Source organism: Bradyrhizobium sp. USDA 4461, from assembly GCF_054055655.1.
The window spans coordinates 3698395-3754366 of record NZ_JBSRXM010000001.1 but is presented as its reverse complement, the minus strand read 5'-3'; the positions used below and the strand labels follow the sequence as shown (position 1 = coordinate 3754366).

The following is a 55972-nucleotide window of genomic DNA, read 5'->3' as shown; positions in this document are numbered from 1 at the left end:
CATGGAGACGCTGACGTCCGTGGTTTGCGCGGCAAGCTCAATTGTCGCAATATCCTCCATGCGCACGAAGCCGTGGTCATTGGCTTTGACAATCATACGCTTAAAGTCATCGACACTCCGCAGGTCGGTGTTTGTCGTGACATCGAAAATAGTAAAATAGCCCTTGGTCTGGCCGGCCGCGGTCTGGAAGTTGTTGGCAGCGATTGCAGCCGAAACATCATCAGGTGACACGCCGTGCCCCGCCATTTTCGCAGCATCGAGCCACAGCCGCATCGCAAAATTCTGGCCGCCCAGGATGTCTGCCGCCGCGACACCGTCTACCGTAGACATAACCGGTTGCACGACGCGCGAGAGATAATCGGAGATCGCGCTGGCCGTTAGTTCCTCGCTGGAGAAGGCGATGTACATGACAGCGGTGGCCTGAGCGGTTGACTTAGTGACAACCGGATCGTTTGATTCCTTCGGGATCAAATATTTGACTGAGTTGACCTTAGACAGAACCTCGGTGAGTGCCTCATTGGGGTCGAAATTGAGCTTGATGTAGACTTGGATCGTTGAAGTGCCGAGCACCGACGAGGAAGTGACATAGTCGACGCCCTCTGCCGAAGCGACTGCCTGCTCTAGTGGAGTGGTGATGAACCCCTGGATCATGTCGGCAGATGCGCCAGGATAGGATGTCGTGATATTGACGACCGTATTGGACAGCTTAGGATATTGCCGGATCGGTAGAACGGAAGCGGCGCGAAGGCCGATCAGCAGGATCAGGAGACTGACGACGATAGACAACACCGGACGTTTGATGAAAAGCTCGGTAAATGCCATCTCGACTCGCATACAAAGAGGGTGACGGAGATTCGCGGCTAGGTCGCCCTAGGCCATCGTCATCAAAGGTGACTGCGGCGAAGCCACTATTATGAGGGATGCGGAAGCGGCTACTCTAAAGACTCACGTGTTTCCCAAGCAGAGAGCTCAATTCTCCGCTTCTTGCATCCTGGTTGCTTGGATGAATGTCAGCCCCGCCCCCGGATCGCGATCTCGGACAAGAGAGCAGCTTCGCAAGATCAAGCCCATGTCTTTTTGCGCACAATCACCTGAGGTCCGCCTCAAGATATGGAGGAGAGCTCACGTGTTCCATTCACTCTCGTCCTTAGGTCAAATGGGACGCAACTACTTCCGGTAGCCACTCAGGTCAGCTTAAAGCTTCAACAGTTCAATCGAATGCCTAGCTTCGACATCGAAACTAGAAATAACCTGACGGATGCACAACTCTACAAAGGTAAACGAGCGATACCGGATGGGCTGCAAACCGTATACCAAGGTTTGTCAGAACGAACGCTGGTCTCCACCGCGTGAGACTTGTGACCTTGCCGAGCCGAAGTTCGCGGTCCGTTTTTGCCGACTGAAGTGAGACGGTGACTTTGCCGCAGGATAAGCAGCCCCGACTCTACGCACGTCGCGCGGTTACATGACGACGCATGATAACCGTGCCAAAAACAGGTTTGAAGGTCGCGTTCAAGCTCCGAACTGCAGAACCGAAGGCAACGCCCGCGAGAAGTCCGAAGCGCGCGGTAGCGCGGCCCAACCTTGCCGGAGCGCCAGACAAATTGTAAACGATACAGCATGCCACGCCGCCTCGGCAGCGGGGCCTGTAGCTCAATGGTTAGAGCCGGCCGCTCATAACGGTCTGGTTGCAGGTTCGAGTCCTGCCGGGCCCACCAATGGATTCAGTGGCTTGGCTGGCCTTTTCCCTTTTCGCCTTCGCATCAGCCAACGAAACAACCAACCCTACGTTCTTGTTCGGTGCGGGGTGCGTTCCGATGGCGTTCGCGGCGCCTCTCAGATGTTCGTGGTGATGGTGCCCATACGTCTCGCGCAGCGTCTTCTCGCTCATCCCTAGGAAGCCTGCGGCCTCCCACATCAGGGCCGCACGCTGCATTACCGAAACCGTCTCTCCTCGTCCGACTTCGTCCGAAGCGTACATAGCGTCGCGCAAGATGCGCGACCACAGACGCACGCAATGAAGGATCGCGGGTCCCACCTTAAAGACCGCGTCGGTAATTGACGCTAGCCACGCCCTCTCCATTCCTTACGCGTGAAATCGCCGACCGCCGCAGTAGGCCGCCTGCATAGCGACTTCTAGACGCCATAGCCGAGACGATCGCGCGAGACTTACCGGCCAGATGGCGGTACGAAACGGACAAGTAAAATTGGCCACGTGAGCACGCGAATGGTTTATTTCTATCCGTGGCCGCTATAGAGATTGCTGAAGTATTATAGACAATTTAACGTTTAGCCGTCGTGAATTTCCTCGTTGTTCCGCTGTTGTGCGCCGGCCTGCTCGGTCTTCGCATCCGCATTTCCTACGGTCTTGGCTTCGGAGCTGGCCGTGAGCGCGGGATGTCGGAGGCCCTTAGCCTGTACGTGGCGGCTGGCGTTGCCACCGCTCGACCGCCCGGAAACGAGGCAAACGCCAGCGCTCAGGTCGCGATCGGCTCAACGCTCCTCGCCATGGCGTCGAGCGCGTTTCTTTTCCTGTTGCCAGCTCAACCAGTCGACTACAGCCTGCACGGCGTATTTCGCCGTTGGCAGGGCGAGGCCTGGGTTATGGTTGTGAAGTATCCGATCCGGCAGCTGCGGGAGGCTAAACTCTACGAAGACGGCGTGCTGATCGGACCCGCCAACAGCGATCCGCAGGAGATCTCTGCGAAGGGCCGAGGGCTCTACCGACTCTACAAGGAGGCCGACGAGACCGCCCCGATCCTCATGTTCTCGACGAGTGATAATACTGATCCGAACACTAACGGCAGGAAGTACCGGCTCGAATGAGCGTTACGGGGGAAAATTTGGATAGTCTTAGAGCTCCGCCGCTCGCTTGACGGACTGCCTCCGTCGTGGTGGCGCAGCCGTTTAAAACCTTTCCCATAGCGCATCCTTCGAATCGTGCGACAAGAATGCGCCATCAAAGCTTGGGACTAAACACCTAGCCCTCCACCATCTCCCCTCCGCTCATAACGACCTAGCTGCAGGTTCGATTTAGGCTGAACTGGCAGCAAAATCGGCAGCTGGCCAGCGCGCTGTCGATGACGACATCGCAATTTTCGCTCTAGGTATCTACTAAGTTGCAAATACAGCCGGGTGTGCCGCTTCCCAGCAGCATCATTTTGGCTCGAAGCCGTTCCAGGTCCCTCTTTTTCTTCGCTGCAGCATCCGATTGCACGACCAACTCATAACGGTCGTTCCGCTTAGGCAGCGTCCGAGCATGATGCTCGATATGATCACTTCCCCCACATCTTGTGGATTCGCGCCAGCGCAGATGCGTGAGCCTCGTTGAGTTGCTCGATCATCAGAGGTTCGGCTGTGCGGGATGCGAATCGCAAATTGTCCTTGCAGACAAAACCAGATAGGGCGATCCTACAGCTCGCGCGCGCACTTGCTCGTCTGGCCGCAAGGGAAGATCATGAAAAGCACCTCGCCCATCGACGCGACAAGGAAGAGAGCGACGATCTATGCTCGATTCTCAACCGATCTTCAGAACGAACGTTCGATTGAGGATCAGCTTTCACTTTGTCAAAGCTATGCCGAGCGCGAAGGCTTAACTGTTATCAGCACCTATGAAGACCGGGCTCGTTCGGGCGGCTCAGTCATGGGGCGCGAAGGCCTTCTCCGAATGTTGGACCAAGCGCGGGAGAGATGCTTTGACGTATTGATCGTGGAAGCGCTCGATCGCCTCTCTCGCGACATGGAAGATCTTGCGGGGATTCACAAGCGGCTCTCTTTCCTCGGGATCGAGATCCGGGCGGTCCACGAAGGCGTTGTAAACACCGTGCTAGTCGGCCTTCGCGGCCTAGTAGGACAACTCTACCGTGAGGACAACGCACATAAAGTGCGTCGTGGCCAAGCGGGGCGGATCAAACAAGGTTTGGCTGGAGGCGGCCTGACATACGGATACGTCGCGGTCGCTGGAAGGAATGGCGAACGAGCCATCGTCGAGGACGAGGCACAAGTGATCCGGCGCATCTTTCAGGAGTACGTGAACGGTCGTACGCCTCGCGAAATCGCGCACGATCTCAACACGGATGGGATATCACCGCCGCGGGGGCGGGCATGGAATGCCTCAACAATTAATGGCAACCTTCAGAGAGGCGCCGGCATTCTACAAAACGAGCTTTATGTAGGGCGGCTCGTCTGGAACAAAGTCAGGATGGTGAAAGATCCCGACTCGGGAAAGCGCCTGTCACGACCAAATCCGAAGAATGACTGGCAGGTTGCCGAAGTGCCGCATCTTGCAATTATCAATACAGAACTATTCGCGGCTGCCCAGCATCGCAAAGAAGAGCGCAGTCACACGCATCCCAGCCATCAACGTCGGCCTCGTCGGATGCTATCCGGCCTGCTCCGTTGCGGCTCGTGCGGCTCGGGCATGGCAACCAACGGACGGGACAAATCAGGGCGCGTTCGTGTTCGCTGCTCCGCGGCGACCGAGAGCGGCACTTGTCCTGATGCCAAGACCTTCTACTTGGATACGGTCGAAAGTGCGGTCCTCAGCGGGCTAAGGGCCGAATTGCGCGCCCCAAAAGTTATTTCGGAGTACGTACGCACCTATCTGGAGGAGCGGAAGCGCCTCGCAGCGACATCACAGGCGAAGCGGCAGCGCCTGGAGCAGCAGCTTGGTCAACTTAATCGAGATATTGAACGACTGGTGGATGCAATAGCGAAAGGACACGGCGATCCGTCGGTCCTCGGACCGCGATCGACAGCGTTAGATGCCGAACGAAAGCGGATCTCTGCGGAGTTGCAGAGCGAACCACCTCCTCCAAATGAAATCGCGCTGCATCCCGCCATCTTGGAACGATACGAGCGGCAAATCGGTCGGCTTCAAGAAGCACTGGGAAAAAGCGTCACGGCTGGCGACGGAGAGGCCGCAGAAGCTATCAGGGACCTTGTGGATACGGTCACTGTGTTCCGGGATCCTGCCAGACTTGGCGGAGTAGCGATTGAGATAGCAGGTCGTTTGAATGCGCTGCTCGGCCCAGCTGCCTACCCCAACTCAGCTGCCTACCCCAACTTGGAGAGGGGAGTGTGGGGAAAGATGGTAGCGGGAGAGGGACTTGAACCCCCGACCCCAGGATTATGATTCCCGTGCTCTAACCAGCTGAGCTACCCCGCCACGGGCTCGCGATCGGCGGCGTCGAGCCGCACCTTGCGAACGCGCGGCATATAAAGAGCGGCATGCGCGCCTGTCAAGCAAACCCAAGCGTGACTGCAACTTATTGCAGACAGGGGCTATTTCGGCCGGACCGTCGGGTCGCCGCCGGGGCTGCCGGGCGGTGGAATCACCGGCGTGTTGCCGCCCTCTGGGGTCGGCGCACGCATATCGGGATCGACGCCGGCCGGCGGGCATAACACCCCGTCCGATTTGGCGAGCTTATCACCCAGCGGCTGGCTGGCCTGCCCGGTGGTGGTTCCCTCGGGAGCCGCAGCCCCCGGACGCGACGGCTGCTGTGGCGCGCAATTCTGATTCTGGGCGGCGCGCTGCGGTGCCGGCGGCGCGGTCTGCGCCGGCGGCGTTGCGGGTGTCGGCGGCGCCTGCGCCGCGGCAACAACCGGCGCCAGCATCAGCACACAGGACAATGCGAGTGTTCGGTCGAATCTCATGACGAGAAAACCGGGACGAGGCGCCGATGTTCCCTGTCAAAATCGCCGCAGCCTCACGATTTGCGGAAGCGGATCAGCGAGAAGTGCCCCATCGGCGGCATCGGCCTGCGTTCCGCGAGGCTGACGCCGCCATGCTTCGCGGCCCAATTGGTCAGCCGCTCCCACGGAAATTCCGGACGCCAGCCGAGCCGCCGCGCCAGCGGCGCGAAGGCGAGCTCGAAAATGCGGCGCGGGCCGCTTTCGGCGCCGATGTGATTGACCAGGATCAACTCGCCGCCCGGCTTCAGCACGCGAATGAAATCGTCGAGCGTCGCTTCGGGATCGGGCACCGCGGTGATGACATATTGCGCGACCACCGCGTCGAAGAACGAATCCGGGAATGCGAGGTTCTTGGCGTCCATCACCGCCAGCGTCTCGACATTGCCGAGGCCCAGCGCGCGCACGCGCTTGAGCGCCCGCCGCAACATCGGCTCGGAAATATCGACGCCGTAGAGTTTCGTGCTGCGCGAGTAATCCGACAGCGACAGACCGGTGCCGACGCCGACGTCGAGCACGCGTCCGCCGATCCGATCGGCTTCCGCGATCGTCGACTGACGGCCCTGATCGAATACCTTGCCGAACACGAGATCGTAGATCGGTGCCCAGCGGCCATACGCCTTTTCGACCCCGTCGCGGTCGATGTCCCCAGCCATTCCCCTGCCCCGAATTCAGCTTTGTTTGCGCATGACCGCTTCGGAAAACCGGTTCTTACTTTTCCGGATCATGCGCTATCCGCGAACCGCTTCCGCAAGCGGCGCCATCGCATCCTGCGCTGCAGCGCGCGCGACGCGGCTCGCACTCGCACTCCTGATGAAGCCGCCGCCGAGCACGCGCGCCTGCCCCGACGGCGCGTCGTAAAACACGCAGGCCTGGCCGGGCGACACGCCCTCCTCGCCGGCGACGAGCTCGACCTCATAACCGCCATTGGCGGCGCGCAGCCATGCCGGCTGCGGCGCACGCGTCGAGCGCACGCGGACATGGATCTCGATGCCCTCGCCGATCACGCGATCCAGCGCGCCGTCGCCGATCCAGTTGACGTCGCGCAGCGCGATGCGATCCATCCGCAGCGCCTCGCGCGGTCCGACCACGACCTGGCGCGTCGCCGCATCGAGCTTGACCACATAGAGCGGGTGGCCGGATGCGATGCCGAGGCCCTTGCGCTGGCCGACGGTGAAATGAACGATGCCCTGGTGCTGGCCGACGACATTGCCGGCGAGATCGACGATATCACCCGGCGCGATCGCATTCGGCTTCAGCCGTCCGATGATGTCGGTGTAGCGGCCGGTCGGCACGAAGCAGATGTCCTGGCTGTCCTGCTTGTCGGCAACCTCGAGCTCGAAGCGCCGCGCCAGCTCGCGGGTCTGCGGCTTGGTCATGTCGCCGAGCGGGAAGCGCAGGAAGTCGAGTTGCTCGCGCGTGGTGGCGAACAGGAAATAGCTCTGGTCGCGATCGGCATCCGCCGCGCAGACCAGCGAGCGCGATCCGTCGGCCAGCCGGCGCGAGGCGACATAGTGGCCGGTGGCGAGCGCCTGCGCGCCGAGCTCGCGCGCGGTCGCCAGCAGATCGCGGAACTTGACCGAACGGTTGCACTCGATGCACGGCACCGGCGTCTCGCCGAGCGCGTAGCTGTCGGCGAAATTGTCGATCACCGACTGCTTGAAGCGGCTTTCATAGTCGAGCACGTAATGCGGAATGCCGATCCGCTCGGCGACATTGCGGGCATCGTGGATGTCGCGGCCGGCGCAGCACGCGCCCTTGCGATGGGTCGCAGCGCCGTGGTCGTAGAGTTGCAGCGTGATCCCGACCACGTCATAGCCCTGCGACTTCAACAGCGCAGCCGTCACCGACGAGTCGACGCCGCCGGACATCGCGACGACGATCCGTGTGTCTTCAGGGCGGCCTTCAAGATCCAGACTGTTGAGCATCTCTAAGCGGTCATTGGTCACTGTCGCGGCGACGTCATACGCTCCGCGACGGAATTGGAAAAATCCTTTGTCCAGAGAGCCTTAGAACGTGTCCAAGACCGGGTCGGTCGGTTCGGGACGCGTCGGCGGCCACTCTTAATATAGGCCGTATTCCGACGAGGCAATCCGGCCGACGCCGTGCCTTGCCGCGCGCGGACGGCAAATCTTGCCGCCGGGCAAAAAGGAGACCCGCCGGGAACCCGCTTCAGGGCTCCGAGGCTACTCATAACCAGCTGAAATAACTCACCATTTATTGCACCCGCGGGTTGGCCCGCTCCTTGCTGACATAACGCCGGAAGTCTCATTTGCGAGGGTTGGCAGTGGTCAGCGTGACGTCGGAAGCATTGGCAAGCCGGTCTTTTCAGGCCACGCGGTCGGCGCGGCCCGATGCCGCCCCGCAGGCGGGGAACGACGGCTTTGCCGCGCTGGTCGACAGCAGCTCTGCGTCGGCGAGCGACAGCAGCCGCTACGACTCGCCGCCGGCGCCGGCGCGCCGTTCCGACGATTCGTCCTCGACCACCGACACCCGCTCTCGCGACGACAGCACGGCGCCCGACCGGACGTCGCGGGATGACAAGACCGTCGTCGACGACAGCGACACCGGCACGCCGCGCAAGACCAAGTCGAAATCGAAAGCGGACGGCTCGAGTTCGAGTACCGATGCGCCATCCACTGGTGACAAGTCCGCCGCGACACAAGCGACCCCGGCGCAGGATCCGGCCGGTGCGGCAGCCGCCGGCGCCTTGATTGCTCCGGTCGCCGCGGCGGCGACTGCCGCTGCAACAACGGCCACCACGCCATCCGACCAGCCCACCGCACCGCTCGCGATTGCAGCAGCGGCCATCGCGGCAAGCTCCGCCATCGCCGGCACCGGGGCCGCGACCGGCACCGGCGTGCCGGCCGCCGCGGACCCCGCCATAGCGGCAACCGGCACCGCGAATGCCGACAAGGTCGCCAAGGCGGCCGGCGTCAAGACCGAGGCTCAGATCGTCACCCCCGATGCGGCCACGGTTTCCGGCGCAGCAACTGCGACCGGCGATGCGACGCTCGCCGCCACCGTTGCCGCCGGAACGCCGGCCGCGAAAGCACCGACACAGACCAAGGCACAGGTCGCCGCGAAAGACGCAACCGCCGCAGCGCCCGCCGACCCCGATGGCGCGGCCCCGAGCAGCAGCACCACCGCGCCGGCCAATCCGACGACGGTCGTTCCCGCGGTCGCGCAGGCGGCTGCGGTCTCCGGCAAGGCCAAGGCCGCCGCGGACGGTGCCGCCGATGCCATCAAGGCCGATGCGAGCAGCGGCGACGGTGCCACGCCGACGCTGGCGGTCGGCGGCCACGCAGCGGCGCAGGCCCAGGTCACGACACCAGATCCGAGCGCGCAGGCCGCGAATACATTCCAGGCGCAACTGGCGAGCAGCCAGACGACACCGTCTGCGACCGCGCAATTGACCGTGACCAACGCCGCGCAGAACGCCGCCGTGCCGCTCAGCGGCCTTGCGATGCAGATCGCGGCCTCCGCCAAGAGCGGCAAGAGCCGCTTCGAGATCCGGCTCGACCCTGCCGAGCTCGGCCGCATCGATGTCCGCATCGATGTCGACCGTAACGGCCAGGTGACCTCGCATCTCACCGTCGAACGCCCGGAGACGCTGTCGATGCTGCGCCAGGACGCCAACCAGCTGCAGCGCGCGCTCGACAACGCCGGCCTGTCGACCGGCAACGGCGGATTGCAGTTCAGCCTGCGCGATCAGTCGCAGTCGGGCCAGAACAACAATAGCCAGTCGAATCCGAACGCCCACCATTTGATCGTCGCCGAGGAGGACAGCGTTCCTGCCGCGGCGGCCGGCCGCTCCTACGGCCGCGCAACCGGCGCCCTCGGCGGCGTCGATATCAGAGTGTAAGGAGTTCACCATGGCAGTCGATGCAACCATGCCAACGCCGGTCGTCTCGGCACCCGCCACCAACAATGGAACGAGTTCCGGAAGCAGCAGCAGCAGCAGCGGCCTGACCACGTCGTCGCAGGGCATCGCCGACAATTTCCAGACCTTCCTGACGCTGCTGACCACGCAGTTGCAGAACCAGAATCCGCTCGACCCGCTCGACACCAATCAGTTCACCCAGCAGCTCGTGCAGTTCGCCGGCGTCGAGCAGCAGCTGAAGTCCAACGACCAGCTGAAGCAGTTGATCGCGATCGAGAAGAGCGCGCAGTCCACCCAGGCGCTGGTCTATGTCGGCAACACGGTCGCGGTCGACGGCAGCAAGACGCAGTTCGACAAATCCGCGACCTGGAATCTGGTGTCCCCGCAGGCCACCAGCGCCACCATCACGATCACGAGCTCGACCGGCCAGACCGCCTACTCCGGCAATTTCAACCTGAAGCAGGGCAACGCCAGCTTCGTCTGGGACGGCAAGGGCAATGACGGCACGCAATGGCCGGCCGGCACCTACACGCTGACCGCCACCGGCAAGGATTCCAAGGGCAACGACCTCGCGATCTCGACCGAGATCCAGGGCATGGTCGACTCCGTCGACCTCACCGCCTCCCCTCCGCTGCTCTCGATCGGCGGCCAGACCTACACCACCGACAAAATCAAGCGCGTGGTGCGCGGCGCGACTGGTGGCAGCAGCTAGTTCGAGACTTGGCTGGATTCTGCCGACACGGTTCTGAACTTCGCAGAAGATGCAGAGGCCCTTTGAGGGTCGCCGGTGCGCGTCGCACACGTCTGTCGTCCCCGCGGCAGGCAGGGACCCATGCGCCGGGGCTTGTGTCGTGAACGAGACTCGTCGTTCCAGCATCGCACAACAATCTGCATTTGTGGTTATGATTCCCTGTGTTCGCCGGGACGACGATGCTGATGGTTCTCGCGCGGTAGAGCTCAACCCGTCATCGCCGCTCAAAGGCTTCGCCTTTGCGCGGGGATGACGGGGATAGGTTTGCGCACGCATCCGCACTCTCGCGACATCATCTGTCCGAAGTTTTGCATTTCGTTTCGCCGCTCTGGAGGCAGAGGGCGCAGGGAAAGCCGGGTGCCGATCGCACCCATGGGTCCCGCGTAATGAAAAACGCGGGAGGTAGGACCACAGGTGTAACCGGAAACATCCCGGCTTTCCCTGCGCGATGGTTTTACGGCTTATACGTGCTCGCCCCGGTGAGACTGGGCTTGTTTGTCACCGTCGCTGCGAAACGCTTTCGCATCTCGCGGGAGACACCTGCCGCTAGGGCGTCAGGTCTGCACGACTTCGCCGTCCGCCGCATGTGCACGTCGTCAGTGCGCAAGCAGCGTCCACCGCATCTCACCGCAACACTCCTGACGATGCGCAGCGCCCCTCGATCGGGTGAGACCGGCGAACCATACACTGAGTTGTCGTTACGATAAACCGAAATATTTCACTTCGGAGAGCTTGCGCCGTCGGGCAACTCAGGATTATATTCCGCAGTTTTGCGATGGCAGCGGTCTCGCGCGCCGGTGCAACGTCCCACCCACGGCAGACACGATCAGAAGTAAATGCGGAACGTCAGCTATCTGTAAGCTAGCCGACGCTATCGTGATTTCCCGCGCCTGACCGGCCCGTAAACCTGCGCAGCGACCCGAACCGCCCGCCTTCGACCACCCGGGAAAGAGTTAGCTCGTGAATCCGATACGCCCTCCATCGCCCGACAGCGCCCAGAACGCACCCCGGCAGGCGATCGCCCTTCCTCCCCAACTCGCCGAGACGATGGCCGAGAACGCGCGGCTCAAGACCATCGCCATCACCGTCATGCTGGAGATTGCGGCGCTCCGCGAGCGACTGCCGGCGGCCGAAGAGTAGTCGCCGACAGCCCTCGCGCGACCGCGACGCGCTCCGATCTTCTGGATCGGCGGGGGCATTGTGCCTGGCTGCAATCGCAATCTGCCTTTGGTCCGATGGCCTGTCCTGGCGGCCGACGCCGAGCCCGCAATGAGGCATTGGTTGAAACGGCGCCAATTGCTCGAATGGCTTTTGGCGCACAACTGATAGTCAGCTCCTTTCCAATCTCCAACACTCCCCTCGCGAACGGCGCGACGGCTGCTCCACGGCAAGCCGGCACCCTCAACCAAAGAGTGAATCCAGCACTCACCGCAGTTGGCAAGGTATGCCGGGTGGGTTGTAATCGGAGACCACGAGATTTGTCAGCAGCTGGGAGACTGCCGATGCGGCCGCCTGTCACACTCAAGTACCGAGCTTTTCTGTCCTACGCACGCGCGGACACCAGCTGGGCGACGTGGTTGCATCGGCGGTTGGAAGGATACCGGATCGACCCGAATCTCGTTGACGGAGAGACAGACATTGGTCGGGATCCGCAAACGTTGCGACCCATCTTCCGCGACCGCGAGGATTTTGCCGCGGGACGCGGGCTGACGGAGGCCACGATCGCTGCCGTCGACCAAGCGGCGGCAATGATTGTGGTGTGCTCAGCTGTCGCGGCGGGCCGCCCCGCGGTCAATGAGGAGGTGCGGCTGTTTCGATCGCGTCATCCGAAACGGCCTTTGATCCCCGTGATCGTCGACGGGACCTTTCCGGACAATTTTCCGCCTGCGTTGAGGTTCGAGCTTGGAGACGACGGCAGTGTCACTGAGCGCCCCATCACCATCCTTGGGCCAGATCTGCGTGAGACCGGCGACGGGCGCGAACTCGGGTTGGCCAAGGTGATCGCAGGCCTGACGGGGCTCGATACCGACGTCGTCTTCCGCCGTGCAGAGCGCGCCAGGCGCCGCAGGCGCAAGTACGTTGCCACCGCCTCGGCGGTAGTCCTTGGCGTGGTGACTTCACTTGGCTTCTGGTCGGAACTACAACGTCGTCGCTTCGTGGATTTTTTCGAGCTAGCCAGTACATTCCAGTCATTCGAGATTCCCGATGCAACCGCAGACGTTGCTGCTCGCAAACCGGGTTGGGGCTCTCCACGTGAACTCGCACGAGAGACCTTGGACGCGGCGCGGCAGATCGCTTCGACTCCATGGAGCCGAAGGAGAATTCTTTGGTTTGATGATAAGCCGCAGCTGAGTCGGGCTGCGAAAGATGAGTTTCGTCGGAGGATGCAGGGGGTTGGCATCACAATCCGGGAAATGGACGACATTGAACTTGCAAAGAAGAGTCTAATCGATCGTTACGATGCGATTATTGCAGACTACGGGAATCCGAAGGATCGATTCGCCTATCAACTCCTGGCCGAGGTCAGCCAGCGGGGACTGAGCACCCCGCTAGTCGTCTATGCAATGGCTGAAGAGTCCGCTTATGCCAAAGAGGCGATATGCTATGGCGCTGTAGCGAGGGTGACTGAAATTGATGCTCTCTTTGCAGCCGTGCTACGAGGCATGGAACGCGCTCCCGTTACACGTATCTCGAGTGAGCAGCTGCAGAAATGCATCGATGAAAAGGTCAAACCTTTCGATACGCCCGATTGGCGCCAATGGCTTCTTGAAACGAAATCCGGGCAGACGCCGACAACGCCAAAGTTGAACTGGGATTGAAAGGCGGCCTCCGCGGAGTATCGCCGCTACCCGGCTGTTGCGTCATTTCGAGCGGCGGCCGTGGGCCAAAGTACGCTGGCCGGCGCCACTCACTCCGCCTGTCCCGCGGCAGCGAAGATCAGCCGCGCGATCGGTTCGGGCTGCGAGATCAGCGCGAGGTGGCTCGCCTTCACCTCGATCGTGGTGGCACCCATCCGCTTCGCCATGAAGCGTTCGAGATCCGGATTGATGGTACGGTCTTCGGCCGAGACGGCGTAGTAGCTCGGCTTGCTGCGCCAGGCCGCGTGGCTGGTCCTGCCGGTGAGCAGCTGCTTGTGGAACGGCTGCTGCACGGCATAGAGCACCTTTGCTTTTGCTTCCGGCAGGTCGCCGGCGAAATCGCGCAGGAAAGCCGCTTCGCTCAACCGGCCCTCGTCGCCATCGAACACGATGCCGGCGCTCGCCGGCGGCGTCGGATAGGTTTTTGCAAGCGCAGTGTAATCCTCATCCGCATCGGGCGCGCGCGCCGCGACATAGACCAGCGTCGACACATTCGGATGCACGCCGGCCTCGGTGACGATCATGCCGGAGAAGGAGTGGCCGACCAGCACGGTCGGACCGTCCTGGCGATCGAGCACGCGCTGCGCCGATGCGACCGCCTCCGGCAGCGTGGTCAGCGGATTTTGCACCGACGTCACGTTGAGCCCGGCCTTCTGCAGGCGCGGAATGACTTCGGACCAGCACGAGCCGTCGGCGAACAGGCCATGCACCAAAACGACGTTGCGCGCCTTCACTGGCGGCGTGGTTGCGGCCATGCCGCGCGAGGACACCAATGAGGCTGCCGCGCCAGCAAGCAAGGCAGCCGAGAAAGTGCGTCTGTTCATGATCATGACAAGGGCTCGGGTGGACGGATGGTTGGAATGCGCCCACCTGCGGTGAGCGGACAAGTTCTCCTACGCACGCCAGGGCACGAGGTTACGCGCGGCGCCGATGTGACGATCAAGGATCAGTGAACGGGATGCGGACGCGACTTTTCGACAGGCAGCGTGGCGTGGCGCAGAGATTGCGAGAGCAAGTCTCAAATCGATCATCTCGCCCGGGGCTTACCCCTCTCCCTAACCCTCCCCCGCAAGCGCAAGAAATGTGAGGGGCGCGCTGGCGGATGGGTTCCCTCCCCCCTTGCGGGGGAGGGCTAGGGAGAGGGGTACCGCTTGCTCAGGAGCCCGACGTAAGGAGCACAGCCAGGATGTGGCTGCCCGATCCGCCCCCCTGTTCCCGGCCATTCCAACGAGATTCGTATTGAACGCTTGGGCTTAGGCAAATTTTAAACCGGTGGGCGTAGGTTACCACTTGCGAGTTCAGTGGTTGAGAGTTTGTGAGTACGCCATGACAGAACCCCATCGCCCGAGGGTGAAATACGTCATCGGGCCTGACGGCAGCCCGTTAACGATTGCGGATTTGCCGGCCCCCGGTACCAAACGGTGGGTCATCCGCCGCAAGGCCGAAGTCGTCGCTGCGGTCCGCGGCGGCCTGCTCTCCCTTGAGGAGGCCTGCAGCCGCTACACATTGACCGTCGATGAATTTCTTTCCTGGCAGTTCTCGATCGACCAGCATGGTCTGGCCGGGCTGCGCACCACCCGCATTCAGCAATATCGGCAGTAAGTCCCCGCCGATCCTGTGGCATTTGACGAAAACCGGCCTCGCTTTGCGAAGCCGGTTTTTTTCATGTCCGCGTTTTTGCCGCGGTCCTTAACCTTCGTTAACCATATGGAAACCATACCCTAGGCAATATTTGCCCAGTCGGACCCGCGTGGGCCGAATCCCTGGGGGCCGTTGGTGCAAAGTCTGGTTGCTTTCCTGAGAGGTCTTGGTGCGGCCCGCCTCGCGGCCATGGTTGCGGTCACCGCGGCCCTGATCGGTTTCTTCGCGTTCGTCATCATGCGCGTCACCACGCCGCAGATGACCACCCTCTTCACCGACCTGTCGACCGAAGATTCCTCCGCCATTATCAAGGAGCTGGAGCGCCAGGCGATCCCGTTCGAGCTGCGCAATGACGGCGCCGCGATCATGGTGCCGAAGGACAAGGTGACGCGGCTGCGGATGAAGCTCGCCGAGGGCGGCATGCCGAAGGGCGGCGGCGTCGGCTACGAGATCTTCGACAAATCGGACGCCTTGGGCACCACGAGCTTCGTCCAGAACATCAATCATCTGCGGGCATTGGAAGGCGAGCTCGCCCGCACCATCCGTGCCATCGACCGCGTGCAGGCCGCGCGCGTCCACCTGGTGCTGCCGGAAAAGCCGCTGTTCTCGCGCGAGACGCCGGAGCCGTCGGCCTCGATCGTGCTCAGGGTGCGCGGCGCGCTGGAGCCGCAGCAGATCCGCGCCATCCGCCACGTCGTCGCCTCCGCGGTCAACGGGCTGAAGCCGCAGCGGGTCTCGATCGTCGACGAAGCCGGCCAGCTCTTGGCCGACGGCGCCCAGTCCGACGCCGACGCCGCGGTCGGCGACGAGCGCCGCGCCGCGTTCGAGAAGCGGATGCGCAAGCAGGTCGAGGACATCGTCTCCTCGGTGGTCGGCGCCGGGCGCGCCCGCGTGCAGCTCTCCGCCGACTTCGACTACAACAAGATCACCCAGACCTCGGACAAGTTCGATCCCGAGGGCCGGGTGCTGCGCTCGACCCAGACCCGCGAGGAATCGAGCCTCACCGCCGACAATTCCGGCCAGGTCACCGTCGCCAACGAGCTGCCGGGCAACCAGAACCAGGACAACGCCGCCCGCGCCCGCGACCAGAGCAAGAAGAGCGAGGAAACCAACAATTACGAGATTTCCCGCACCACCAAGACCGAGGTGACCGAGGCCGGCCGCGTCAACCGCATCTCGGTCGCGGTCCTGGTCGACGGCGCCTATTCCAAGAACGAAAAAGGCGAGATGGTCTACCAGGACCGCAGCAAGGAGCAGCTCGACCGTATCGCCGCTTTGGTCCGCTCCGCGATCGGCTTCGACCAGAAGCGCGGCGACCAGGTCGAGGTCGTCAACCTGCGCTTCGCCGAGCCGCCGGCCGCCCAGCCGATCGCCGAACCCACCGGCCTGCTCGGCATGCTGCAATTCACCAAGGATGACGTGATGTACGTCATCGAGCTCGGCGTTATGATGATGCTGGGCCTGGTCGTGCTGTTCATGGTGGTCCGCCCGCTGGTCAAGCGCATCGTGGCGGCCGACGCCATTCCGTCGCTGGCAGGCAGCGGCCTGCCGGCACTCGCCGAAGCCCATGCCGAGAGCGCCGGCGCGACAGGCCAGGCGCTGATCCCGAGCGGCAGCGGCGCGGCGCAATTGATCGACGTCGCCCAGATCCAGGGCCAGGTCCACGCCCAGGCCGTGCACCGGGTCGGCGAGCTCGCCGAGCGCAATCCGAACGAAACCGTCTCCATCGTCCGTCAATGGCTGAGCGAGCCGGTAGAGAACTGACATGGCCGCCGTACCCCAGACCACCAACGCCAACGACATCGCCACCGTCCTCTCGACGCTGGCGAACCGGCAGAGCGCGCGGCCCAAGGGCAAGCCGCTGCCCGGCCCGAAGCGCGCCGCGATCCTGATGCTCGCGCTCGGCGAGCAGTATGGCGGCAAGATCTGGTCGATGCTCGACGACGAGGAGGTCCGCGAGCTGTCGGTCCACATGTCGACGCTCGGCACCGTCGAGGCCGACGTGGTCGAGGATTTGATGCTGGAATTCGTCTCGCGGATGTCGGCATCGGGCGCGCTGATGGGCAATTTCGACGCCACCGAGCGGCTGCTGCAGCAATACCTGCCGGCCGAGCGCGTCTCCGGCATCATGGACGAGATCCGCGGCCCCGCCGGCCGCAACATGTGGGAGAAGCTCTCCAACGTGCAGGAAGAGGTGCTCGCCAACTACCTCAAGAACGAGTACCCGCAGACCATCGCCGTGGTGCTGTCGAAGCTCAAGCCGGAGCACGCCGCCCGCGTGCTCGCCATCCTGCCCGAGGACATCGCGCTCGACGTGGTCGGCCGCATGCTGCGGATGGAGGCGGTGCAGAAGGAAGTCATCGAGCGCGTCGAGCAGACGCTGCGCACCGAGTTCATGTCGAACCTGTCGCAGACCCGGCGCCGCGACGCCCATGAGGTGATGGCCGAGATCTTCAACAATTTCGACCGCCAGACCGAGACCCGCTTCATCACCTCGCTGGAAGAAGAGAACCGCGAATCCGCCGAGCGCATCAAGGCGCTGATGTTCACCTTCGACGACCTGATCAAGCTCGATTCCGCCTCGGCCCAGACGCTGATGCGCAATATCGACAAGGACAAGCTCGGCGTCGCGCTGAAGAGCGCCAATGAGGAGGTGCGCAGCTTCTTCCTCGGCAACATGTCCTCGCGCGCCGGCAAGATGCTGATGGACGACATGGCCGCGATGGGCCCGGTCAGGCTGCGCGACGTCGACGAGGCGCAGGCGCTGCTCGTCAACCTCGCCAAGGACCTCGCCGCCCGCGGCGAGATCACGCTGACCAAGAACCGCGCCGACGACGAGCTGGTGTACTGATGGCCGCACCTGCGAAATTCCTGTTCGACACCGACTTCTCGGCTCCCGACCGGGCCCGCGAGCGCGCGCCGACCCCGGCCGAAGTCGCCCAGAAGGTCGCCGACGCCGAGGCGCGGGCCTACCGCGCCGGCTACGAGGCCGCGCTGCGCGAGGCCAAGGTCGAGAGCGACCGCCGCATGGCGCAGGCGCTGGAGGAGATCGGCGCCGCGATCAAGGGCATCGCCGCGCGCTTTGCCGGCATCGAGACCCGGATGGAGACCGAGGCCGTCGACGTCGCGGTCGCGGTCGCCCGCAAGCTCTGCAATGAACTGGTGGCGCGCGAGCCGCTCGGCGAGATCACCGCGCTGGTCTCCGACTGCTTCTCGCATCTGGTCGCAACCCCGCATCTCGTGGTCCGCATCAACGACGCGCTCTACGAGGCGGCGCATCACAACATCGAGCAGATGGCGGCGCATTCCGGTTTCCAGGGCCGGCTGGTGATCCTGGCCGAGCCGACGATCGCGACCGGCGACTGCCGGATCGAATGGGCCGACGGCGGCGTGGTGCTGGAGCGCGCTGCGATCGAAGGCAAGATCAACGAACTCGTCGGGCGCTATCTGGCGTCCCGCGGCCAGACCGGCTGAAGGGCATTGAGGGCTGAACCATGAGCGACACCGACACCCAAGTCCCGCTTCCCGATCTCAACGCCGCCGACGCGCCCGGGATCGACGACATCGGCTACAACGAGGACGAAAATGCCGCGCGCATCGCGGCCGACCTCGAGGCCGTGTTCGACGTGCCGGTGCAGGTCTCGGCGGTGCTCGGCCGCTCCAAGATGGACGTCGGCGACCTGCTGAAGCTCGGGCCGGGCACCGTGCTCGAACTCGACCGCCGGGTCGGCGAGGCGATCGACATCTACGTCAACAACCGCCTGGTGGCGCGTGGCGAAGTGGTGCTGGTGGAAGACAAGCTCGGCGTGACCATGACCGAAATCATCAAGGCAGAACGCTCTTAAACGAATGCAACGGTAGCGCGCGGAACCTGCGCGACCAGACCAACAGGAGATCATCATGCGGCTTCTCATCGTAGGCACCCTGAAGGGCCAGCTCACGACCGCGACCAAGATCGCGATGGACAACGGCGCCTCGGTGACCCACGCCGAGGCCGCCGAACAGGCGATGAACGTCCTGCGAGGCGGCAAGGGCGCCGACCTGCTGCTGGTCGATGTCGGCCTCGACATCCGCGACCTGGTGATGCGGCTCGAGGCCGAGCACATCCACGTTCCGATCGTCGCCTGCGGCATCTCCAACGACGCCCGCGCCGCGGTCGCCGCGATCCATGCCGGCGCCAAGGAATACATCCCGCTGCCGCCCGACCCCGAGTTGATCGCAGCGGTGCTCGCCGCGGTCGCCAACGACGCCCGCGACCTGATCTGGCGCGACGAGGCGATGGGCCGGGTGATCAAGCTGGCGCAGCAGATCGCGGGCTCCGACGCCTCGGTCATGATCACCGGCGAGTCCGGCACCGGCAAGGAAGTGCTGGCGCGCTATGTCCATTCCCGCTCGGCCCGCGCCAAACGGCCGTTCATCTCGATCAATTGCGCGGCGATCCCGGAGCACCTCCTGGAATCCGAACTGTTCGGCCATGAGAAGGGCGCCTTCACCGGCGCCGTGGCGCGCCGCATCGGCAAGTTCGAGGAAGCCACCGGCGGCACGCTGCTGCTCGACGAAATCTCCGAAATGGACGTGCGGCTCCAATCCAAGCTGCTGCGCGCGATCCAGGAGCGGGTGATCGACCGCGTCGGCGGCACCAGGCCGGTCCCGGTCGACATCCGCATCATCGCGACCTCGAATCGCAATCTGTCGGAGGCGGTGCGCGAGGGCACCTTCCGCGAGGACCTGCTGTTCCGCCTCAACGTCGTCAATCTGAAGATTCCGCCGCTGCGCGACCGTCCGGCCGACATCCTCGAGCTGGCGCAGCACTTCGCCAAGAAATATGCCGAGGCCAACGGCCTGCCGGTCCGTCCGATCTCGACCGAGGCCCGCCGCGTCCTGACCGCGAACCGCTGGCAGGGCAACGTCCGCGAGCTCGAGAACACCATCCATCGCTCGGTCCTGATGGCGCAGGGCGACGAGATCGGCCCCGACGCGATCCTCACCCCCGACGGCGATCGCCTCGACCTTGCCAAGACCGCGCCCGCGGTGGCGCATGCGACGCTGGCCGCCGAGCAGGTCACCCGCGCGCTGGTCGGCCGCACCGTCGCCGATGTCGAGCGCGACCTGATCCTGGAAACGCTGAAGCACTGCCTCGGCAACCGCACTCATGCCGCCAACATCCTCGGCATCTCGATCCGCACGCTGCGCAACAAGCTGAACGAGTATGCCGACGGCGGCATCCCGATCACCCCGGCGGGCAACGGCGCGCCCGACTATCAGCGCATGGCGAACGCCGGCTGAGCAACGGAAGGCGGCGGAGCGATCCCGCCGCCTGCCCCAGGTCACGAATAGTTCGGCGCGTCGGGCTTGCGAAAGATCCGGATCGGATCGCCCGGCGTGATGTCGCGGCCGGTGAACGTCACATAGGCATACAGCGCGAGATAGGCGACGGCCATCGCACCGACGAGATAGAACAGCCAGGTTCCCACGCGCTTCATCGAACCGTCATGCCTCCGAAATCTCGCGCGCTAGAGCATGATCCGGAAAAGTGGAAACCGGAATTCCGAAAAGATCGTGCTCAAACAATGAGATGAGAATCATGATGCGATTCCGTGGAAACGCATCATGATCCGATCTGCTGATCAAGGAAGCGCCCCGGCCAACATGCCGCGCCAAGCGCTTTGGCCGTTCCTCCCTTGAATCTTGGGAACAGTTGCCGTATTCAATCTCCTATTGCGCTTTTATATTTTGACAACTGGAGAGTGATATGGCCCTTTACGCGCAGACCAGCGGCACCCTGTCCACCAACTCCGGCACTTTCACGCCGATACAAGGCCTCAGCCTGACGATCCCGGAGGGCGTCGGCACCACCGCGATCGTTACGCTCAACGTTCCGAATCCCTACGCCACCGGCACCGATATCCCGGGCGGCATGTTCGGCGTCACCATCAATGGCAAGGTCTCGCCTGTCGTCGCGAGCTTCACCTATAACGAAACCCCGTCGAGCTTTGGCCGCATCCCGACCACGCTCGTGGTCGGGATTGCGCTGGGCAATACGGCTCAGACCATCCAGGCCGTATGGGGTGGCGTTCGCGGCAGCACTGTGATCATCGACAGCCCGGCGTCACTGAGCGCAGTCTTCTAAAAGCCGATCCGGACACGCAACGCGGGCTAGCGCACGCCGCGGGCATGGACGTGACGCGACGGCAGGCTGACCTCGGCCAGCCTGGCTGCGTCTTCGTCATGGTCGATCGCGACGTATTCGCCGTGCCAGTAGGCCAATGCGGCGGTGCGCTCTGACGCGATCACGTCGAGCACGCGGCCGATGACGATCGCGTGCGAATGCCGCTCGATGATCTCCTCGACCTCGCAGTCGATCGCGGCCAGCGCCCCGACCAGCAGCGGCACGCCCGATGCGCGCGTCGTCCATTCGGCGCCGGTGAACCGCTCCGCGCCCTTCAGGCCGCCTTTGCCGGTGAAGCGCTCGGCGATCTCGAGCTGGTCCGCGGTCAGGATGTTGACGCCGAACGCGCCATGGCGCGCGATCAGGGGCCATGACGAGGCGGCGCGGTTGATGCTGACGATCAGCGACGGCGGCTCGACCGATAGCGACGACACCGAGGTCACCGTCATTCCCGAAATCTCCTTGCCCCGCCCGGCCGTGATGACGCTGACGCCGCCGGTGAGGTGGCGCATCGCGCCGCGGAAGTCGGCGGCCGCCACCGCTGATACGATCGAAGCATTGCGGACGAGGGAATTCATCGCGACCTCACAGGTTATCTTCGCTGCCTTCGAGCAGATGCTTCAAAATCTCTCCTTCCAGCGCGGCGAGTTCGGCCGAGCCGCGCCGGCGCGGCCGCGGCAGGTCGATCGTGACGTCCTGCGCGATGCGGCCATCCTCGATCACCAGCACGCGGTCGGCGAGCGCAACCGCCTCGGCGACGTCATGGGTCACCAGGATCGCGGTGAAGCCCTGGTCGCGCCAGACCCGCTCCAGCAATTGCTGCATCGAGATCCGCGTCAAAGCATCAAGTGCGCCGAGCGGCTCGTCGAACGCCAGCACGCGCGGCTGGCTGACCAGCGCCCGCGCCAGCGCCACGCGCTGCTTCTGGCCGCCCGACAGCACCGACGGCCACTGGGTGCGCTTGTCGCCAAGGCCGACCTCGACCAGCGCACGCTCGGCGCGCGCCTGCGCATCGGCTGAGGAGCGCTCGCGCCCCAGACCCACCTCGACATTGGACAGCACCCGCGCCCAGGGCAGCAGGCGCGGCTCCTGGAACATGACGCGGACATCCTGCGCCCGCGGCTCCTCGCCGAACGCAATGCTCCCCGCCGTCGGCGCGTCGAGCCCGGCGACCAGGCGCAGCAGCGTGCTCTTGCCGCAGCCGCTGCGGCCGACGATCGCGACGAACTGGCCGGAGGGAATATGCAGGTCGATGCCGCGCAGCACCTCATTGTCGCCGAACGATTTGCGCAAGCCGCGAATGGTCAGCGACAGGCCGCGGGCCGCGCTGTCCGATCCTCGCCGCAACTGCCGCGCCTGCACGACGATGTCGGCGCGCTCGACCGGCTCGGCACCGGCGGACTGGAAACGAAGCGCTTCTTGCATGCTCATTCTCACTTCTTCTGGAAAGCTGGGTGCCACGACAGGGTCAGCCGCTCCAGCGCCCGCGAGGCGCTGTCGGCGAGCTTGCCGAGCAAGGCGTAGATCAGGATCGAGAGCACGACGACGTCGATCAGCATGAACTCGCGCGCCTGCATCGCCATGTAGCCGAGGCCCGACGAGGCCGCGATGGTCTCGGCGACGATCAAGGTCAGCCACATGATGCCGAGCGCAAAGCGCAGGCCGACGAAGATCGAGGGCAGCGCGCCCGGGAAGATCACCCGGCGGAACAGCTCGCCGTCGGTCATGCCGTAGATGCGGCCCATCTCGATCAGCTGCGGATCGACCGTGCGGATGCCATGCAGCGTGTTGAGATAGATCGGGAAGAACACGCCGAGCGCCACGAGAAAGAGCTTCGCCGTTTCGTCGATGCCGAACCACAGGATGACGAGCGGAATCAGCGCCAGATGCGGAATGTTGCGCACCATCTGCAGCGTGGTGTCGGTGAGCTTGGCCGACAGCTGCGACAGGCCGTTGGCCAACCCGAACACGAAGCCGATGCCGCCGCCGATCACAAAGCCGATCGAGGCGCGCCAGAAGCTGACCCAGATGTTGCGGATCAGCTCACCTGACAGCAACAGCTTCCAGCCGGCGAGTGCGACGTCGGTCGGCGCCGGCAGCACACGCGACGGCACGTAGTCGGTGACGCAGGCGAGCTGCCAGATCAGCACGATCGCCAGCGGCACGATCCAGGGGATCAGGCCGTCGACCTTGGGCAATTTGGGTGCGCCGACGCGCGGGAGTGAATCGATCAAGCTCATGATTGCGATGCCTGTTTCTGCGGCCGATATTCATTGCCGATGGTCTCGCCGAACGGCCCGGTGTTGACCCGGATCGGCGTCACATTGTTGCCGTGCCCGAGCGACAGCAGCGGGAACACCAATTCGGCGAAGCGATAGGCTTCCTCGAGATGCGGGTAGCCCGACATGATGAAAGTATCGACGCCGATGTCCTGATACTCCTTGATCCGTGCCGCGACGGTCTCGGGATCGCCGACCAGCGCGGTGCCGGCGCCGCCGCGCACCAGACCGACGCCGGCCCACAGGTTCGGGCTGATCTCGAGCTGGTCGCGCCGGCCGCCATGCAGCTGCGCCATGCGCTGCTGGCCGACCGAGTCCATCCGCGAAAAGATCTTCTGCGCGGCGGCGACGGTGTCGTCGGTGACGTACTGGATCAGCTCGTCGGCCGCTTTCCAGGCCTCGGCATTGGTCTCGCGCACGATCACATGCAGACGGATGCCGAACGACAACTTGCGGCCGCGCTGCGCGGCCACGGCTTTCACCTTGGCGATCTTCTCGGCGACCTGCGCCGGCGGCTCGCCCCAGGTCAGGTATTTGTCGACGGTATCGACTGCGACGTCGATGCCGGCGTCCGACGAGCCGCCGAAGTACAGCGGCGGCCGCGGCGTTTGCACCGGATTGAACAGTAGGCGGCCGTCCTCGATCCTGATGTGCTTGCCTTCGACATTGACCGTCTTGCCGGCGAGCAGATCGCTGTAGACGTTGAGGAACTCGCGGGTCACCGCGTAGCGCTCGTCATGATCGAGGAAGATGCCGTCGCCCTTGTTCTCGACCGGATCGCCGCCGGTGACGACGTTGATCAAAAGACGGCCGTTCGACAGCCGGTCGAGCGTCGCGGTCATGCGGGCGGCGACGCTTGGCGATTGCAGACCGGGCCGCACCGCCACGAGATAGCGCAGGCGCTCGGTCCAGGGCGCGACGGCGGAGGCTACCACCCAGGAGTCCTCGCAGCTGCGGCCGGTCGGCAGCAGCACGCCGTAATAGCCGAGCTGGTCGGCGGCCTGCGCGATCTGACGCAGATAGTTGAAGTTCACCTCGCGGCCGCCGATCGACGTGCCGAGATAGCGGCTGTCGCCGTGGGTCGGCAGGAACCAGAGGATGTTGGCGTTGGTTGCGGTGCTCACGTGCCCGGCCTCCATGCGACGTCGGAAATCTTGATTTGTTTGGGGATCAGGCCGAGCGCGAAGAACGTGTCGGCGACCTGTTGCTGATCGGCGACCACGCTGTCGGTGACCGGCTTGATGCCGTAGGCCTGCCGCTTCAAAGCGACCTCGACCACCGGCACCGACAGGCCGATGCTGGGCGCGAGCTGCTCGGCAACGGCGTGGATGTCGCCCTTGGCCCAGTCGTCGACCTCGCTGAGTTGCGCCAGCACCAGCTCGACGATCTTCGGATCGGCCTGCAGGAACTTCTTCGAGGCGAAATAGAACTGATAGTTGGCGACGACACCGGTGCCGTCGGCGACGGTGCGCGCGCCGGTCGCAGCCTCGGCCGCGGCCTGGAACGGATCCCAGATCACCCAGGCATCGACCGCGCCGCGCTCGAACGCCGCGCGTGCGTCGGCGGGCGCCAGGAACACCGGCTCGATCTCGGAATATTTGACGCCGGCCTTCTCCAGCGCCTTCACCAGCAGATAGTGGACGTTGGAGCCCTTGTTCAGCGCGATCTTCTTGCCCCTGAGGTCGGTGACCGACTTGATCGGGCTGTCCTTCGGCACCAGGATCGCCTCGCCTTTCGGCGCCGGCGGCTCATAGGCGACATATTGCAGCGGCGCGCCGGCAGCCTGCGCGAAGATCGGCGGCGCTTCGCCGGTGTTGCCGAAATCGATCGCGCCGACATTGAGCGCTTCAAGCAGCGGCGGCCCGGACGGAAACTCGGTCCAGACCACGGAGTAACCGACCGATTTCAGCTTCTGCTCGAGCGAGCCCTTGCTCTTGAGCAGCACCAGCTTGCCATATTTCTGGAAACCGATGCGGACCACCTTGTCCTGGCCATAGGTGGCGCCGACGCTCGCAGCGACGATGCTGACCGACAGCACCGCGCGGGCGACCCAGCGTCGAAACAAACGCGTCATGGGAATATCCTCTGCATTGAATGGACCAAGGAACTGAGCAAGGAATTGAGCAAGGCGCGCGATCAGGTCTGGGTGTTGCGCCAGACGATGTCGCGGATCGCGATCTGCTTCGGAATCAGGCCCAGCTTGAAGAAGCGGTCGGCGACGCCCTGTTGGGTCGCGACGATATCGTCGGTGATGGGCCCGACCGAGAAGCCCGCCCGCCGCGCCGCGATGGTCTGGATATCGAGCGGCACGCCGGTGACGGCGGCGAGCGATTGCGCGACCTCGTCGGGATGCGCCTCGGCCCATGCCGCCGTCGACGTCGTGACGTCGACGATCTGCTGCAACAGCGCGCCGTGCTTGTTCGCGAAGTCGCGGTTGGCGATATAGAACGAGTTGGTCTTGGTGATGTCGCGGGTCCTCACCAGAATGCGGCCGTTCTGCCTGGTCTCGGCGATCGCGAAATACGGATCCCAGATCGCCCAGGCATCGATGCCGCCATTGGCAAAGGCCGGCCCCGCATCCGGCGGCGTCAGATAGACCGGGGTGATGTCATCGTAAGTGAGCCCCGCCTTCTCCAAGGTCTGGATCACGACGTTATGGGCGCTGGATCCCTTGGTGAAGCCGACACGCTTGCCCTTGAGACCGGCGATATCCTTAATTGCCGAATTTTGCGGCACCAGGATGCCTGAGCCGTTGATGATCGGCTGCGCGGCGGCATAGACGATGGCCGCACTGGCGGCCTGCGCGAAGATCGGCGGGGAATCGCCAACCGCGCCGTAATCGACGCTGCCGACATTCATCGCTTCCATCATCGGCGGGCCCGAGGAGAACTCGACCCATTTCACGCTGACGCCCTGCGGCTTGAAATGTTTTTCCAAGGCTTCGCGCTGGCGCGTGATGACCAGCACGCCGTTCTTCTGGTAGCCGATACGAATTTCCTTCGCGTCGGCCTGTGCCTGCGCGCCTCGTGACAGCGCAGCGGCGGCGGCTGTGACCAGCGACAGTTGAAGGAACTCACGACGCTTCATTCCAAGACTCTCCTGACGATCAAGCGCGCATTCGCGCTGCACGATCATGCGAAGTCAGGATGATGGGGCGCGCGAATGAAGCTGTCGAGCACCGCACAAAAATAGCGATGCCTGCACTTCGATGCAGGCATCGCGCGTGTCGTTTCTTTTAAGGCGCAGAGCGCATGTAGCGAATTATTTTCCTCACGGAAACGCGAGGTCGCTGCACATCAATTGATCCGCCGGCAGCGGCGGCTTTTGGACCGACATTGACGGCGAGTTTACCGTAACGGTCGGTGAACGCCTGGGTGTCGATCTCCTCGAGCTGGATCGAGCCGTCGAGCACACCCTTCTTCCAGGCATCGTGCTCGGGATCGTGCTGGAACTCCGGCATCACTTCCTTGCCGAACAGCTCGAGCGACTCGCAGATGTGCTCATGCGTGTTCTTGCCGGCCTGGTTGAGCAGGATCACCTGGTCGATATGCGACGCGCGGAAGCGGCGCAGCTTCTTACGCAAGGTCTCCGGCGAGCCGATCAGGCCGCCGCGCAGCGCGGCCTCCTGCGCCTCCGGATTGTCGCGCTTCCACTTGTTGTACTCGTCCCACATGTTGACGGTGCCGGGCGCCGGCCGCTGCCGGTTCTGCGCCTGACCGTAATAGCGCAGCGCGAACTGGAAGAAGGTCGCACCGTCGGCACGCTTGCGTGCTTCCTCGTCGGTCTTCGCGCACATAAAGAACGAGACCAGTGCCATGTTCGGATTGATCTCGTAGTCGGCGAGCTTCTTCAGCCGCTTGGTGATCGCGTTGTAATAGGCGTGCACCCAGGCATGCGCCGCCTCGGCGCTGACGAACTGGAAGCCGAGCGCGCCGAATCCGTTCTGCCCGGCGCGTTCGATGGTCGGCAATTGCGAGCAGGCCATCCAGAGTGGCGGATGCGGCTTCTGCACCGGCTTGGGCACCACATTGCGCAAGGGGATGTCGAAATACTTGCCGTGATGCTCGGTGCCGATCTTGATGAACATCGGGAAGATCGCTGCGACAGCCTCCTCGAACACCTCGCGCTTGGTCTCCATGTCGCGGCCGAATGGCGTCAGCTCGGTGATCGAGGCGCTCTCGCCCATGCCGAACTCGCAGCGGCCGTTGCTGAGCAGATCGAGCACCGCGACCCGCTCGGCGACGCGCGCGGGATGATTTGTCGTGAGCTGGAAGATGCCGTGGCCGAGCCGGATGTTCTTGGTGCGCTGGCTGGCAGCGGCGAGGAAGGATTCCGGCGCCGGCGAGTGCGAATATTCCTCGAGGAAATGATGCTCCACGACCCAGGCGTAGTCGTAAGCCAGCCGGTCGGCGGTCTCCAATTGGGTCAGCGCGTTCTGGTAGAGCCTGAGCTCGTCGCCATCGTTCCAGGGACGCGGCAGTTGCAGCTCGTAGAAGATGCCGAATTTCATGGCGTCACTCCCAAGGTCCGTCCCCGACCGTTTGTTGTTTTCGGCAGTCTAGTGTCGCGGCGACCCAAGTCTAGCCTCGGGGACGAAACCCCAATTCCGCGCAGCGGAAGCACGCTTGATTGGAACGCGCGAATGGTTAGCTTGTACTGGCCTGAGTCGCGGCGTTATTGATTGCGCGCTCATCCCTCCGAAAGCTCATGACCACCTTTACGCCGCACCAGGATTCCGCGCTGAAAGCGGTCGCCGATTGGCTGAAAGCCAAGCCCGGCAAGAACGGCACGCCGCCGGTGTTTCGCCTGTTCGGCTATGCCGGAACCGGCAAGACCACCCTCGCCCAGCACATCGCCGAAGGCGTCGACGGCGAGGTGAAGTTCGCGGCCTTCACCGGCAAGGCGGCGCTGGTCATGCGCAACAAGGGCTGCGACGGCGCCTCGACGATCCACTCGCTGATCTACCGCGCCCGCGAATCCGGCGTCGAGCAGCCGAGCTTCGAGCTCTGGGACGATGCGCCGGCGTCGAAGGCCAAGCTGATCGTGATCGACGAATGCTCGATGGTCGACGCCGAACTCGGCCGCGACCTGATGTCGTTCGACTGCCCGCTGCTGGTGCTGGGCGATCCCGCACAGCTGCCGCCGATCCAGGGCGGCGGCTTCTTCACCGACGCCGAGCCGGATGCGATGCTGACCGAGGTGCACCGCCAGGCGCAGGACGATCCGATCGTGCGGATGTCGATGGATATCCGCGAGGGCCGCGAGCTCGAAATCGGCCGCCATGGCGAGAGCGAAGTGGTGTCGCGCAAGGAGCTCGACCCGGATCGCGTGATGAGCGCCGACCAGGTGCTGGTCGGCCGCAACAACACCCGCCGCGCCTACAACATGCGGGTGCGGCAGCGGCTGAACCTCGAGGATCCCCTCCCCGTCGCCGGCGACAAGCTGGTCTGCTTGCGCAACAACCGCAAGAAGGGCCTATTCAACGGCGGGCTGTGGCGGGTCAAGGCGCGCGCGCAGTCGAAATCCAGGATCATCACCATGCGCGTGATGCCGGACGAGGATTTCGGCCACAAGGTCACCAAGGTCTCGGTGCGCGGCGAATGCTTCGACGGCGGCGTCGAGGGCGTGCCGTGGGAGCAGCGTAAGCCGTATGACGAGTTCGACTACGGCTATGTGCTGACCGTGCACAAGTCGCAGGGCTCGCAATGGGACGACGTCGTGCTGTTCGACGAAAGCTTTGCGTTCCAGGATTCGCGCGCAAGGTGGCTGTACACGGGGATCACGCGGGCGGCGAAGCGGCTCAGCGTGGTGGTGTGAAAGTGCGACGCACTTTATAGACCCGTCATCCTGAGGAGCCGCGGAGCGGCGTCTCGAAGGATGCGCGGCCCGGCTGGGTGGCCGTCGATCCTTCGAGACGGCCGCTTTGCGGCCTCCTCAGGATGACGGGAGCACGTCACCTACCCCCCGTTGAACCACCACCATTTCCCTCACGAAACCGTGTGGCCGATCCCGTAACAAATCGCCCCCTCGCCCGTATTTTGAGACGTCGGAGCAGCCCGGCCTGATTTGCCAATGCCGGCTCCCGCTCTAGACTGGCCCCCAATTGCGATCCCACGAGGAACCCATGTCCAAGAGCTCCCTCAGCCGCCTTTCGCTTTGCGCCGCCGCGATCGGCGCGCTGGCCGTCACAGCTTTTGCCGTCGCGCCCTCGCTTGCTGCCGAGGACGCCGTGATCATCCCGCCGCCGGTCGCGAGCGCGCCGGAAACCGGCATCAAGACCGCGGTGCTCGCCGGCGGCTGCTTCTGGGGTGTGCAGGGCGTGTTCCAGCACACCGCCGGTGTCGTCAGCGCGGTGTCGGGCTACTCCGGCGGCAGCAAAGCCAACGCCGATTATGAGAAGGTCTCGACCGGCACCACCGGCCACGCCGAATCCGTCGAGATCAAGTACGACCCGCAGAAGATCTCCTACGGCAAGATCCTGCAGATCTTCTTCTCGGTGGTGCACGACCCGACCCAGTTGAACCGCCAGGGCCCGGATTCCGGCACGCAGTATCGCTCGGCGATCTTCACCACCAGCGACGAGCAGAAGAAGGTGGCGGACGCCTATATCGCCCAGCTCAACGCCGCCAAGGTCTACAAGAGGCCGATCGTCACCAAGGTCGGCGCGCTGGAGGCGTTCTATCCGGCGGAGGGCTACCACCAGGACTACCTGACGCTGCACCCGAGCCAGCCCTATATTGCGTATAACGACATCCCGAAGGTCGAGAACCTGAAGAAGATCTTCGCGGAGAACTACATCGAGAAGCCGACGCTGGTGGGCAGCAGCAAGGTCACCAACTGAGGCGATAGTCATCGTCATTGCGAGGAGCCAACGGGTCCGGCCTTGGCCGGCCCGATGATAAACTCCGCGAACGAAGCAATCCATCGTGCGTCCCCCACACTGGATTGCTTCGCTTCGCTCGCAATGACGACAAACAGGGAGTTTCCATGTCCGATACCAAAACCGACGGCAAGGTCCGCAAGAGCGAGGCCGAGTGGCGCAAGGAATTGACGCCGATGCAGTATGCCGTGCTGCGCGAGAAGGCGACCGAGCGGCCCTTCACCGGCGAATATGAGCATGATCCGCGCAAGGGCACCTATGTCTGCGCCGGCTGCGGACAGACGCTGTTCGAGTCCGACCAGAAGTTCGATTCCGGCTGCGGCTGGCCGAGCTTCTCCAAGCCCGCGGTCGAGAGCCATGTCGACGAGGAGCGCGACATGAGCCACGGCATGATCCGCACCGAGGTGCTGTGCTCGAAATGCGACGGCCATCTCGGCCACGTCTTCAACGACGGCCCCGGCCCGACCGGCCTGCGCTACTGCATCAATTCGGCGGCGCTGAAGCTCAACGAAGCGAAGTAACCCGCAGCGATCAACGCCCCGCGCGACCAGATCCGGTCCCGCGGGGCTTTGTTTCGGCGGCCGGCGCAACTACATCTTTGAGGATCGGCCGGAGGCCTTAACGACTCGCGGGCCGGAATGTGCTTTGATCCGGAATCGCGGGGCCGTAGGCGTCTCGCCGTGCGGCTGCCGCCTGTTCTGAGGAGGGCGCCATGTCGCTTGGACTGATCCTCATCATCCTGCTGCTGATTATCCTGCTGGGCGGCTATAGCGGCCGGATCCGCGGCTATGGCTATGGCCTCGGCCACTCCGGAATGGGGCTTTTCGGGGTGATTTTGATCGTGGTCGCGATCCTGGCCTGGCTCGACAAGATCTGAGAGCCGTAACGCATTGAAATAGAAGGGCTTATTCGATCGGACCCCGTGCTATGCGCGGATTCAGCATGTGCCCTGTCGAGGGCGCTTCTGGGGTCGCATTTTTGTCAAAGAGGCCTATATTAGGGATCGAAATGACATGTACGGCGCGTCGCCAAGGTTAGGCCGCCGTCCCCCAAATCCCTTACGCCACGCCAACTGACAAGAACACAAGAGGTCGTCGACCATGCGTCCCCTGCGTCCGTTCAACTACAACACGTCCGCCGAACTGTTCCCTGCCGCGATCCGCAAGAAGAAGCGGGCGGGCTTCGCCTACCGCCGTTTCGGCACTGCTGCCGAGGCCGTGCAGTTCGCGATGGAGCAGCTGCCGGCGGATTCGCTGAACGGCGCCTATCTGCAGGTCGAGGAAGCCCGTTTCGACCAGAATGGCATCCGCTCGCTCTATGAAAGCGAAGCCTTCCCGCTGCCGCGCCGTCCGCGCCCGGCTGCCAGCCAGACCGACGCCGACGCCGCATAAGATTTCTGCTCCTCGTTTAACGAAAAGCCCTCGGACCGATCCGGGGGCTTTTGTTTTTGGACGAGTCCTTCTAGCGAATAATCTGATCGGAAAACCACTGCACACTTTTCCGGATTGTTCGCCCTACAATCTCGGCTGCTTGTCCAGCCAGCGCCGCAGCATCCGCACATTGCGGATATTGGCGCGGAACATGACGTCGAAGGCGTCGCCGGCCACCGGCACCATGCCGATCACGCCGTCGACCGCGACATTGGCGAGCATCCGCGCGGTGATGTGCCAGGGCGCACCGAGCAGCCGCGCCTCGCGCACCAGCCACAGCGAGATCGCGGTCGTGATGATATCGCCGACCACCGGGATCAGGCCGATCAGCCCGTCGATGCCGTAGCGGACATTGGTGCCCGGCACCACGAAGGCGACGTCGAGCAGCCTTGCGATCATCTCAAGCCGCTTGAGCCGCTCCTCGCGGGTCAGATTGCCGAACGGATTGGCGCTGGAATTGCGGAAGTCGAAGCGGAAGCCGTCCTGAAAGCCTTGAAACTGCGAACCTCGGAACTGCGGATGCAGCGGGCCATCGCCGAGCTCGCGCCCGTCCTGATCGATCACCTTGCCGCGCGCCTGCGCCCCGCCGAAGGGCGGCCGCGATCGGGTGGCGTGGGGCGTGAAGATGTCGTCCTCGGGCATGGCCATCACATGGTAACGCAGGCAAGCGGTTCAAGTTGCGTCACATTACCACTGAGTCACGTTACCACTGAGTCACGTTGCAGGCCGGTTACCTAATACACGCCCTTGTTCATGGTCCTGAGCCGCTGCGCAAGCGTCCTCATCACCTTCAAGGCAAAATGCGGCGTCTGGCCGACGAGGAAGAGAAACTGCTTTTCCGAGACCGGAACCAGTTCGACATCAGTGAGCGCCGTCGCGGTCGCGCTCCTCGGCTCGTTGTCGATCAACGCCATTTCGCCGAAGATCGTGTCGGGCGCGAGGTCCGCCATGGTCTTGTTGCCGACCTGGATGCGCACATAGCCGCTCTTGATCACGAACAGCTCGTTGGCCTGCTCACCTTCGCGGAAAATCACGCCGCCGGCGCGCACCAGCCGCGTTTCGATATCGTTGCCTGTCAGAAGGCTGAAGCTTGCGTCTGCCACTTCAAATTCCCTTTCTCCGAACCGGGACGCAGACGTCCCTGTTGTCTGCGGCGCCGGCTAGAATAAATGCGCGAACACAAAGTAGAGCGTGCCCGAGATCAACATCGCGACCGGCAAGGTCAGCACCCAGGCCATCGCGATGTTGCGGATGGTCGACCATTGCAGGCCGGAGCCGTTCGCGGTCATGGTGCCTGCGATGCCCGACGACAGCACGTGCGTCGTCGACACCGGCAGGCCGTAGCCGTCCGCCGCGGCGATGGTCGCAGCCGCGGTGATCTCGGCGCAGGCGCCCTGCGCGTAGGTCAGATGGGTCTTGCCGATCTTCTCGCCGACTGTCACGACGATGCGTTTCCAGCCGACCATGGTGCCGAGGCCGAGCGCGATGGCGACCGCGATCTTCACCCAGGACGGAATGAATTTGGTGGCGGAATCCAGCGAGCCCTTGTAGCGATTGAGCGTCGCGACATCGGCATCGCTCAGTCCGTGGTCGCTGCTCTTCATCAGGAGACGCAACGCCTCCGACACCAGATACATGTCGTTGCGCGTGTTGCCGACGGTCTCGGCCGGGAATTTCGCCAGCGACCCGTACTGCACGACCTGGTCGCGGATCTCGCTGACCAGAACGGCGAGGGACGGATAGGTCTCGTCGGTGAGCTGCCGGAGCGTGATGTAGTTCGTCACCGCCGGACGCGGATTGCCCGCGATCTTGCGATCGGCGCCTCTGTCCTCGATCACCTTGCTCGCCGCCGCCGAGTTCGCGGTGAACGCCTCGATCTGGCTCGCAGGCATCGCGCGGTTGAGCGCATAGGCCGTTGGCACCACGCCGATCAGGATCAGCATGATGAGGCCCATGCCCTTTTGGCCGTCGTTCGATCCGTGAAAGAAACTGACCAAAGTGCAGGTCAGGATCAGGATGCCGCGGATCCACCACGGTGGCGGCTGATCGCCCTTCGGCTCGCCGAACAGCTTTGGCGTCGCGCGCAGCAGCACGCTCTTCAGGCCAAAGAGCAGGATCGCGGCCAGCAGAAATCCGAACAGCGGCGACAGCAGCAGCGCCTTGCCGGTGTTGACCGCCTGCGACCAATCCACGCCGGACGTCCCCTCCCTGCCGTGCATCAGGGCGTTCGCGATGCCGACGCCCATGATCGATCCGATCAGGGTGTGCGAGCTCGAGGCGGGCAGTCCGAAATACCAGGTGCCGACGTTCCAGATGATCGCGGCGATAAGCAGCGCGAACACCATCGCGAAGCCGGCGCTGCTGCCGACCTGGAGGATCAATTCGACCGGCAGCAGCGAGACGATGCCGAACGCAACTGCGCCGCTGGAAAGCAGGACGCCGATCAGATTGAACAAGCCCGACCAGACCACGGCGATGTGAGCCGGCATCGAGCGCGTGTAGATCACGGTCGCGACAGCGTTGGCGGTGTCATGGAAGCCGTTGACGAATTCGAAGCCGAGCGAGATCAACAGCGCAACGAACAGCAGCAGGAACGCCGCATAGGAGGTCTTGCCCGCGCCCGTCGACCCGACATCGGCGTAGATGCTGTAGGCCACGAACAGCAGCGCGGCGCCGATGATGCCGAGATAGAGGATGCCGGTAAGCGGATGAAAGCCCTTCTCGAGATCAGGCCCGCCACGCCGCGCAGGCTCGATCGAACCAGGTAACGCCAAATCGCTCATGTAAATGCCCTCATAGCCGCGGGAGGACAAAAGCGGCCATGTGACATTGGGACTACGTTTACATGACGCCCATGTGACAGTTACGTGAAGGATAGCGCAGCCGCGCGCGGCCAGCACCTAATGCGTTGATAGGATTGCTGTAACTGGCGCTAATGCTGGGATGCCGGCTCAGCCGGCGCATGCAGCTCTTCGGCATATTTGTGCGCCAGCCAGGACGTGATCACGCCCGGGATGAAGCCGACCATCCCGTACAGGATGAACTGCACCGCGCCGCTCTCGGAGCCATGCGAGGCGTAGGTCAGCGCCGCGCCGACGAACGCCACCGCCCCGACGATCAGCATCCGCACCGTCGGCGCGATCCGCCGCACATGCATCAGGATGTCGTCGATCGCGCCAAACATCAGCGACGGCACGATGCCGAACAGATAGTTGTATTGCAGCGACTTCACGAACACGACGAGCAGCTTCGTCACCTCGCCGCCATTGGTCTCGGTCCAGTAGCCGGACTGATAGGTGGTCATCAGCAGCAGCAGAAAGCCGCCGATGAACGGCCCGATGGCTGCGAAGATCAGATAGCGTTTCATGGCGTGCCTTTGCCCGACGTCGGCCAAGTGTAACGCAGCCACGCGATGGTTCTAGGGAAAATAGAATGCGCCCGGCAAATGTTCGGCGAGTCGGCGTCGATGCGCTGCAACAATCCGCCGCCTATGTCGCTGCGATACGGAATCGCCCTGATGAAGCCGGGCGATGACGTCGTGCATCAAGGTGAGGGCGAGGCGCTTTACTCACCCCACGCCGCGAACGCGTCGTTGAACGCCCGTTCGCCGGGGGCGCCCTTTTCGATCGCGATGATGGCGCGGCGCTGGTTGGTGTAGACCAGCGGCACGTCGAACCAGGAGCGCTCCTTCAGGAGCTGCAGATTGCGCGAGCGGTCGGCGTCGACGTTGGAGAGGCCGACCAGGAAGAAGCCGTCGGTGACCTTGACCGCGAGGCCGGCCAGCGGCGTGCCGCGCGCCTGCTCGTTGGACTTCATCAGGATGCCCGGCACGTTGCCGACGCCGCCATTGGCGAAGTCCTGCGGCAGGATGAAGGTCAATTCCGCGGTATGGCTCGCCGGCAGCGATGAATCGGTGTTGCGGCGGAACGACATCGTCATCTTGAACTTGCGATCGGGGATGTCGATGTCGGCGCGCACGGCGATGTCGGGCTTCTGGTTGCCCGAGCCCTTGACCTGCTCGGTGCGCCAGACCACCGACCCGACATATTGCTTGCCCTTCGGATCCGACGGGTCCTCGTCATAGAGCACGACGCGCTGCGCCACTGGCGCGACCGGCTCGCCCGACGACGACGGCTGGCCGACGCGGTCGGTGATCTTCTTGCTCGCGGGCGCCGTCGAGGCATCCTTCGGCGCCTCGACCGGAGAAGAGGACGTGAACAGGCTGCTGGCCAGAGTGGTGAGCTGCTGCCGCATCAGGATGCCGGTACCGACCAGGATCAGCAGGATGCCGATCACGATCGCGGTCTTGAACGGGAACATCGAGCCGACGCGCGGCTTCTTCGGCTCGCGCTCGGCATTGCTGACGCGCGAGCGCTGCGGCGGCGCCCCCGGCGCCTGCGGCGTGTAGCGCTCGGCCTCTTCGATCGACTCGTCGTAGGAATATGGCGCCTCGGGATCGCCGCCGCGGTTTTCCAGGCTCGGCTCGAGCCGGTCGAATTCCGGCGAGGGCGACGGCACGTTGGCGTAGGTCTTGCGCGCGTTGCGGCTGGCTTGCGCCGCAGCACGGCCGAGATCGTCGGCATCGGCGGTGATGTCGCGGAAGCCGCGAACGCCCGGTGCGGCCGGCGGCGGTGCGCCTTCCGGACCGCGGCGCGGCGGACCCGGCGGCCGGGCCTGCGGCGCCTGGGTCTCGGGAGCGGGCGGGTTTTGCGGCCGCGGCGGGGCCGGCGGCGCTGCATCGGGGCGCAGATTGCGCGGCGGACGAGGCTCCGCCGGTGGCCGCGCACGCGCGGCAGGGTCGGCGGAACCGGCCTCGGGCCGTGCACCTGGCTCCGGCGGCCTGGCGTTGGCGCGGCTGCTACGGGCAGCACCGCCGCCGCCCGGGCGCGAGGCGTCGCGGGCGCGCTGCGCGGCCTCGGACTCGACCTTGCGAACCGCCTCTTCCAGCGACAGCCGTTCCCGGGTGATCTCGGATTCGGAGAGCGGCGGCTGCACGCCGCGGAGCTGCTGGATCAACGCCGTTCGCGCCCGCGCATACAGCGCGCGGCGGGCTTCGCCGGGGGCGTTGGGGTCCAATCCGGCGATGGCGCGGGCGATCAGCGGGTAGTAGTCAGCCATTTCCACACAATTGGAGGGATATAGGTAATATCCCGTTAAGCCTCGAACGGATTCTGTACCAGAATAGTATCTTCACGTTCCGGGCTGGTGGACAGCAGGGCGATCGGGCACCCCACCAGCTCCTCGACCCGGCGGACATATTTGATGGCCTGGGCCGGCAGGTCCGCCCAGGACCGCGCATTGGCGGTCGGCTGCTTCCAGCCCTCGATGATCTCGTAGATCGGCTCGACCCGGGCCTGCGCGCCCTCGCCCGCCGGCAGATGGTCGATTTCCTTGCCGTCGAGCTTGTAGCCGATGCAGACCTTGATGCTGTCGAAGCCGTCGAGAATGTCGAGCTTGGTCAGCGCCAGCCCGGCAATTCCGCAGGTGCGGACGGTCTGCCGCACCAGCATGGCGTCGAACCAGCCGACCCGGCGCTTGCGCCCGGTGTTGACGCCGAATTCCTTGCCGCGGCGGCCGATTTCCTCACCGATCTCGTCATGCAGCTCGGTCGGGAACGGACCCTGGCCGACGCGGGTGGTGTAGGCCTTGCAGATGCCGAGCACATAGCCGACCGCGCCCGGGCCGAGGCCGGTGCCGGTCGCGGCCTGCCCCGCCACGGTGTTGGACGACGTCACATAGGGATAGGTGCCGTGGTCGACGTCGAGCAGCGCGCCCTGCGCGCCCTCGAACAGGATGCGCTTGCCCGCGCGGCGCTCGAGGTCGAGCAGCCGCCACACCGTCTCGGCATAGGGCAGCAGCTTCGGCGCCATCGCCGTCAGCTCGGTGAGAATGCCCTTGCCGTCGATCTCCTCCAGATTGAGGCCGCGGCGCAGCGCGTTGTGGTGCGCCAGCAGGCGTTCGATCTTGTGCGGCAGGGTGTCGAGGTCGGCGAGGTCCATCAGGCGGATGGCACGGCGGCCGACCTTGTCCTCATAGGCCGGGCCGATGCCGCGGCGGGTGGTGCCGATCGAGGTGATGGCGTTGGAGGATTCGCGCAGCGAATCCAGCTCGCGATGCAGCGGCAGGATCAGCGTGACGTTCTCGGCGATGCGCAGATTGTCCGGTCCGACCGCAACCCCCTGCCCCTTCAGCTTGGCGACCTCGTCGAGGAAGGCCTGCGGATCGAACACCACGCCATTGCCGATCACCGCGAGCTTGTTCGGGCGCAGCACGCCGGAGGGGCAGCAGCGCCAGCTTGTAGGTCTCGCCATTGATCACCAGCGTATGGCCGGCATTGTGGCCGCCCTGGAAGCGCACGACGATGTCGGCCTGTTCCGACAGCCAGTCGACGATCTTGCCCTTCCCTTCGTCACCCCATTGGGCGCCGACGACGACAACATTGGCCATTGCGAAGATGTTCCCTTCAGGTGTTTCAGAGACCATGATCGCGGCGAAAACGCGTCCGCCCACAGCGATCATGCATTGGTATGTCCAGCCCCAATCGCGGCGCCGGACCGCGCGCACGCAAGGCGCCTACCGGATAACGGAAGCGGCTCGGCTGCGCAAGCAAGAAGGGGGTCGTTTACGCCTTTTAGATGAGCTACAACCCTTTGATATCCCCTGAAAATTCCATGCGGCGCCTGACGGAACCGGGCTGGCGACAATTTAATGTTGGCGCGGCCCGAAGCTGGCCGCACGGCCGATTGATCGCCGGGCCCGTTGCGGCGATCATCCGGCCCGATCAACCGGCAGGATCCATGCCCAATTCGACACCAGCGACGATGGCACTGCGCAAGCTCGGCATTGCCTTCAAGCTCCACACCTATGTCTACGATTCCAGCGCCGAGAGCATCGGCCTGCAGGCGGCCGAGGCGCTCGGCGTCGAACCGAACCGCATGCTCAAGACGCTGATGGCGGAGGTCGACGGCAAGCCGGTCTGCGCCGTGGTGCCGTCCGACCGAGAGGTCAGCATGAAAAAGCTCGCCGCGGCCCTCGGCGGCAAGTCGGCCAGGATGATGCGCCCGGCCGATGCCGAGCGGCTCACCGGCTACCATGTCGGCGGCATCAGCCCGTTCGGCCAGAAGAGGAAGGTGCCGACCGCGATCGACGAGACCGCGCTCACCCACGTCACCGTGTTCGTCAATGGCGGCCAGCGCGGCCTGCAGATCGAGATCGATCCGAACGACGCCGCGCTTGCCGCCGGCGCCTCGATGAAGGCGCTGGTGGCGACGCAGGACTGATTGCTGCGATCAATGCGAGGATTTGTCGCGGGAAAACTCCGCGCCGACGAAGTCGGACAGGCCGGTCAGTTCCTCTGCCGAAATATCGTTGACGTTGAGCCTGAGCTGCATGATCGCGAGGTCGAGCAGATGTGCGGCAAAGCCCGCGCCCGCCGCCGTCACGATGCTGCGTTGCTCGATCAAGACAGCGATGACGTCGCGCAGACTGCGCATTTGCACTTGATCCATGGCCCTTTGCCCGATGCTGGCCGTTGTTATCTGAGTTGTCATGGGGATACCGATTGTAGTGTGCTGATGGACGCCGCGGCGACCGGTGGAATGTAAGGCAGATGCTCCGCTTCCTCGCCGAGATGCGGGACGCGCGACGGCACCTCGCGAACTTCGATGTCGATCTTCATCGGCGGCGGAATCAGCGTCACCGAGGCTTTCGGCCACGGCGCCGGATTCGGCGTGACGGCGGTGAAGCGATAGGCGGCGGCGATCTCGAGCGCGAGCAATTGCAGCTCGAGCATCGCAACTCCCATGCCGGCACAGGCGCGCGGGCCGGCGCCGAACGGGATGAAGGCGTCGGTGTTGTAGCGCCGCGTCATCAGGAAACGGTCCGGCTCCTCGAAATGCCTGCCGTCGCGCTGCAATTGCCAGGGGCAGATCAACAGCGAGGTGCCGACCTTGAGGTCGCGTCCGCCGATCGTCACCGGCTGCATCACCTCACGCGAGAACCACCAGGCGCTGGGATAGAGCCGGCAGACCTCCTTGACCAGCGTCGCGCTCAGATTGGCGTGTTTCACCGCGTCGAGCCGCAGCTCGCCGTCGTCGCCAAGGCACTCCGCCGCCTCGTCGGCGATCTCGTCCATCAGGGCCGGGTTGGCGGCCATCTGGTAGAACATCCACGCCGCCGTCGAACCCGTGGTGTGATGGCCGGCCAGCAGCAGGGTCAGGATCTCGTCCTCGAGATCGCGATCGGTCAGGCCGAGCGCCTCCAAATCGCGCAGCGCGCTGCTCGAGCCCGCCTTGCGGCGCAGGCGCTGCACCACGGCCGACATCGCGAGCTTGGCGCAGACCCGGTTCTGGCGACGCCGGTACCAGGCCAGCGGACCGAACGGCAGGGCGCGGAACATCTCCTCGGCCAGATCGTCCTCGATGGTGCCGACCGCCTGGACCAGGGCTTCCTCGTCGCCCGACGACATCACCTGGGAGCCGAAGATCGCGACGCAGATCGTGCGCAGCGCCAGCATCGCGGTGACATGGTGCGGATCGAACGAGCCGAGCCGCGCCAGGCTGGCGCCGACCGCGCGGATCTCGGCGCACATATGCGGCAGGAATTTCTCGACGCTGCCCTTGGCCATGTGCTTCTGCAGCACGGCCCGCCGCCGCTTGTGCTCCTCGCCGCTCAGCATCAGCGAGCTGCGGCCGAGCACCGGGGTCAGCTTCTTGATCAGCTTGCCCTTGCCAATATCGGTCTCCGGCGCCTTGAGGATCGGGCGCAGCAGGCCGGGATCGTTCACCAGCAACACCGGTGCCGGACCGAGCCGCAACGGCACGAGCCCGAGCTCGGCCTCGTTGCCGCGCGTCAGCAACAGGCGCAGCGGATCACGCTGGAATGCTCGAACGTCCGAGAACATGTGTGGCATCGTGGATCTCCAATTGCCGTCCAAGGTCGAGGAATTTGGTCAGGCCGGGATTGTCGGCGAGACCGAGCGGGATTTCTCCGGCGAGCGCCGTCAGCGGGCGGCCCGTGCGATCGTTGCCGATCACCTGCGGCGGGCCGTAGCGGCGGGTGCGGATGTCCATGCGGGTGAGAAAGCGCTCATAGGAAAGGTCGGCCAGCGCCACCAGCGCCTTCGCGCCGCGCAGCTCGGCGAAGCGGAACATCAGCGCATAGTTGACGCGTGCCGTCTGCGGCCGCGCGACGTTCGACAGCACGCCGAAACGGCTGATCTCCCACACCTCGCGGCTGCTCGGAAAGCGCAGCACCGCAAGCTGCGGGAACACCGACTTGGTGAGGTAAGGATAATCGGTGCGGATCGCCCGGAAGCCGCCGACGAGCTCGACCCCGGAGAACAACAGGCAGTGCTCGGTATACCAGCAGTCGAACTGATCGCGTTCGACATCCCCGGTCGTGGTCAAAAGCCAGCCGCAATGGTCGACGAACAGCCGCTTGCGCAGCCGCATCATCGCCTCGACATGGGCCGGATCGAGTTCTTCCCTGGTAATGAGCGCGTGAAAGCCGTTCAATGAATAAAGCATTTGTCCCTTCCTCCAAATGCGGGAACATCTGGGACAAAAGGGGTCAACTGTGATACCCCCGGAAACCGGGGGTTTTAGGCAATGGGCCTGGTAGACGCGATTTCGACCATCGAGGCGTCAGATACCATCGACGAGCTGAGCTCGTCCCTGCACCGTATTGTCCAGGACTACGGCTTCTCCGGCTTCGCCTTTGTCGATGCCGGCCGGCCCGATCTCGATCTGCCCTACCACGTCGGCACATTTCCCGACGCCTGGAAGCGGGCGTATGTGCAAAACGAGTTCGTCCACGCCGATCCGGCGCTGGCGCGGTCGCGACGCACCAACACGCCGTTCAGCTGGAGCAGCCTGAAGCTGCCGGAGCGAAGCGGGCACAAGCGCGCGCCGGAGGCCAAGACGATGGATGCCGCCCGCGAATTCGGATTCAGGGACGGTTTCGTGGTGCCGTTCCACTATCGCGACCGGCTCGGCGCCGTGCATTCGAGCTCGACGGTGTTCTTCTGGGAAGACGAGCAGCGCGAGTTCGACAAGCTGTTCATCTGCCATCGTCACGAACTGCATCTGTTGATGATCTACTGGGTGCAGCGGGCGATGGACATCGTCAACCGCGACCAGCGCAACGCACCGACCATCCTGAAGCCTGCGGACGCCGCCGAGACCATCAAGCTCACGGGCCGCGAAAAGGAAGTGATCGCCTGGGCCGCGCGCGGCAAGACCGTGGCCGACACCGCGCAGATCCTCGGCATCTCGCCGGAGACGGTGGAAGGCTTCATCAAGCAGGCGCTGCGCAAGCTCGAGGCCTCCAACAAGACGCACGGGGTGGCCAAGAGCATCGCGCTCGGGATCATCGACCTGTGAGCGACGCCGCGACATATGATGAGGTCACACATCAGGATTGGGCTCTTTTCAACCATCCCTCCAAGGTTGCATTCGGGCGCGCTCTTGGTAATAAGGTCAGGCCGATAAGGCGAAAGCCGGATGACGCGAAAGCGCGCATCTCAGACTATGGGCGCGGACAATACCGCCCGCCCTCCACGACGGCCCGGCCGTCGTGGAGGCGCGGATCGACCTGTACGCCGCCGGTTGCGGCACGACCAGTCGTCGATCCCGATGATCCGTAGAAGTCCCGTCACGACGAACCGCAGTTCCATTTGCTACCAATCCATCTCGGGGAATTGCTGCCCACGGACGTAGCTGGAGATCGCCTGAGCGCACCATGAGCACATCGCAGGACGACCAGATCGATCAACTGGTGCAGGCGCGTTGGCGCGCGATCGGGCTGTCGCAGGCAGATCTCGCCGCGATCCTGTGCGCGGGCGCCTCGCTGCAAAAGAACGGCGTCGACGGCACGGTGAAAGTCGATACCGGCCGCCTGGCGACCGTCGCCGAGATGCTCGGGATCGCCGCCGACATGCTCAATCGCCGGCCCGCCGCGACAGCGCACACCCACGGCGGCCAGGCCGCGGAATCGCTGCAATCCCTGCTCGAACTGCGCATGCTGCGGGTATTCCGCGAGGTGCAGGACCCCGACACCAAGCGGATCCTGATCGAGCTCGCCGAGCAGATCGTCAAGCGCCAGACCACGCCGCAGACTGGCTAGGGAACGGCAAAACGCCGGCAATCTCTCCGTAAGGGGCCTTCGCGCATGGTCGCGATGCGTCCATCCCCATTGATGGAATGGCGGAATCCGTGTCTGTGACAGGAGCCGGGGAAATCGATACCGGCCCGGCGCCATCGGCCGGGCGGGCCGCGGCGTCGTGAACCCGGGCCTCATCGAATGTCTGCCTCCGATTCCACCACAACGCCTGCCTCCGGCTCCTGGATCGCCAACCAGCCGTATCTTCTGCTCAGCATCACCGCGCTGTGCTGGGCCGGCAATGCGATCGTCGGCCGGCTCGCCGCCGGCCACATCCCGCCGGTGACGCTGTCGTTCCTGCGCTGGTCGGCGGCGTTCCTGATCATCCTGCCGTTTGCCTGGAAGCATCTGGTCCGCGACTGGCCCGCGATCCGCAACAATCTCGGCATCATGATGCTGCTGTCGATCACCGGCATCAGTGCCTTCAACACGCTGCAATACTGGGCGCTCGAGCACACCCAGGCGCTGAACACGCTGCTCCTGCAATCGGCGGCGCCGCTGGTGGTGGCCGTATGGTCGCTGATCCTGCTCGGCACCCGGCTGACGCTGGCGCAGCTCTGCGGCGTGTTGCTGTCCCTGTGCGGCGTGCTCGTCATCCTGCTGCACGGCGATCTCACCACGCTGTCGAAGATCGACTTCAACAAGGGCGATCTGATCTTCACCGTCGCGCTGGTGATCTTCGCGCTGTATTCGGTGCTGACCTTGAAGCGGCCCAAGATCCACGGCCTGTCGGTCGCCGCCTTCACCTTCGGCTGCGGCGCGCTGGTCCTGATCCCGTTCTTCGTCTGGGAACTCGGTGCGCGGCCGGTGATGCAGCTCACGACCAACAACCTGCTGTCGCTGTTCTATGTCGCGGTTTTCCCCTCGACCCTGGCCTATCTGTGCTTCAACCGCGGGGTGCAGCTGATCGGCGCCAATCGCGCCGCGCCGTTCTTCCACATGGTTCCGGTGTTCGGCACCATCATGTCGATCGTGTTCATCGGCGAGCATCCGCAGGCCTTTCATTTCATCGGCTTCGCGCTGGTTCTGGCCGGCGTGTTCGCGGCATCGCGGCAGCAGTCGGCCTGATCCTTCGGGTGCATCTTTTCCCTCTCCAGTTCTTACGGGGAGAGGGTCAGGGTGAGGGGCTCGCTCCGCAGAGTCGGCAAGAGATGAATGCGCGGAGACTCCCCCTCACCCGGAACGCATTCCGCTGCGCTGCATGCGTTCCGGCCTCTCCCCGCACGCGGGGAGAGGCAAGCACGGGCGCGATGACTAACGGCGCCAAATCCGCTATGTTTTGAAGTCTTCTGCTTCGCGGACAGGTTTCACGCATGGCGCGCGCCAGCAATCTCATGATCGGCACCCTGACGCTGGCCCTCGTCGCCGGCTCGCTCGGCGGCTGGCTGGGCTATCAGCGCTATGCCGGCATCAAGCGGATGGTGCCGTTCCGCGTCGTGTTCGAGGGCTCGGCGTCGGGCCTGCGCCGCGGCGCCAGCGTCAACTTCGCCGGCGTGCGGATCGGCGAGGTGGTCTCGATCCGGCTCGACCGTCACCGCGTGGTTGCGATGACGCGGATCGAGGGCAACGCCCCGATCAAGAAGGACACCCAGGCCGGCCTCGAATTCCAGGGCCTCACCGGGATCGCCTCGATCTCCTTCACCGGCGGCACCGACGAGGCGCCGCCGCCTGCCGTCGGCGCCGACGGCATTCCGGAGCTGACCGCCGACGCCGAAGGCACCATGGGAATCCAGGAGAAGCTGCGGGTCGCGCTGCGCAATGTCGACCGCGTCATCACCGAGAACGAGGCCGACATCAAGGACTCGCTGCTCGGACTCGAGAACTTCACCAACTCGCTGTCGGGCAATGGCGAACTGATCGCCGGCTTCATCGACGCCGCCGACGACGGCATCAGCGCGGTCGACGCCAAGATGACCTCGGCCGACAAATTCCTGAAGAGCTTCGGCAGCGACAAATATGGCGGCGAGCTGCTGCCGACCGTGATTTCGCTGCGCGAGCTGATCCAGAGTTTCGACAGGAAATCCGGCGCCATGATCGCCGAGACGCGCAAGACGCTCAGCGACGTCAGCCAGTCCGTCAACGCGTTCAACGCGAAAATTGCCGGGCCCGCCGCCAGGCGCTAAGGCACGTCAGCGCGCTTCAGCCCTGTGTCGAACCATGATCTCCGCGCAACGCGTTCCGCGTTTGCCGCGAAGCAAAACCGCTTCGCACTTGTCCGGTTCGTGCTCTAGACTGCCGTGTCAAGAACCAAGAACAACGGAAACATCAGACGTGCACGACCGGACCGCAGCCCTTTCCCCGCCTCCCGCCACCGTCAACCGCGCAGCGCCCGCCGTGCCCCGGCATCTGCGGCGCTATCTCACGCTCGACGATTTCGAGCCGCAGGCGCGGCGGCTGCTGCCGAAATTCCTCTACGGCTACATCTGCGGCGGCGCCGAGACCGACACCGCGCGGTCAGACAATCGCAGGGCGTTCGACGAATACGGCTTCGTGCCGCGGGTCTTGAACGACGTTTCCGGCCGCGACCAGACCACGACGCTGTTCGGCAGGAGCTACGCCTCGCCGTTCGGGATTCCGCCGATGGGCTCCTCAGCGCTGTGCGCCTATCGCGGCGACATCGTGCTGGCGCGCGCCGCGGCAGCCGCCGATATCCCGATGATCCTCTCGGCCTCCTCGCTGATCCGGCTTGAGGACGTCCGCGCCGCCAATCAGCAGGCCTGGTACCAGGCCTATCTCGCCGGCCTCCCCGAGCGGATCGAGCCGCTGGTCGATCGCGTCGCGGCGGCCGGCTACGACACCTTTGTCGTCACCGCCGACGTGCCGGTGCCGCCCAACCGCGAGAACAACATCCGCAACGGCTTCCAGGTGCCGCTCGAGATCACCCCGCGAGTGTTCTGGGACACCATCACCCATCCGGACTGGCTGCTCAACACCTGGGCCCGCACCGTGTTCAACCACGGCATGCCGCATTTCGAGAACATGGACGCCAAGCAGGGCCCGCCGGTGCTGTCGAAGAACCTGATGCGCAACATCGGCAGCCGCGACCAGCTCGCCTGGAAGCATGTCGAGCTGATCCGCAAGCGCTGGCCCGGCAAGCTCGTGGTCAAGGGACTGATCTCGCCGGAAGACGCGCGGCTGGCGCGCGAGCACGGCTGCGACGGCGTGATGGTCTCCAACCATGGCGGCCGCCAGCTCGACTACACCGTCTCCGCGCTGCGCACGCTGCCGGAGATCGCGGCGCAGAAGGGCGGCATGACCGTGATGGTCGACGGCGGCATCCGCCGCGGCACCGACGTGATCAAGGCGCTGGCGCTCGGTGCGGATTTCGTCTGGGTCGGCCGTCCGTTCCTCTATGCCGCCGTGGTCGCCGGCGAGGCCGGCGTGGCGCGCGCGATCTCGCTCTTGCATGCCGAGATCGACCGCGATCTGGCGCTGCTCGGGATCCGCGGCCTGAAAGAGATCACCCCGGACCTGGTGCGGAAGTTCTAGGCATAGCGCGCCGCGCCCATGCAGAGCGCGGTGATAGCGAGCAGGCCGGCTGCGATGCGCTGCGCAATGGCCAGTCGGGAGCGCGCGGCTGAAACATCACCCGCTTCGCTGCGCAACTGCCTGATTGCGCCACCACCGACGATGATCTGCACGGCAATCGCAGCCAGAGCTGCGGTCGCGCCGCCGGCCAAAATCTGCTCCGACAACGCGAACGTACCTTCATGAACCAGGTGCCACAGCGTGGCGCCGGTCACGATCGCAACGGTCGCGGCACCGATCTGCGGAATCAGCAGCTTTTCGCCGCCGAGGCCGCCGGTGCGCGCCAACGTGAAGCTGGAGCCGGCCCAAAACACCGATGACAGGACGTGAAGGGACAGCGCTATGATGAGGACGGTCTGCATGATCTCGCTCCAAACGGCGTTGGAAATTAGATATACATAATGTATAGTCAATCTGACGAAAGCAAGGCCAGCCGATGCCGCCGCGCAGCTATGTGAGCCCGGCGCGCAGCGCCGCCGCGGCCGAGACGCGCGAGCGCGTGATCGAGGCCGCCTCGCGCACGCTGCGCGAAGGCGAGAGCATCGCGCGCTTCTCGCTGGATACGGTGGCGAAGGCCGCCGGCGTGACCCGGCTGACCGTCTACAACCAGTTCGGCTCGCGGCGCGGGCTGCTGGAAGCGGTGTTCGACGAGATCGCGCGTCATGGCGGGCTGCATCAATTGGCCGACGCCATGGCGATGGCCGATCCGCGCGCCGCGCTCGACCGCATGGTCGAGATCTTCTGCGGCTTCTGGAGCCGGGATTCCGCGGTCGGACGCCTGCACGACGCGATGGCGACCGATCCCGAATTCGCTGAGGCGATCCGCGAGCGCAACGAGCGCCGCCGCCGCGGCGTCAGCGCGCTGATCGAGCGCATCGCCGACAAAGGCGCCTCACCGCAGGCCCGCCGGGACGCCGTCGACCTGATCTTCGCGCTGACGAGCTACCCGACCTTCGCCTCGCTCAGTGCCGGGCGGTCGAAGGATGAAGTCTGCCGGGTGGTGCAATCGGCCTGCCGCGCGGCGCTGGCGCCGCTGACGCTCCCAAACCCGTCATCCTGAGAGGATGTGAAGCTTTCGCCGCCGTCATTGCGAGGAGCGGTAGCGACGAGGCAATCCATGCTTCCGCGTGTGCCGTGCGATAGGTTGCTTCGCGGAGCCTGTCATCCGGCGGCGCTTCGCGCCGACCGGGTGGCTCGCAGTGACGAAGATAGACCCGTCATCCTGAGGAGCCGCGAAGCGGCGTCTCGAAGGATGAATCGGCCACAGTGGGGCCGTCGACCCTTCGAGACGGCCGCGTTGCGGCCTCCTCAGGATGACGGAGATGGGTTTGTAGACGCGGGGGCAGTCAAGAGGAGGCGCGTCTCTACGCGCCCACCTTGAACTTGCTGTAGGCCTCGCGGGTCGCGATGATGACGTGCTCCTCGCAGCCATTGCGGCGATGCGGGTCGCACAGCGTCTCGTAGTCGGCCGAGGTCATCATGTCGATGAAGGCGGCGACGCTCGGGTAGTAGACCAGCGCGAGATAGTCCCAGCGCTGGCCGGCCGGCTCGCCGAGCGCGACCGTCTCGGCATTGCCGGTCCACAGCAGCGTGCCGCCGCGCGCCTTGATCATGGGCACGGTGAGCGCGCTGTAGCGCAGATAGGCGTCCCAGCCCGAGCCGTCGCCGTCGAGCGACCGCGCGCGAAATCGCATCAGGTTGACCATCACGACCGGCGCCTGGCGATCCAGTTCGCTCAGGCCTTTGACGTTCAAGAGATCGACGCCCATCACCTGCTCCCGGGCCGGATCGGCCCGGCCGCAACGATTATGTCACATCGCGGGACTACCCTGAAATGCCGGCAGGCCGTAAGCTCACCCCCCGATCTCGGAGGTCAATGCCGTGATGACCCTTCCCGAACTTGCGGCCGACGCGCTCGGCAAATTCCTCGGCGAATACATGCAGCGCCGGTTCGGCTCGTCGCAAACCGAGCTGGTCGAGATGGTGCCCTCGATCGCGCGGATCGCGCTCGAATGCATCGGCAACAGCGATGCGCTCTATCACAATGTCGAGCATACCATGCTGGTGACGCTGGCCGGCCACGACATCCTGCGCGGCCGCGCGCTGCATTCGCACATGAGCGCCGAGGATTACGCGCATGTCATCATCGCCTGCCTCACCCATGACATCGGCTATGTGCGCGGACTGTTCGACGCCGACGACCAGACCGGCTATCTGGTCGATGCCGACGGCCGCAAGGTGATCCTGCCGCGCGGCTCGTCGGATGCGGCGCTGATGTCCTGCCACGTCAACCGCTCCAAGATCTTCGTAATGGAGCGGCTCAAGGGCGTCCCCCAGCTCGACAAGGAGCGCATCGCGCGCGCCATCGAGGGCACCCGTTTTCCGCTCACCGCTCCCGAAGACGATGAGGATTTCGGCGAAGAGGCCACCCTGCTGCGGGCCGCCGATCTGATCGGCCAGCTCGGCGATCCCCATTACATCCGCAAGGCCAACGCGCTGTACCTCGAATTCGAGGAGGCCGGACTGAACCGCCAGCTCGGCTACGATTCGCCGGCCGATCTCGTCGATCTCTATCCGCGCTTCTACTGGGACAGCGTCGCGCCGCATGTGCAAAAGGCGATCCGCCACCTCAACATCACCTCCAGCGGCCGGCAATGGATCGCCAATCTCTACAGCAACGTGTTTCGCGCCGAGCGCGACATCTCGCTGTCGGGACCGCAGAAATAGGCTGGGTTTTCGAGACACGTGCACGAGCTAGTCCCGTCACCCTGAGGAGGCCGCACCGCGGCCGTCTCGAAGGGTCGACGGCCACCAGCCGGGCCGTGCATCCTTCGAGACGCGCTACGCGCTCCTCGGGATGACGGAATCCAGTTCTCGTGCTGCCGCAAGTGCTGTCGAGTTCGGCCACGCATGGCTCCAATCCGCACTCTCATCTTGTCGCAGCAGCAGATTCGGGCACAACATCCGCCGAACAATGACCGCCTTGCCCGCACCTGCCACCACCCCGCGCCGCTCCCCGCTGCACTGGCTCAACAACCAGCCCTATCTGCTGCTCAGCCTGACGTCGCTGTTCTGGGCCGCCAACATCGTGCTGGCGCGGCATGTCGGCAGCCATGTGCCGCCGGTCACGCTGACCACGATCCGCTGGTTCGGCGTCTTCCTGATCCTGTTGCCGTTCGCCTGGCCGCATTTGAAAGCGGACTGGCCGAAGCTGCGCGGGGCGCTGCCGCTGATGCTGCTGTTGTCGGCGGTCGGGTTCGCGTTCAACAACGCGATCTCCTACTGGGCGATGCAGTACACCGAGGCGCTGAACGCGCTGTTGATCCAGTCGGCGGGCCCGCTGTTCGTGGCGCTCTGGTCGCTGATCCTGTTCGGCGTGCGGCTGACGCCGGCGCAGCTGGCCGGCATCGCGATCTCGCTGGCCGGCGTGCTGACCATCATCCTGCGCGGCGACTTCTCGGCGCTCGCCAGCATCTCTTTCAACCGCGGCGACATCATGTTCGGCGCCTCGCTGGTGTCGTTCGGGCTCTATTCGGCGCTGATCCCGCGCCGCCCGAAGATCCATCAGCTCTCGCTGATCTCGTTCACCACCTGCTGCGGCGCGCTGATGCTGCTGCCGGTGGCAATCTGGGAATTCCTGAGCGGCGTGACGCTGAAGCTCGACATCCTGACCTTTGCAACGCTGGGCTACGTGCTGATCTTCCCGTCCACGCTGGCCTATCTGTTCTTCAACCGCGGCGTCGCGCTGATCGGCCCGAACCGCGCCGCGCCGTTCTTCCATCTGGTGCCGGTGTTCGGCTCGGCGATGGCGATCCTGCTGCTCGGCGAGACGCTGGCCCCGTTCCATTTGATCGGCTACGCGCTGGTGCTCGCCGGCGTCATCATCGCTTCGCGGCAAGGATCGGCAAAGGGCTAGCCGACCTTGCGCAGGCCGGCGGATTTGCGTGGCGATTGCGGCCTTGCCGCCAGCGTTTCCGTGATGAAGTCGATAAACCGCCGCACCTTGGCCGGCACGTGGCTGCGCGAGGCGTAATAGACGTAGAGCGGAAAGCGCTCGTCGGGCCAGTCCGGAAACAGATCGATCAGCGCGCCGCTCTTCAGATGATCGTCGAGCCCGATATCGATCACCTGCGCGATGCCGAAGCCGGCGAGGCAAGCGCCGAGCTTGGTGCCTGAATCGGTCACGGTGAGCCGCCCGTTGACCGCGACCGGCACCACCTCGCCGCCGCGCCGGAACTCCCAATCGAACGGGCGCCCGGTCGCCGCATCGATGGCCAGGATGCACTGATGGTCGCGGCTCGCCAGCTCCCGCGGATCGCGCGGCCGGCCGTGTCGTTCGAGATAGACTGGCGAGGCCACGGTGAGCACGCGCGCATCGAGCACGCGGCGCGCAATCAGCGCCGACGGCGCCGGCTCGCCGAAACGCACCGCCAGATCGAACCCGTCGCTGACCAGGTCCGCGATCCGGTCGCGGGTCTCGATCCGCAGCTCCATGCCGGGATTGTGCAGCAGGAATTCGCTCAGCTTCGGCGACAGCACCACGCGGGAGAACAGCGGGTCGACATTGACCCGCAGCCTGCCGCGTACCGCATCGCGCGATTTCGAGGTCTCCGCCGCCGCCTCGCCGATCCCGGCGAGATGCGCGGCGACCCGCTCGACCAGCGCGCGTCCGTCCTCGGTGAGCTCGACGGCGCGGCTGGTGCGGTGAACCAGCCTGGCATCGAGGCGCGCCTCGAGCTTGGCGATCGCCTTGCTGACCCCCGATTGCGTCATGCCGAGCCGTTCGGCGGCGCGCCCGAAACTGCGCGCATCCGCCAGCGCCGCAAGCACCACCAGGCCGCCGACCAGCCGACCGTCAACTTCGTCCATGCCGATGCCTCTCGGTCATCCAAGAGATGACCGCCCAGTCGTAGCACTCCGCCACCAGATCGGCCACTGTCGGCGCAGATGAGGCCACCGCCACATCATCGCCTGAGGAGATTTTGCAATGAGCGACATCCAGGCCATCGCAGCCGCGATCGATGGATATTTCGACCTGATGTATGAAGTCGACGACAGCCGGTTCCGCGATGTGTTCGCCGATGCCGCCATCGTGCACGGCATCCGGGACGGCAAGCACACCGTGCGCTCGGCCGCGGAATTCCGCGACTTCATCCAGAGCCGTCCCTCGCCGGCGTCGATGAAATCGCCGCGCGAGGAGGCGATCATCAGCGTCGACCAGACCGCGCCCGATCTGGCCATCGCCAAGGTGCGCGTCAGGGCCGGCCAGACCGGCTTCATCGACCATCTGGTGTTTCACCGGATCGACGGCCGGTGGCTCATCACCACCAAGGCGTTTCACGTCGCGCAGGTGTTTCCGGAGGGATCGTAACGCCCGACATTTTTCGGAATATTAGAAATACGACACTGATTTGCCGACGTGTCAAGTCGGCCGGTGGTGAGCCGGCCAGTCGCAGGCCGGCCGGCTCCGGCTCCTTTGCATGGGGTTGTTTTTCGATATTTGGCAGCGCGCCCCTGCGACGGCGCGGGAGTGGCAGTAAGCGCCGCCCTTCTGCGAGTAGCGAAACGACAAATCTCCCAACTCCGTCATCCTGAGGAGCGCGCCGTTGCGCGCGTCTCGAAGGATCGACGGCCACCGGCCGGGCCGTACATCCTTCGAGGCTCGCTCCGCTCGCACCTCAGGATGACGGATGCGAGAAGCGCAGGGTGGGTTACGCCTTTGGCTAACTCACCCTGCGCAATCCGTTACGCCGCGCGCACCTTCTCCAGGAACTCGTCGACCGCGTTGCGCAGCATGCCGGACTGGGTGTCGAGCTCGCGCGCGTTCGACAGCACGTCGCCGGCCGCGGTGCCGGTGGCGGCGGCCGCTGACGTGACGCCGCCGATATGGGCGGAAATCTCGCTGGAGCCGGCCGCGACCTGCTGGATGTTGCGCGCGATTTCGCGCGTCGCATCGCCCTGCTGATCGATCGCGGTCGAGATCGAGGCCGTGATCTCGCTCATCTGCGCGATGGTCGCGGTGATGCCGCCGATCGAGGTCACCGCCTCGCCGGTGGAGGCCTGCATCGCCGCGACCTGCGCCGAGATCTCCTCGGTCGCCTTGGCGGTCTGGTTGGCCAACGCCTTCACCTCGGAGGCGACCACGGCGAAACCGCGGCCGGATTCGCCGGCGCGCGCCGCCTCGATGGTGGCGTTGAGCGCGAGCAAATTGGTCTGCGCCGCGATCGAGTGGATCAGCTTGACGACTTCGCCGATCTTCTCGGCGCCGGTGGAGAGCGCCTGCACCGTCGCATTGGTGCGCTCGGCGTCGGCCACCGCCCGGCTCGCGACCTCGCTGGAGCGCGCCACCTGGCGGGAGATCTCCGCAACCGAGCTGGAGAGTTCCTCGGCCGCGGCGGCAACGGTGCCGACATTGTTGGAGGCCGAGTCGGAGGCGGCGCCCACCGTCGCGGCCCGCGCGCTGGCGTCGCTGGCGGTCGCGGTCATCGACTGTGCCGTGGTCTGCATGCCGGCGGCGGCGGAGGCCACCGTGCGGACGATGCCGTTCACGCTGCGCTCGAAATCACTCGCAAGGTTCTGCATCGCGCTGCGGCGCTCGGATGCGGCGCGCGCCTGGGTCTCGGCCTCGGCCTGCTCGAGCCCGCGGATACGGATCGCATTGTCCTTGAAGACCTGGACGGTTGCCGCCATCCCGCCGACCTCGTCGCCACGGCCGACTCCGGGAATGTCGCCATCAAGCTTGCCGTCCGCGATGTCGCGCATGCGGGCACCGAGCAGATTCAGCGGCCGGGAAATGCTGCGCCCGATCAGCCAGGCCACCGAACTCGAGATGACGCCGATGCCGATGATCGCAAGGCCGAGCAGCCAGGCAATGGGGCGCATCTTGGCGTCGATATCGTCGAGATAGGCGCCGGTGCCGAGATACATGTCGAAGCCGGGGACCGCGACGGCGTAGCCGAGCTTGCGGATCGGCGTCTCCTGGCCGGGCTTCACATATTCATAGAACAAGAGGATGTCGCCCTTGGCCTTCACGCCGTCCATCAGCTCCTGCGACAGCTTGCGGCCGTTGGTCACGACGTCCATGCGGTTGGTTCCGACCTGTTTCGGATCGGGCGCCAGCACCGTGATGCCGTTGTAGTCGGTGCCGAACAGATAGCCCGAGCCATTGTCGTAGGTCATCGCGTTGCCGCGCTTGCTCAACTCGGCGAGTGCCGCCTCCTTGGTCATCTTTCCGGCGTCGACATCCTTCTTGAGGCTCGCCGCCATGTTCTTGGCCATCTCGACCATGGCCTTGGCCTGGTCGATGCGCGCGTTCGTCATCTCACGCTGCATCAGATTGATTGCCAGGATGCCGGCCGTGCAGAGGCCAAGGAGCGCCACCCCCACCAGAATGCCGAGCTTGGGGGTGATCTTCAGATTTGACAGCTTCACGGGGATCTCCAGGAGAGGCGGGGAACGCGACGCGATTGGCGGATTGATTCCATTCACCGTAATGTGAGACCCTTTACCCGATGGTTACGCAGGTTCCCCGTAGAAGCCCGGAGAATCGGACCGCGGACCAACCGGCAATTGTGGAGAGAACAGCAGAGCTCGCGTAGAAGTATGGCAAGGCGGCGCGACAAGCCGCGCTCCAAGAATCTAGAAGACAAGAATCAAGAAGACCAAGCACCAAGACCAAGAAGCAAACCAGCAAGAAGCAAGAACAGAAGACCTCACATCGGGAGCAGACAATGTCGAAATTCAGGGTGGTGACGCCGAAGGGCGCGAGCTTCACGGTCGCCGGCGGCGGCTATGATTACGAGCGCGAGGCGCTCGATCCGATCGGTGCCGAGATCATCGAGGCGCCGGCCAACGAGGCCGAATTCATCGCCGCCGCCCGCACCGCGGACGCGATCTACGCCAAGGGCATGCCGATCACCAAGGCTGTGATCGACGCGCTGGAGAACTGCAAGGTGATCACGCTCGGCAGCGTCGGCGTCGACTCGGTCGACGTCAAGGCGGCGACCGCCCGCGGCATTCCGGTCACCAACATCCCCGACACCTTCATCGAGGAAGTGGCCGACCACGCCATGATGCTGCTGCTGTCAGGCTTCCGCCGCCTGATCGAGCAGGACAAGATGGTGCGCAGCGGCCGCTGGTCCGAGGGCCGCCCGGCGCTGTTGAAGATTCCGCGGCTGATGGGCCAGACGCTCGGCTTCATCTCGTTCGGCCGGGTCGCCCGCGCGGTCGCGAAGCGCGCCGCGCCGTTCGGGCTCCGGATGATGGCCTACGACCCCTTCATCCAGGAAACGCTGATGTACGACCACGGCGTGATCCCCTCGACCTTATCGGAGGTGCTGTCGCAGTCGGATTTCGTCTCGATGCACGCCCCGGCGCGGCCCGAAGTGCATCACATGCTGACCGAGAAGCATTTTCGCCAGATGAAAAAGTCGGCTGTCTTCATCAACACCGGGCGCGGCGCCACCGTCGATGAGGAATCGCTGATCAAGGCGCTCCAGGAGGGGTGGATCGCCCATGCCGCGCTCGACGTGCTGGAAAAGGAGCCGCCGTCGCACAACAATCCGATGCTCGGGATGGATAATGTTACCTTGACCGCCCATGTTGCCTCGGCCTCGGCACGTTTTGACGAGGCACGCAAGCGCCGGGTGGGCTACGAATTGTCACTAGTGCTGCAAGGCATGTGGCCGGTAAGCTGCGTGAACCCGTCGGTGCTGCAAGACACCGCGCTGCGCCGCTGGCAACCGGTCAGCATGGATCGCGGTCCGAACAGCTAGGCGGAACGCCGCTCTTCGCGCGAGGGCCCGTCTGATGCGGGCCCTTCGCGCGGCGGGCGCACCGAGACCACAAGACCCTTCACCGGCGGCCAAACGCCGGGAAGGAACAAGAAAAAAGGGAGTGCGAACGACATGAAGTACGAGATCACGCGTCGCGACGCGCTGGCGCTGGGGGCATCCGCGGCGGCACTGGCCGTCACCGGCGCCGCGGCGCAGGAGGCGTCGAAGGTCAAGGCGGCCGACGTGGCGGCGCCGTCGCTGCCGATTGAAAAGGGCGCGACCCTGCGCATGCTGCGGCCGGTGCGCTTCGTCCAGGCCGACGAAGACGTGTTCCGCGCCAATGCCAAGCGCTTCACCGACAAGACCGGCGTCGAGGTCAAGGTCGACTTCGTCGGCTGGGAGGACATCAACCAGCAGACCGCCGTGACCTCGAACTCCGGCGCCGGCCCCGACATCATCATCGGCTTCGGCGACGCGCCGCACATCTATATCGACAAGCTGATCGAGCTGACGGACGTCGCCGATTATCTCGACAAGCGCTACGGCGGCTGGCTCACGCTGGCAAAACGCTACGGCATGCGCTCGAAGTCGAAGAGTTGGGTCGGCCTGCCGTTCGGCGCCTCCGGCGGTCCGCTGGTCTACCGCAAGTCGCTGGTCAACGCGGCCGGCTTCGACAAGGTGCCGGAGGACCACGCCGGCTTCCTCGAACTCTGCAAGAAGCTGAAGGCGGCCGGCAAGCCGGCGGGATTCGCGCTCGGCAACGCCGTCGGCGACGGCAACGGCTTCGCCAACTGGCTGTTGTGGTCGCACAACGCCGCGCTGCTCGATGAGGAAGGCAACATCATCATCAACAGCAAGGAGACGATCGCCGCGCTGAAATACCTGAAGGAGCTGTATCCGACCTTCATCGCCGGCACGCCGTCCTGGA

General features: G+C 64.6%; 54 protein-coding genes, 2 tRNA genes and 2 pseudogenes (2 of these 58 running past the window's edge). 31 read left to right on the top strand and 27 right to left on the bottom strand.

Translation table 11 applies throughout. The features are described from left to right. Positions 1-822, bottom strand: a pseudogene (locus tag ACVINW_RS17600) (efflux RND transporter permease subunit); it reaches 2272 nt to the left of the window's first position. A gap of 820 nt (positions 823-1642) precedes the next feature. On the opposite strand from ACVINW_RS17600, the gene ACVINW_RS17595 reads away from it, so the two are divergent. From ACVINW_RS17595 to ACVINW_RS17585, 3 genes are all read left to right on the top strand, one after another. Beyond that, positions 1643-1718: transfer RNA gene (locus ACVINW_RS17595), tRNA-Ile, on the top strand. 580 nt (positions 1719-2298) lie between these two features. Next, complete coding sequence (locus ACVINW_RS17590) at positions 2299-2826, top strand: hypothetical protein (protein WP_456752471.1); 528 nt, start codon at positions 2299-2301, stop codon at positions 2824-2826. Positions 2827-3364: 538 nt separating this feature from the next. Next, positions 3365-5134 carry a recombinase family protein gene (locus ACVINW_RS17585; RefSeq protein WP_456756422.1) on the top strand — a complete coding sequence of 590 codons (1770 nt, stop codon included), beginning with the start codon at positions 3365-3367 and terminating at the stop codon, positions 5132-5134. Here ACVINW_RS17585 and ACVINW_RS17580 read toward each other — a convergent pair. The 4 genes from ACVINW_RS17580 to mnmA all read right to left on the bottom strand — a co-directional run bounded on the left by ACVINW_RS17580 (position 5091) and on the right by mnmA (position 7619). After that, positions 5091-5167: transfer RNA gene (locus ACVINW_RS17580), tRNA-Met, on the bottom strand. The two genes, ACVINW_RS17585 and ACVINW_RS17580, sit on opposite strands and share 44 nt — an antisense overlap. A gap of 116 nt (positions 5168-5283) precedes the next feature. Continuing rightward, positions 5284-5655 (bottom strand): hypothetical protein, encoded by a 372-nt coding sequence (locus tag ACVINW_RS17575; RefSeq protein WP_456752470.1) that lies wholly within the window; start codon positions 5653-5655, stop codon positions 5284-5286. Positions 5656-5708: 53 nt separating this feature from the next. Further along, positions 5709-6347, bottom strand: coding sequence for a class I SAM-dependent methyltransferase (locus ACVINW_RS17570; protein ID WP_456752469.1), 639 nt, complete (start codon positions 6345-6347; stop codon positions 5709-5711). Positions 6348-6422: 75 nt separating this feature from the next. Beyond that, entirely contained in the window at positions 6423-7619 is a 1197-nt protein-coding gene (mnmA, locus tag ACVINW_RS17565; RefSeq protein WP_456752468.1) for a tRNA 2-thiouridine(34) synthase MnmA, read from the bottom strand. Between the two features lie 359 nt (positions 7620-7978). On the opposite strand from mnmA, the gene ACVINW_RS17560 reads away from it, so the two are divergent. From ACVINW_RS17560 to ACVINW_RS17545, 4 genes are all read left to right on the top strand, one after another. After that, positions 7979-9556 carry a flagellar hook-length control protein FliK gene (locus ACVINW_RS17560; RefSeq protein WP_456752467.1) on the top strand — a complete coding sequence of 526 codons (1578 nt, stop codon included), beginning with the start codon at positions 7979-7981 and terminating at the stop codon, positions 9554-9556. A gap of 10 nt (positions 9557-9566) precedes the next feature. After that, positions 9567-10286: a flagellar hook assembly protein FlgD gene (locus tag ACVINW_RS17555; protein WP_456752466.1), complete on the top strand. Its 720-nt coding sequence runs from the start codon at positions 9567-9569 to the stop codon at positions 10284-10286. Between the two features lie 999 nt (positions 10287-11285). Further along, positions 11286-11465, top strand: coding sequence for a hypothetical protein (locus ACVINW_RS17550; protein WP_456752465.1), 180 nt, complete (start codon positions 11286-11288; stop codon positions 11463-11465). A gap of 362 nt (positions 11466-11827) precedes the next feature. Then, complete coding sequence (locus ACVINW_RS17545; protein WP_456752464.1) at positions 11828-13144, top strand: TIR domain-containing protein; 1317 nt, start codon at positions 11828-11830, stop codon at positions 13142-13144. Positions 13145-13233: 89 nt separating this feature from the next. Here the strand turns inward: ACVINW_RS17545 and ACVINW_RS17540 are convergent, their stop codons facing one another. Next, positions 13234-14013, bottom strand: a complete 780-nt coding sequence (locus ACVINW_RS17540; RefSeq protein WP_456752463.1) for an alpha/beta fold hydrolase — start codon at positions 14011-14013, stop codon at positions 13234-13236. Between the two features lie 496 nt (positions 14014-14509). Here ACVINW_RS17540 and sciP point away from each other — a divergent pair, with 496 nt between their 5' ends. The 6 genes from sciP to flbD all read left to right on the top strand — a co-directional run bounded on the left by sciP (position 14510) and on the right by flbD (position 20110). Then, positions 14510-14785 (top strand): CtrA inhibitor SciP, encoded by a 276-nt coding sequence (gene sciP / locus ACVINW_RS17535; protein ID WP_002714638.1) that lies wholly within the window; start codon positions 14510-14512, stop codon positions 14783-14785. A gap of 174 nt (positions 14786-14959) precedes the next feature. Next, positions 14960-16588: a flagellar basal-body MS-ring/collar protein FliF gene (fliF, locus tag ACVINW_RS17530; protein WP_456752462.1), complete on the top strand. Its 1629-nt coding sequence runs from the start codon at positions 14960-14962 to the stop codon at positions 16586-16588. Position 16589: 1 nt separating this feature from the next. After that, positions 16590-17675, top strand: coding sequence for a flagellar motor switch protein FliG (fliG, locus tag ACVINW_RS17525; RefSeq protein WP_456752461.1), 1086 nt, complete (start codon positions 16590-16592; stop codon positions 17673-17675). Beyond that, entirely contained in the window at positions 17675-18298 is a 624-nt protein-coding gene (locus ACVINW_RS17520) for a FliH/SctL family protein (protein ID WP_456752460.1), read from the top strand. The genes fliG and ACVINW_RS17520 overlap by 1 nt, the downstream gene beginning before the upstream one ends. Positions 18299-18318: 20 nt before the next feature. Further along, the gene (fliN, locus tag ACVINW_RS17515; RefSeq protein WP_050631817.1) at positions 18319-18669 is read left to right on the top strand and encodes a flagellar motor switch protein FliN; all 351 of its coding nucleotides are present in this window, start codon (positions 18319-18321) and stop codon (positions 18667-18669) included. A 55-nt stretch (positions 18670-18724) separates the two neighbouring features. Then, positions 18725-20110, top strand: coding sequence for a sigma-54-dependent transcriptional regulator FlbD (gene flbD / locus ACVINW_RS17510; protein ID WP_456752459.1), 1386 nt, complete (start codon positions 18725-18727; stop codon positions 20108-20110). Positions 20111-20151: 41 nt separating this feature from the next. Here the strand turns inward: flbD and ACVINW_RS17505 are convergent, their stop codons facing one another. Beyond that, entirely contained in the window at positions 20152-20307 is a 156-nt protein-coding gene (locus tag ACVINW_RS17505; protein ID WP_456752458.1) for a hypothetical protein, read from the bottom strand. 269 nt (positions 20308-20576) lie between these two features. Here ACVINW_RS17505 and ACVINW_RS17500 point away from each other — a divergent pair, with 269 nt between their 5' ends. Further along, a complete protein-coding gene (locus ACVINW_RS17500; protein ID WP_456752457.1) occupies positions 20577-20954 on the top strand; it encodes a hypothetical protein in 378 nt (125 codons plus the stop codon). Between the two features lie 26 nt (positions 20955-20980). Here the strand turns inward: ACVINW_RS17500 and ACVINW_RS17495 are convergent, their stop codons facing one another. The 7 genes from ACVINW_RS17495 to ACVINW_RS17465 form a co-directional block, all read right to left on the bottom strand. Next, complete coding sequence (locus ACVINW_RS17495) at positions 20981-21571, bottom strand: flavin reductase family protein (protein WP_456752456.1); 591 nt, start codon at positions 21569-21571, stop codon at positions 20981-20983. A gap of 7 nt (positions 21572-21578) precedes the next feature. Then, positions 21579-22418: an ATP-binding cassette domain-containing protein gene (locus tag ACVINW_RS17490; protein ID WP_456756421.1), complete on the bottom strand. Its 840-nt coding sequence runs from the start codon at positions 22416-22418 to the stop codon at positions 21579-21581. A gap of 8 nt (positions 22419-22426) precedes the next feature. Then, positions 22427-23233, bottom strand: a complete 807-nt coding sequence (locus tag ACVINW_RS17485; protein WP_456752455.1) for an ABC transporter permease subunit — start codon at positions 23231-23233, stop codon at positions 22427-22429. Beyond that, positions 23230-24411: an FMNH2-dependent alkanesulfonate monooxygenase gene (gene ssuD / locus ACVINW_RS17480; protein WP_456752454.1), complete on the bottom strand. Its 1182-nt coding sequence runs from the start codon at positions 24409-24411 to the stop codon at positions 23230-23232. The genes ACVINW_RS17485 and ssuD overlap by 4 nt, the downstream gene beginning before the upstream one ends. Beyond that, a complete protein-coding gene (locus tag ACVINW_RS17475) occupies positions 24393-25346 on the bottom strand; it encodes a sulfonate ABC transporter substrate-binding protein (protein WP_456752453.1) in 954 nt (317 codons plus the stop codon). The genes ssuD and ACVINW_RS17475 overlap by 19 nt, the downstream gene beginning before the upstream one ends. Before the next feature lie 62 nt (positions 25347-25408). Next, complete coding sequence (locus ACVINW_RS17470) at positions 25409-26359, bottom strand: sulfonate ABC transporter substrate-binding protein (RefSeq protein ID WP_456752452.1); 951 nt, start codon at positions 26357-26359, stop codon at positions 25409-25411. 148 nt (positions 26360-26507) lie between these two features. Then, complete coding sequence (locus ACVINW_RS17465; RefSeq protein WP_456752451.1) at positions 26508-27782, bottom strand: LLM class flavin-dependent oxidoreductase; 1275 nt, start codon at positions 27780-27782, stop codon at positions 26508-26510. Between the two features lie 197 nt (positions 27783-27979). Here ACVINW_RS17465 and ACVINW_RS17460 point away from each other — a divergent pair, with 197 nt between their 5' ends. The 5 genes from ACVINW_RS17460 to ACVINW_RS17440 all read left to right on the top strand — a co-directional run bounded on the left by ACVINW_RS17460 (position 27980) and on the right by ACVINW_RS17440 (position 31543). Further along, the gene (locus ACVINW_RS17460) at positions 27980-29089 is read left to right on the top strand and encodes an ATP-dependent DNA helicase (RefSeq protein ID WP_456752450.1); all 1110 of its coding nucleotides are present in this window, start codon (positions 27980-27982) and stop codon (positions 29087-29089) included. Between the two features lie 307 nt (positions 29090-29396). Further along, a complete protein-coding gene (gene msrA / locus ACVINW_RS17455) occupies positions 29397-30113 on the top strand; it encodes a peptide-methionine (S)-S-oxide reductase MsrA (RefSeq protein WP_456752449.1) in 717 nt (238 codons plus the stop codon). Between the two features lie 146 nt (positions 30114-30259). Continuing rightward, positions 30260-30673, top strand: a complete 414-nt coding sequence (gene msrB / locus ACVINW_RS17450) for a peptide-methionine (R)-S-oxide reductase MsrB (RefSeq protein WP_456752448.1) — start codon at positions 30260-30262, stop codon at positions 30671-30673. Between the two features lie 191 nt (positions 30674-30864). Further along, positions 30865-31029 carry a DUF3309 family protein gene (locus ACVINW_RS17445; protein ID WP_016844323.1) on the top strand — a complete coding sequence of 55 codons (165 nt, stop codon included), beginning with the start codon at positions 30865-30867 and terminating at the stop codon, positions 31027-31029. A gap of 223 nt (positions 31030-31252) precedes the next feature. Then, positions 31253-31543: a hypothetical protein gene (locus ACVINW_RS17440; protein ID WP_016844322.1), complete on the top strand. Its 291-nt coding sequence runs from the start codon at positions 31253-31255 to the stop codon at positions 31541-31543. A gap of 123 nt (positions 31544-31666) precedes the next feature. Here the strand turns inward: ACVINW_RS17440 and ACVINW_RS17435 are convergent, their stop codons facing one another. The 6 genes and pseudogenes from ACVINW_RS17435 to ACVINW_RS17410 all read right to left on the bottom strand — a co-directional run bounded on the left by ACVINW_RS17435 (position 31667) and on the right by ACVINW_RS17410 (position 38029). Further along, entirely contained in the window at positions 31667-32230 is a 564-nt protein-coding gene (locus ACVINW_RS17435; protein ID WP_456752447.1) for a DUF4112 domain-containing protein, read from the bottom strand. 86 nt (positions 32231-32316) lie between these two features. Next, positions 32317-32685, bottom strand: a complete 369-nt coding sequence (locus tag ACVINW_RS17430) for a Crp/Fnr family transcriptional regulator (RefSeq protein WP_456752446.1) — start codon at positions 32683-32685, stop codon at positions 32317-32319. 57 nt (positions 32686-32742) lie between these two features. Further along, a complete protein-coding gene (locus ACVINW_RS17425) occupies positions 32743-34365 on the bottom strand; it encodes an inorganic phosphate transporter (RefSeq protein WP_456752445.1) in 1623 nt (540 codons plus the stop codon). Between the two features lie 149 nt (positions 34366-34514). Further along, positions 34515-34949, bottom strand: a complete 435-nt coding sequence (locus tag ACVINW_RS17420; protein WP_456752444.1) for a DUF5413 family protein — start codon at positions 34947-34949, stop codon at positions 34515-34517. Positions 34950-35146: 197 nt separating this feature from the next. Next, positions 35147-36700, bottom strand: a complete 1554-nt coding sequence (locus tag ACVINW_RS17415; protein ID WP_456752443.1) for a hypothetical protein — start codon at positions 36698-36700, stop codon at positions 35147-35149. Between the two features lie 35 nt (positions 36701-36735). Further along, positions 36736-38029: pseudogene (locus tag ACVINW_RS17410) on the bottom strand (adenylosuccinate synthase). A gap of 350 nt (positions 38030-38379) precedes the next feature. Here ACVINW_RS17410 and ybaK point away from each other — a divergent pair. After that, positions 38380-38862: a Cys-tRNA(Pro) deacylase gene (gene ybaK / locus ACVINW_RS17405; RefSeq protein ID WP_456752442.1), complete on the top strand. Its 483-nt coding sequence runs from the start codon at positions 38380-38382 to the stop codon at positions 38860-38862. 9 nt (positions 38863-38871) lie between these two features. Here ybaK and ACVINW_RS17400 read toward each other — a convergent pair whose 3' ends face one another. The 3 genes from ACVINW_RS17400 to ACVINW_RS17390 are packed head-to-tail and all read right to left on the bottom strand — an operon-like array spanning position 38872 to position 41109. Continuing rightward, the gene (locus ACVINW_RS17400) at positions 38872-39090 is read right to left on the bottom strand and encodes a hypothetical protein (protein WP_456752441.1); all 219 of its coding nucleotides are present in this window, start codon (positions 39088-39090) and stop codon (positions 38872-38874) included. Between the two features lie 38 nt (positions 39091-39128). Then, the gene (locus ACVINW_RS17395; protein ID WP_456752440.1) at positions 39129-40493 is read right to left on the bottom strand and encodes a cytochrome P450; all 1365 of its coding nucleotides are present in this window, start codon (positions 40491-40493) and stop codon (positions 39129-39131) included. Beyond that, a complete protein-coding gene (locus ACVINW_RS17390; protein ID WP_456752439.1) occupies positions 40453-41109 on the bottom strand; it encodes an acyl-homoserine-lactone synthase in 657 nt (218 codons plus the stop codon). The genes ACVINW_RS17395 and ACVINW_RS17390 overlap by 41 nt, the downstream gene beginning before the upstream one ends. A gap of 81 nt (positions 41110-41190) precedes the next feature. On the opposite strand from ACVINW_RS17390, the gene ACVINW_RS17385 reads away from it, so the two are divergent. From ACVINW_RS17385 to ACVINW_RS17365, 5 genes are all read left to right on the top strand, one after another. Then, the gene (locus ACVINW_RS17385) at positions 41191-41964 is read left to right on the top strand and encodes a LuxR family transcriptional regulator (RefSeq protein WP_456752438.1); all 774 of its coding nucleotides are present in this window, start codon (positions 41191-41193) and stop codon (positions 41962-41964) included. A 358-nt stretch (positions 41965-42322) separates the two neighbouring features. After that, positions 42323-42706 carry a hypothetical protein gene (locus ACVINW_RS17380; RefSeq protein ID WP_456752437.1) on the top strand — a complete coding sequence of 128 codons (384 nt, stop codon included), beginning with the start codon at positions 42323-42325 and terminating at the stop codon, positions 42704-42706. A gap of 177 nt (positions 42707-42883) precedes the next feature. Then, complete coding sequence (locus tag ACVINW_RS17375; protein ID WP_456752436.1) at positions 42884-43810, top strand: DMT family transporter; 927 nt, start codon at positions 42884-42886, stop codon at positions 43808-43810. A gap of 245 nt (positions 43811-44055) precedes the next feature. Beyond that, positions 44056-44865: an MlaD family protein gene (locus tag ACVINW_RS17370; RefSeq protein ID WP_456752435.1), complete on the top strand. Its 810-nt coding sequence runs from the start codon at positions 44056-44058 to the stop codon at positions 44863-44865. A gap of 211 nt (positions 44866-45076) precedes the next feature. Continuing rightward, a complete protein-coding gene (locus tag ACVINW_RS17365) occupies positions 45077-46231 on the top strand; it encodes an alpha-hydroxy acid oxidase (protein WP_456756420.1) in 1155 nt (384 codons plus the stop codon). Here the strand turns inward: ACVINW_RS17365 and ACVINW_RS17360 are convergent. Next, positions 46228-46632, bottom strand: a complete 405-nt coding sequence (locus ACVINW_RS17360) for a hypothetical protein (protein ID WP_456752434.1) — start codon at positions 46630-46632, stop codon at positions 46228-46230. The two genes, ACVINW_RS17365 and ACVINW_RS17360, sit on opposite strands and share 4 nt — an antisense overlap. 74 nt (positions 46633-46706) lie before the next feature. On the opposite strand from ACVINW_RS17360, the gene ACVINW_RS17355 reads away from it, so the two are divergent. Then, positions 46707-47330 carry a TetR/AcrR family transcriptional regulator gene (locus ACVINW_RS17355; protein ID WP_456752433.1) on the top strand — a complete coding sequence of 208 codons (624 nt, stop codon included), beginning with the start codon at positions 46707-46709 and terminating at the stop codon, positions 47328-47330. 304 nt (positions 47331-47634) lie between these two features. Here ACVINW_RS17355 and ACVINW_RS17350 read toward each other — a convergent pair whose 3' ends face one another. After that, the gene (locus tag ACVINW_RS17350; protein ID WP_456752432.1) at positions 47635-48039 is read right to left on the bottom strand and encodes a DUF1330 domain-containing protein; all 405 of its coding nucleotides are present in this window, start codon (positions 48037-48039) and stop codon (positions 47635-47637) included. Positions 48040-48151: 112 nt separating this feature from the next. Here ACVINW_RS17350 and ACVINW_RS17345 point away from each other — a divergent pair, with 112 nt between their 5' ends. Together ACVINW_RS17345 and ACVINW_RS17340 are read left to right on the top strand one after the other, a co-directional pair. Continuing rightward, positions 48152-48997, top strand: coding sequence for a metal-dependent phosphohydrolase (locus tag ACVINW_RS17345; RefSeq protein ID WP_456752431.1), 846 nt, complete (start codon positions 48152-48154; stop codon positions 48995-48997). Between the two features lie 247 nt (positions 48998-49244). Continuing rightward, complete coding sequence (locus ACVINW_RS17340; RefSeq protein ID WP_456752430.1) at positions 49245-50186, top strand: DMT family transporter; 942 nt, start codon at positions 49245-49247, stop codon at positions 50184-50186. Here ACVINW_RS17340 and ACVINW_RS17335 read toward each other — a convergent pair. Further along, complete coding sequence (locus tag ACVINW_RS17335) at positions 50183-51139, bottom strand: LysR family transcriptional regulator (RefSeq protein WP_456752429.1); 957 nt, start codon at positions 51137-51139, stop codon at positions 50183-50185. The two genes, ACVINW_RS17340 and ACVINW_RS17335, sit on opposite strands and share 4 nt — an antisense overlap. Before the next feature lie 118 nt (positions 51140-51257). On the opposite strand from ACVINW_RS17335, the gene ACVINW_RS17330 reads away from it, so the two are divergent. Next, a complete protein-coding gene (locus ACVINW_RS17330) occupies positions 51258-51641 on the top strand; it encodes a nuclear transport factor 2 family protein (RefSeq protein WP_456752428.1) in 384 nt (127 codons plus the stop codon). 374 nt (positions 51642-52015) lie between these two features. Here the strand turns inward: ACVINW_RS17330 and ACVINW_RS17325 are convergent, their stop codons facing one another. Next, entirely contained in the window at positions 52016-53701 is a 1686-nt protein-coding gene (locus ACVINW_RS17325) for a methyl-accepting chemotaxis protein (RefSeq protein ID WP_456752427.1), read from the bottom strand. A 299-nt stretch (positions 53702-54000) separates the two neighbouring features. Between ACVINW_RS17325 and ACVINW_RS17320 the strand changes: the two genes are divergently transcribed. Beyond that, positions 54001-55044 (top strand): C-terminal binding protein, encoded by a 1044-nt coding sequence (locus ACVINW_RS17320; protein WP_456752426.1) that lies wholly within the window; start codon positions 54001-54003, stop codon positions 55042-55044. A gap of 132 nt (positions 55045-55176) precedes the next feature. Continuing rightward, positions 55177-55972 carry the 5' portion of an ABC transporter substrate-binding protein gene (locus ACVINW_RS17315; RefSeq protein ID WP_456752425.1) on the top strand. Its footprint extends 551 nt past the window's final position, so the window shows 796 of its 1347 coding nt (coding positions 1-796); its start codon is at positions 55177-55179; its stop codon lies beyond the right edge, outside the window.

Excerpts from the sequence above, each read along its gene's own strand:
- ACVINW_RS17585 (WP_456756422.1), top strand. The coding sequence starts at position 3,365 with ATGCGAATCGCAAATTGTCCTTGCAGACAAAACCAGATAGGGCGATCC.
- ACVINW_RS17575 (WP_456752470.1), bottom strand. The coding sequence starts at position 5,655 with ATGAGATTCGACCGAACACTCGCATTGTCCTGTGTGCTGATGCTGGCG.
- ACVINW_RS17570 (WP_456752469.1), bottom strand. The coding sequence starts at position 6,347 with ATGGCTGGGGACATCGACCGCGACGGGGTCGAAAAGGCGTATGGCCGC.
- mnmA (WP_456752468.1), bottom strand. The coding sequence starts at position 7,619 with ATGCTCAACAGTCTGGATCTTGAAGGCCGCCCTGAAGACACACGGATC.
- ACVINW_RS17555 (WP_456752466.1), top strand. The coding sequence starts at position 9,567 with ATGGCAGTCGATGCAACCATGCCAACGCCGGTCGTCTCGGCACCCGCC.
- ACVINW_RS17545 (WP_456752464.1), top strand. The coding sequence starts at position 11,828 with ATGCGGCCGCCTGTCACACTCAAGTACCGAGCTTTTCTGTCCTACGCA.
- ACVINW_RS17540 (WP_456752463.1), bottom strand. The coding sequence starts at position 14,013 with ATGATCATGAACAGACGCACTTTCTCGGCTGCCTTGCTTGCTGGCGCG.
- sciP (WP_002714638.1), top strand. The coding sequence starts at position 14,510 with ATGACAGAACCCCATCGCCCGAGGGTGAAATACGTCATCGGGCCTGAC.
- fliG (WP_456752461.1), top strand. The coding sequence starts at position 16,590 with ATGGCCGCCGTACCCCAGACCACCAACGCCAACGACATCGCCACCGTC.
- ACVINW_RS17520 (WP_456752460.1), top strand. The coding sequence starts at position 17,675 with ATGGCCGCACCTGCGAAATTCCTGTTCGACACCGACTTCTCGGCTCCC.
- fliN (WP_050631817.1), top strand. The coding sequence starts at position 18,319 with ATGAGCGACACCGACACCCAAGTCCCGCTTCCCGATCTCAACGCCGCC.
- flbD (WP_456752459.1), top strand. The coding sequence starts at position 18,725 with ATGCGGCTTCTCATCGTAGGCACCCTGAAGGGCCAGCTCACGACCGCG.
- ACVINW_RS17505 (WP_456752458.1), bottom strand. The coding sequence starts at position 20,307 with ATGAAGCGCGTGGGAACCTGGCTGTTCTATCTCGTCGGTGCGATGGCC.
- ACVINW_RS17500 (WP_456752457.1), top strand. The coding sequence starts at position 20,577 with ATGGCCCTTTACGCGCAGACCAGCGGCACCCTGTCCACCAACTCCGGC.
- ACVINW_RS17495 (WP_456752456.1), bottom strand. The coding sequence starts at position 21,571 with ATGAATTCCCTCGTCCGCAATGCTTCGATCGTATCAGCGGTGGCGGCC.
- ACVINW_RS17490 (WP_456756421.1), bottom strand. The coding sequence starts at position 22,418 with ATGCAAGAAGCGCTTCGTTTCCAGTCCGCCGGTGCCGAGCCGGTCGAG.
- ACVINW_RS17485 (WP_456752455.1), bottom strand. The coding sequence starts at position 23,233 with ATGAGCTTGATCGATTCACTCCCGCGCGTCGGCGCACCCAAATTGCCC.
- ssuD (WP_456752454.1), bottom strand. The coding sequence starts at position 24,411 with ATGGAGGCCGGGCACGTGAGCACCGCAACCAACGCCAACATCCTCTGG.
- ACVINW_RS17475 (WP_456752453.1), bottom strand. The coding sequence starts at position 25,346 with ATGACGCGTTTGTTTCGACGCTGGGTCGCCCGCGCGGTGCTGTCGGTC.
- ACVINW_RS17470 (WP_456752452.1), bottom strand. The coding sequence starts at position 26,359 with ATGAAGCGTCGTGAGTTCCTTCAACTGTCGCTGGTCACAGCCGCCGCC.
- ACVINW_RS17465 (WP_456752451.1), bottom strand. The coding sequence starts at position 27,782 with ATGAAATTCGGCATCTTCTACGAGCTGCAACTGCCGCGTCCCTGGAAC.
- ACVINW_RS17460 (WP_456752450.1), top strand. The coding sequence starts at position 27,980 with ATGACCACCTTTACGCCGCACCAGGATTCCGCGCTGAAAGCGGTCGCC.
- msrA (WP_456752449.1), top strand. The coding sequence starts at position 29,397 with ATGTCCAAGAGCTCCCTCAGCCGCCTTTCGCTTTGCGCCGCCGCGATC.
- msrB (WP_456752448.1), top strand. The coding sequence starts at position 30,260 with ATGTCCGATACCAAAACCGACGGCAAGGTCCGCAAGAGCGAGGCCGAG.
- ACVINW_RS17445 (WP_016844323.1), top strand. The coding sequence starts at position 30,865 with ATGTCGCTTGGACTGATCCTCATCATCCTGCTGCTGATTATCCTGCTG.
- ACVINW_RS17440 (WP_016844322.1), top strand. The coding sequence starts at position 31,253 with ATGCGTCCCCTGCGTCCGTTCAACTACAACACGTCCGCCGAACTGTTC.
- ACVINW_RS17435 (WP_456752447.1), bottom strand. The coding sequence starts at position 32,230 with ATGGCCATGCCCGAGGACGACATCTTCACGCCCCACGCCACCCGATCG.
- ACVINW_RS17425 (WP_456752445.1), bottom strand. The coding sequence starts at position 34,365 with ATGAGCGATTTGGCGTTACCTGGTTCGATCGAGCCTGCGCGGCGTGGC.
- ACVINW_RS17420 (WP_456752444.1), bottom strand. The coding sequence starts at position 34,949 with ATGAAACGCTATCTGATCTTCGCAGCCATCGGGCCGTTCATCGGCGGC.
- ACVINW_RS17415 (WP_456752443.1), bottom strand. The coding sequence starts at position 36,700 with ATGGCTGACTACTACCCGCTGATCGCCCGCGCCATCGCCGGATTGGAC.
- ybaK (WP_456752442.1), top strand. The coding sequence starts at position 38,380 with ATGCCCAATTCGACACCAGCGACGATGGCACTGCGCAAGCTCGGCATT.
- ACVINW_RS17400 (WP_456752441.1), bottom strand. The coding sequence starts at position 39,090 with ATGGATCAAGTGCAAATGCGCAGTCTGCGCGACGTCATCGCTGTCTTG.
- ACVINW_RS17395 (WP_456752440.1), bottom strand. The coding sequence starts at position 40,493 with ATGCCACACATGTTCTCGGACGTTCGAGCATTCCAGCGTGATCCGCTG.
- ACVINW_RS17390 (WP_456752439.1), bottom strand. The coding sequence starts at position 41,109 with ATGCTTTATTCATTGAACGGCTTTCACGCGCTCATTACCAGGGAAGAA.
- ACVINW_RS17385 (WP_456752438.1), top strand. The coding sequence starts at position 41,191 with ATGGGCCTGGTAGACGCGATTTCGACCATCGAGGCGTCAGATACCATC.
- ACVINW_RS17380 (WP_456752437.1), top strand. The coding sequence starts at position 42,323 with ATGAGCACATCGCAGGACGACCAGATCGATCAACTGGTGCAGGCGCGT.
- ACVINW_RS17375 (WP_456752436.1), top strand. The coding sequence starts at position 42,884 with ATGTCTGCCTCCGATTCCACCACAACGCCTGCCTCCGGCTCCTGGATC.
- ACVINW_RS17370 (WP_456752435.1), top strand. The coding sequence starts at position 44,056 with ATGGCGCGCGCCAGCAATCTCATGATCGGCACCCTGACGCTGGCCCTC.
- ACVINW_RS17360 (WP_456752434.1), bottom strand. The coding sequence starts at position 46,632 with ATGCAGACCGTCCTCATCATAGCGCTGTCCCTTCACGTCCTGTCATCG.
- ACVINW_RS17355 (WP_456752433.1), top strand. The coding sequence starts at position 46,707 with ATGCCGCCGCGCAGCTATGTGAGCCCGGCGCGCAGCGCCGCCGCGGCC.
- ACVINW_RS17350 (WP_456752432.1), bottom strand. The coding sequence starts at position 48,039 with ATGGGCGTCGATCTCTTGAACGTCAAAGGCCTGAGCGAACTGGATCGC.
- ACVINW_RS17340 (WP_456752430.1), top strand. The coding sequence starts at position 49,245 with ATGACCGCCTTGCCCGCACCTGCCACCACCCCGCGCCGCTCCCCGCTG.
- ACVINW_RS17335 (WP_456752429.1), bottom strand. The coding sequence starts at position 51,139 with ATGGACGAAGTTGACGGTCGGCTGGTCGGCGGCCTGGTGGTGCTTGCG.
- ACVINW_RS17330 (WP_456752428.1), top strand. The coding sequence starts at position 51,258 with ATGAGCGACATCCAGGCCATCGCAGCCGCGATCGATGGATATTTCGAC.
- ACVINW_RS17320 (WP_456752426.1), top strand. The coding sequence starts at position 54,001 with ATGTCGAAATTCAGGGTGGTGACGCCGAAGGGCGCGAGCTTCACGGTC.